The 57,671-nt window shown below is 35.0% G+C and carries 42 protein-coding genes (1 of these 42 only partly in view); 21 read left to right on the forward strand and 21 right to left on the reverse strand.

Annotated elements, in window-relative coordinates:
• Nucleotides 1–4,083, forward strand: a 4,083-nt coding sequence (locus HGP29_RS11100) for a choice-of-anchor Q domain-containing protein (RefSeq protein ID WP_168882472.1), incomplete at its 5' end; no start/stop codon positions are given.
• A 71-nt stretch (nucleotides 4,084–4,154) separates the two neighbouring features.
• Here HGP29_RS11100 and HGP29_RS11105 read toward each other — a convergent pair.
• From HGP29_RS11105 to HGP29_RS11115, 3 genes are all read right to left on the reverse strand, one after another.
• Entirely contained in the window at nucleotides 4,155–5,438 is a 1,284-nt protein-coding gene (locus HGP29_RS11105; protein ID WP_168882473.1) for an alpha/beta fold hydrolase, read from the reverse strand.
• Nucleotides 5,439–5,580: 142 nt separating this feature from the next.
• Nucleotides 5,581–6,858, reverse strand: coding sequence for a hypothetical protein (locus tag HGP29_RS11110; RefSeq protein WP_168882474.1), 1,278 nt, complete (start codon nucleotides 6,856–6,858; stop codon nucleotides 5,581–5,583).
• Nucleotides 6,859–7,034: 176 nt separating this feature from the next.
• Complete coding sequence (locus tag HGP29_RS11115) at nucleotides 7,035–10,148, reverse strand: glycoside hydrolase family 2 TIM barrel-domain containing protein (RefSeq protein WP_168882475.1); 3,114 nt, start codon at nucleotides 10,146–10,148, stop codon at nucleotides 7,035–7,037.
• A gap of 353 nt (nucleotides 10,149–10,501) precedes the next feature.
• Here HGP29_RS11115 and HGP29_RS11120 point away from each other — a divergent pair, with 353 nt between their 5' ends.
• The 5 genes from HGP29_RS11120 to HGP29_RS11140 all read left to right on the forward strand — a co-directional run bounded on the left by HGP29_RS11120 (nucleotide 10,502) and on the right by HGP29_RS11140 (nucleotide 14,467).
• A complete protein-coding gene (locus tag HGP29_RS11120) occupies nucleotides 10,502–10,684 on the forward strand; it encodes a hypothetical protein (RefSeq protein ID WP_168882476.1) in 183 nt (60 codons plus the stop codon).
• Between the two features lie 220 nt (nucleotides 10,685–10,904).
• Nucleotides 10,905–12,095 carry a multidrug effflux MFS transporter gene (locus tag HGP29_RS11125; RefSeq protein ID WP_168882477.1) on the forward strand — a complete coding sequence of 397 codons (1,191 nt, stop codon included), beginning with the start codon at nucleotides 10,905–10,907 and terminating at the stop codon, nucleotides 12,093–12,095.
• 30 nt (nucleotides 12,096–12,125) lie between these two features.
• Nucleotides 12,126–12,527, forward strand: a complete 402-nt coding sequence (locus HGP29_RS11130; protein WP_168882478.1) for a YchJ family protein — start codon at nucleotides 12,126–12,128, stop codon at nucleotides 12,525–12,527.
• Between the two features lie 192 nt (nucleotides 12,528–12,719).
• Nucleotides 12,720–13,745: an alkane 1-monooxygenase gene (locus HGP29_RS11135; RefSeq protein WP_168882479.1), complete on the forward strand. Its 1,026-nt coding sequence runs from the start codon at nucleotides 12,720–12,722 to the stop codon at nucleotides 13,743–13,745.
• 125 nt (nucleotides 13,746–13,870) lie between these two features.
• Nucleotides 13,871–14,467 carry a hypothetical protein gene (locus tag HGP29_RS11140; protein WP_168882480.1) on the forward strand — a complete coding sequence of 199 codons (597 nt, stop codon included), beginning with the start codon at nucleotides 13,871–13,873 and terminating at the stop codon, nucleotides 14,465–14,467.
• A 66-nt stretch (nucleotides 14,468–14,533) separates the two neighbouring features.
• Here the strand turns inward: HGP29_RS11140 and HGP29_RS11145 are convergent, their stop codons facing one another.
• Together HGP29_RS11145 and HGP29_RS11150 are read right to left on the reverse strand one after the other, a co-directional pair.
• Nucleotides 14,534–14,713, reverse strand: coding sequence for a hypothetical protein (locus tag HGP29_RS11145; RefSeq protein ID WP_168882481.1), 180 nt, complete (start codon nucleotides 14,711–14,713; stop codon nucleotides 14,534–14,536).
• 370 nt (nucleotides 14,714–15,083) lie between these two features.
• Complete coding sequence (locus HGP29_RS11150; RefSeq protein ID WP_168882482.1) at nucleotides 15,084–16,469, reverse strand: MATE family efflux transporter; 1,386 nt, start codon at nucleotides 16,467–16,469, stop codon at nucleotides 15,084–15,086.
• A 397-nt stretch (nucleotides 16,470–16,866) separates the two neighbouring features.
• Between HGP29_RS11150 and HGP29_RS11155 the strand changes: the two genes are divergently transcribed.
• Both HGP29_RS11155 and HGP29_RS11160 read left to right on the forward strand, forming a co-directional pair.
• Entirely contained in the window at nucleotides 16,867–17,841 is a 975-nt protein-coding gene (locus HGP29_RS11155) for a helix-turn-helix domain-containing protein (protein WP_168882483.1), read from the forward strand.
• 190 nt (nucleotides 17,842–18,031) lie between these two features.
• Nucleotides 18,032–18,415, forward strand: a complete 384-nt coding sequence (locus HGP29_RS11160) for a hypothetical protein (RefSeq protein WP_168882484.1) — start codon at nucleotides 18,032–18,034, stop codon at nucleotides 18,413–18,415.
• Between the two features lie 267 nt (nucleotides 18,416–18,682).
• On the opposite strand, the gene HGP29_RS11165 is transcribed toward HGP29_RS11160, so the two are convergent.
• From HGP29_RS11165 to HGP29_RS11180, 4 genes are all read right to left on the reverse strand, one after another.
• A complete protein-coding gene (locus tag HGP29_RS11165; protein WP_211093269.1) occupies nucleotides 18,683–19,339 on the reverse strand; it encodes a T9SS type A sorting domain-containing protein in 657 nt (218 codons plus the stop codon).
• 23 nt (nucleotides 19,340–19,362) lie between these two features.
• On the reverse strand, nucleotides 19,363–20,919 hold the full coding sequence (locus HGP29_RS11170) for a formylglycine-generating enzyme family protein (RefSeq protein WP_168882486.1): 1,557 nt from the start codon (nucleotides 20,917–20,919) through the stop codon (nucleotides 19,363–19,365).
• Nucleotides 20,920–21,206: 287 nt separating this feature from the next.
• A complete protein-coding gene (locus tag HGP29_RS11175; protein ID WP_168882487.1) occupies nucleotides 21,207–21,734 on the reverse strand; it encodes a GNAT family N-acetyltransferase in 528 nt (175 codons plus the stop codon).
• A 200-nt stretch (nucleotides 21,735–21,934) separates the two neighbouring features.
• A complete protein-coding gene (locus tag HGP29_RS11180; RefSeq protein ID WP_168882488.1) occupies nucleotides 21,935–22,249 on the reverse strand; it encodes a hypothetical protein in 315 nt (104 codons plus the stop codon).
• 277 nt (nucleotides 22,250–22,526) lie between these two features.
• Between HGP29_RS11180 and HGP29_RS11185 the strand changes: the two genes are divergently transcribed.
• Together HGP29_RS11185 and HGP29_RS11190 are read left to right on the forward strand one after the other, a co-directional pair.
• Nucleotides 22,527–23,726, forward strand: a complete 1,200-nt coding sequence (locus HGP29_RS11185) for a DUF418 domain-containing protein (RefSeq protein WP_168882489.1) — start codon at nucleotides 22,527–22,529, stop codon at nucleotides 23,724–23,726.
• 224 nt (nucleotides 23,727–23,950) lie between these two features.
• Entirely contained in the window at nucleotides 23,951–26,470 is a 2,520-nt protein-coding gene (locus HGP29_RS11190; RefSeq protein ID WP_168882490.1) for an MG2 domain-containing protein, read from the forward strand.
• Nucleotides 26,471–27,034: 564 nt separating this feature from the next.
• Here the strand turns inward: HGP29_RS11190 and HGP29_RS11195 are convergent.
• From HGP29_RS11195 to HGP29_RS11240, 9 genes are all read right to left on the reverse strand, one after another.
• Nucleotides 27,035–27,901 (reverse strand): RnfABCDGE type electron transport complex subunit B, encoded by an 867-nt coding sequence (locus tag HGP29_RS11195; RefSeq protein WP_168882491.1) that lies wholly within the window; start codon nucleotides 27,899–27,901, stop codon nucleotides 27,035–27,037.
• 61 nt (nucleotides 27,902–27,962) lie between these two features.
• A complete protein-coding gene (locus HGP29_RS11200) occupies nucleotides 27,963–28,820 on the reverse strand; it encodes a ferredoxin reductase domain-containing protein (protein ID WP_168882492.1) in 858 nt (285 codons plus the stop codon).
• A gap of 251 nt (nucleotides 28,821–29,071) precedes the next feature.
• Complete coding sequence (locus HGP29_RS11210) at nucleotides 29,072–29,653, reverse strand: electron transport complex protein RnfA (RefSeq protein WP_168882494.1); 582 nt, start codon at nucleotides 29,651–29,653, stop codon at nucleotides 29,072–29,074.
• Nucleotides 29,650–30,288, reverse strand: a complete 639-nt coding sequence (gene rsxE, locus HGP29_RS11215) for an electron transport complex subunit RsxE (RefSeq protein ID WP_168882495.1) — start codon at nucleotides 30,286–30,288, stop codon at nucleotides 29,650–29,652. Before rsxE ends, HGP29_RS11210 begins: the two co-directional genes overlap by 4 nt.
• A 59-nt stretch (nucleotides 30,289–30,347) precedes the next feature.
• The gene (locus HGP29_RS11220) at nucleotides 30,348–30,995 is read right to left on the reverse strand and encodes an FMN-binding protein (protein ID WP_168882496.1); all 648 of its coding nucleotides are present in this window, start codon (nucleotides 30,993–30,995) and stop codon (nucleotides 30,348–30,350) included.
• Nucleotides 30,992–32,008, reverse strand: coding sequence for an RnfABCDGE type electron transport complex subunit D (locus tag HGP29_RS11225; protein ID WP_168882497.1), 1,017 nt, complete (start codon nucleotides 32,006–32,008; stop codon nucleotides 30,992–30,994). Before HGP29_RS11225 ends, HGP29_RS11220 begins: the two co-directional genes overlap by 4 nt.
• Nucleotides 32,001–33,344, reverse strand: coding sequence for an electron transport complex subunit RsxC (gene rsxC / locus HGP29_RS11230; protein WP_168882498.1), 1,344 nt, complete (start codon nucleotides 33,342–33,344; stop codon nucleotides 32,001–32,003). Before rsxC ends, HGP29_RS11225 begins: the two co-directional genes overlap by 8 nt.
• A 7-nt stretch (nucleotides 33,345–33,351) precedes the next feature.
• Nucleotides 33,352–38,256, reverse strand: a complete 4,905-nt coding sequence (locus HGP29_RS11235) for a 2-oxoacid:acceptor oxidoreductase family protein (RefSeq protein WP_211093270.1) — start codon at nucleotides 38,254–38,256, stop codon at nucleotides 33,352–33,354.
• Nucleotides 38,257–39,015: 759 nt separating this feature from the next.
• Nucleotides 39,016–39,261: a hypothetical protein gene (locus HGP29_RS11240; protein ID WP_168882499.1), complete on the reverse strand. Its 246-nt coding sequence runs from the start codon at nucleotides 39,259–39,261 to the stop codon at nucleotides 39,016–39,018.
• An 855-nt stretch (nucleotides 39,262–40,116) separates the two neighbouring features.
• On the opposite strand from HGP29_RS11240, the gene HGP29_RS11245 reads away from it, so the two are divergent.
• Nucleotides 40,117–41,637 (forward strand): carboxypeptidase-like regulatory domain-containing protein, encoded by a 1,521-nt coding sequence (locus tag HGP29_RS11245; RefSeq protein ID WP_168882500.1) that lies wholly within the window; start codon nucleotides 40,117–40,119, stop codon nucleotides 41,635–41,637.
• 298 nt (nucleotides 41,638–41,935) lie between these two features.
• Here the strand turns inward: HGP29_RS11245 and HGP29_RS11250 are convergent, their stop codons facing one another.
• Complete coding sequence (locus HGP29_RS11250) at nucleotides 41,936–42,079, reverse strand: hypothetical protein (RefSeq protein ID WP_168882501.1); 144 nt, start codon at nucleotides 42,077–42,079, stop codon at nucleotides 41,936–41,938.
• 496 nt (nucleotides 42,080–42,575) lie between these two features.
• Between HGP29_RS11250 and HGP29_RS11255 the strand changes: the two genes are divergently transcribed.
• From HGP29_RS11255 to HGP29_RS11265, 3 genes are all read left to right on the forward strand, one after another.
• Nucleotides 42,576–43,445, forward strand: coding sequence for a helix-turn-helix domain-containing protein (locus HGP29_RS11255; RefSeq protein WP_168882502.1), 870 nt, complete (start codon nucleotides 42,576–42,578; stop codon nucleotides 43,443–43,445).
• An 80-nt stretch (nucleotides 43,446–43,525) separates the two neighbouring features.
• Complete coding sequence (locus HGP29_RS11260; protein WP_168882503.1) at nucleotides 43,526–44,281, forward strand: MBL fold metallo-hydrolase; 756 nt, start codon at nucleotides 43,526–43,528, stop codon at nucleotides 44,279–44,281.
• A gap of 155 nt (nucleotides 44,282–44,436) precedes the next feature.
• On the forward strand, nucleotides 44,437–45,018 hold the full coding sequence (locus tag HGP29_RS11265; RefSeq protein ID WP_168882504.1) for a hypothetical protein: 582 nt from the start codon (nucleotides 44,437–44,439) through the stop codon (nucleotides 45,016–45,018).
• A 155-nt stretch (nucleotides 45,019–45,173) separates the two neighbouring features.
• On the opposite strand, the gene HGP29_RS11270 is transcribed toward HGP29_RS11265, so the two are convergent.
• Together HGP29_RS11270 and HGP29_RS11275 are read right to left on the reverse strand one after the other, a co-directional pair.
• Complete coding sequence (locus HGP29_RS11270; protein ID WP_168882505.1) at nucleotides 45,174–45,443, reverse strand: YciI family protein; 270 nt, start codon at nucleotides 45,441–45,443, stop codon at nucleotides 45,174–45,176.
• A 10-nt stretch (nucleotides 45,444–45,453) separates the two neighbouring features.
• Nucleotides 45,454–47,391: an acetoacetate--CoA ligase gene (locus HGP29_RS11275; RefSeq protein WP_168882506.1), complete on the reverse strand. Its 1,938-nt coding sequence runs from the start codon at nucleotides 47,389–47,391 to the stop codon at nucleotides 45,454–45,456.
• A 189-nt stretch (nucleotides 47,392–47,580) separates the two neighbouring features.
• Between HGP29_RS11275 and HGP29_RS11280 the strand changes: the two genes are divergently transcribed.
• The 7 genes from HGP29_RS11280 to HGP29_RS11310 all read left to right on the forward strand — a co-directional run.
• Nucleotides 47,581–47,760 carry a hypothetical protein gene (locus tag HGP29_RS11280; RefSeq protein WP_168882507.1) on the forward strand — a complete coding sequence of 60 codons (180 nt, stop codon included), beginning with the start codon at nucleotides 47,581–47,583 and terminating at the stop codon, nucleotides 47,758–47,760.
• 278 nt (nucleotides 47,761–48,038) lie between these two features.
• On the forward strand, nucleotides 48,039–48,551 hold the full coding sequence (locus tag HGP29_RS11285; protein ID WP_168882508.1) for a hypothetical protein: 513 nt from the start codon (nucleotides 48,039–48,041) through the stop codon (nucleotides 48,549–48,551).
• 202 nt (nucleotides 48,552–48,753) lie between these two features.
• A complete protein-coding gene (locus HGP29_RS11290) occupies nucleotides 48,754–51,234 on the forward strand; it encodes a TonB-dependent receptor plug domain-containing protein (RefSeq protein ID WP_168882509.1) in 2,481 nt (826 codons plus the stop codon).
• 726 nt (nucleotides 51,235–51,960) lie between these two features.
• The gene (locus HGP29_RS11295; RefSeq protein WP_168882510.1) at nucleotides 51,961–54,738 is read left to right on the forward strand and encodes a TonB-dependent receptor; all 2,778 of its coding nucleotides are present in this window, start codon (nucleotides 51,961–51,963) and stop codon (nucleotides 54,736–54,738) included.
• A gap of 52 nt (nucleotides 54,739–54,790) precedes the next feature.
• Nucleotides 54,791–56,230 (forward strand): right-handed parallel beta-helix repeat-containing protein, encoded by a 1,440-nt coding sequence (locus tag HGP29_RS11300; RefSeq protein ID WP_168882511.1) that lies wholly within the window; start codon nucleotides 54,791–54,793, stop codon nucleotides 56,228–56,230.
• Nucleotides 56,231–56,428: 198 nt separating this feature from the next.
• Nucleotides 56,429–57,136, forward strand: coding sequence for a hypothetical protein (locus HGP29_RS11305; RefSeq protein ID WP_168882512.1), 708 nt, complete (start codon nucleotides 56,429–56,431; stop codon nucleotides 57,134–57,136).
• Nucleotides 57,137–57,139: 3 nt separating this feature from the next.
• Nucleotides 57,140–57,671, forward strand: the beginning of a protein-coding gene (locus HGP29_RS11310) for a helix-turn-helix transcriptional regulator (protein ID WP_168882513.1). 1,625 nt of this gene lie beyond the right edge of the window; 532 of the gene's 2,157 nt are visible here — the first part of the coding sequence; its start codon is at nucleotides 57,140–57,142; its stop codon lies beyond the right edge, outside the window.

A 57,671-nucleotide genomic window follows, 5' to 3' on the forward strand; every position in this document is an offset into this window, starting at 1 on the left:
TTAGGTAAAGTAAATGCCTTACCAATAGAGAATATTACGAACAGTAAAGACCTGACTAACGATGTTTATGATCTTCAGTTATCATCAGAATTAGTAGATATGGCTGGTGCTGTAAAGGTTCTAACAATTGGAGACAGAAGTGCAGCATTAGATTTTGCAGTAGGAAGTACAATCAGTGAAGATGCTTTAGGATTACCAAGAAAAGAGACGCCAGATGCAGGTGCATACGAAGGAGAGAAGAAAGCTTTTGATCCCGTTAATACCGTATTCAATACAACGACATCAACACAATATTATACTATACAGGAAGCTGTTAATGATGCATCTTCTGGAGATGTGATTACATTTAATGGCCTTCATAAAGAGCAAATTACAATTGCAAAATCATTGACACTTCAAGGTGATAATGCGACTGAGGATATTTTAGAAGGTTTAAAAGACCAAGATATCAATGGAGGTTCTGTTGTAACTATTCCATCAGGTGATATTGAAGTGACATTTAATCACTTTACAATTACAGGAGGAGAAACATTGACCGAAGGAGTTGATGGAGGTGGTGTAAAAATCACTGATGTAACAGGTTTAGTAAGTTTCTCTAATATGATCATTAAAAGCAATCATTCTGCCGGTAGAGGTGGTGGTATCTCTTCGATTGGAGGTAACTTGACTATCAATAATTCAGTGATTGAGGATAACTCAACAACAGTTTCTAAAGAATTCTATGGTGGCGGTATCTCTATTGCACCAAGCAAAACGATATTGGAGGCAACTGTTGCTGTGATTAAAAATTCTACAATAAGCAATAATACTACTGCAAAAGCAGGGGGTGGTATTGGTATCGATGGACGTTATAGAAATGGAAATCCATTAGAAGTAACCATAGAAAATGTGACTGTTTTTGGTAATACTTCGACTACGAATGCAGGAGCAGGATTGTTTGTCAGAACGGATGATTTAGCATCAAACTCAACAGAAGCTAGTGTAAAGGTAACGGTTGACCATTCAACAATTGCATATAATGTTGGTAAGGGAATCAACTTTGCTAAAGCAGGAGATCAATTGGTTGATTTTACATTATCGAACTCTATTGTTTCTGAAAGTGGTACTTCATCGCAGGCAGATATTGAATTTAATAATGCGAATGCGACAGTGACCAATACCTTTATGGGTAAAATCGCCGGAACTCCAGTTGTAAACAATAACAGTAAGGATATTGACAGCAATACTTATTTCTTAGAATTATCTGATGAGTTAGAAGGTGATGGACTTGTTAAGGTGTTGACTATCTCAGAGTTAAGTAGTGCAGTAGACTTCGCAGAGGGTAGTACTTCTACTGCCGATGCATTAGGTCTTCCTCGCCAAGGAACTCCAGATGCGGGTGCTTTTGAAGGTGGTGAAATCACTTTTGATGATGAGAATACGGTTGTTTTAAATGATAAGCAATATAGATCTGTTGTTGAAGCGATGAACTATGTATCAAAAAATGACACCATTCATATCAGAGGTGTTCATACGGTATCTTTAATACTTACACAAGGAATTACGTTCCTAGGTGAAGACCCTACAAAAGATATTCTTCAAGCATCAGATGTGTATGGGGAGTCAACTGAAAGGTTAATTTATTTTGGTAATTCTGCCGATACAGTCAACATTGAACACTTAGGTTTAAGACATGGTCACTCTACAGAAGACACAGGCGGAGCGATTAAGACAGAAACAGTATCGGGATTATTATCTTTAAAAGATGTTCATATTTACAAAAATACATCAGACAAGAACGGTGGTGCAATTAGTGCAGGCGGAGCGAATCTAAAACTAGAGAACGTTGATGTGTACGATAATAGCTCTAGTGGTAACGGTGGGGGATTATTTATTTTCTCAAAAAATTCTTCGACACAGGATATGAAGGTAGAAATTAATAATTCTGTGATCTCAAGAAACTCAGCCGCTGGACACTCTGGAGGTATCACGGTGGATGGAAATGCTCAGTATGGTTTAAACAACCGAGTATTGGTAGAAATTAATAACACAATCATTGCTGAAAATGCAGCGAATGAATCTGGAGCGATGCAAATCAAAGGTTCATTACACCTTGACGGAGAAAGTTCTAACATTACTGTTAAGTTTAACCACAACACTATTGCTTATAACACATCAAACGGTAATAAATACGGAGTTTCTTTTGTGGGAACAGAACTTGGAATGCCTTACTTCTATTGCTACAATTCATTGATTGGACAAAATGGTACGTTTGATAATAATGATATCAATTTTGCTAATAGTAACTCTAAAGAGGTCTTTAACAATGTATTTGGTAAAGTTTATCAGTTAACAAAATGGACAGAGAGCGAGTCTGATAACCATATCAATCAAGATATTGATGGAACTCAAATCGGAAAGGAAACAGCAGAAGATGGTACAAGCATGTATCCGATTAGTGGTGGTAGTTTAGCCATCGATCATGCATTGTCTTCCAACTCGTTATCTACTGACCATACTGGTTATGCAAGAAAATATACTGCGGATGCAGGAGCTTACGAATACCGATCATTAGTATGGTTGGGAGTAAATAGCAGTGATGGAAATATTGCTACCAACTGGAACGAACAACGAGTACCTGGTGAAGATGAGTATGTTTATATTAGCAAGCATGCCAATAACCAACTTTCAGTAAGTACATCGAATGTGACTTTAGGAAATGTCGAAATCCAAGAAGGAGCAGAGGTAATGATCAGCGATGATTATTCATTGATCGTAAATTCAGATTTACAACACAAAGGAACGATTACAATGGCTTCAGGAGGTAGTTTAATTGTGAATGGAACAATGGAACAATCAGAAGCAGCGGTAGTATCACAAGAGACGGTGAACCTAAGATTGGTTGGACCAATGGTTTCAGAAGGATTACCAGAAGAAGACATTACATTCAACTCTTTTGATCCAACATTAGTTGCGGAAAATGGTTTGAGAAGTGCTTTTATCACTGAAAAATCTTCAGTACTACAAAGTGGAGAAGGATATTTGGCAACAGAAGCTTCAACATTCACATTCTCAGGTGTGGCAATTTCAGAAGACCTTAAAATGGAACGTTCTGTAAGTGAAACAAGCTACCATACTTTCTCCAATCCTTTTAACGCATATATCGATTATAATGACTTGATGTTTGCGAATGAAAATAGTTTAGGCGCGGTGTATTTATGGGAAGTAAATGCAGAAGGAGAGGATGAATTACTAACAGTAACACAATTGGGAGCTGTAGGTAATCACCTAAAAACATGGGATGGTAGTATCGCTGCAGGAGAAGGTTTCTTTGCTCAATTACATGATAACGATCTAACATTCTCAAAAGAAATGAGGATTGAAAGTATCAGAGCATATAGAGCTACAGAGTCTGTAGAATCAGAAATCCCATTAGTGAAAATCAATCTGAAGAGTAGTGGAACAAATGCTCAAAACGAAACACTGGTTGGTTTTGCTGATACAGCAACTCAAGGTTTCGATCAAGGATTTGATGCTTACAAGCATGACGGAAACAATGGAGTAAGACTTTATTCTAAGATGAATGAAGAAGCTGAAATGGCGATTAATTACCTACCATTTAATGACGGTGAAGTAACAATTCCATTATTTATAGATGTAAATGAGAAGGAGGAATATTCACTGACATTCTCTGATTTAAAAGCTTTAGGTGATTATTATGTAGTACTTGAGGATAAGGAATTTAATACATTCACAGAACTTTCAGAGGACGATGTATACTCATTTATTTCTGATGAAGTATCGAATTCAAATAGATTTAATCTAATTATTTCGAAGTCGAAAGTAATCACTTCTGTTGATGATGTTACTTCATCAATCCAGTTACAAGTAACACCAAATGCTGTTACAGTTAAGAGTGATTATATTACGCAGAATGGTGGTGAGATCTTGATTTATAATGAATTAGGTAGTGTTTTGTTACAAGAAGAATTAGATAGAGGAAATGCTTCTTCAACAGTAGCGTATCAATTCTCAAAACAAAGGATTTATATCATACATATAAAGACATCTAACGGTATTAAAACACACAAAGTGATGTTTTAATATAGTACAGAAGTAATCGTTTATTTTAAAAAAGCCTAGGATGAATTTCCTAGGCTTTTTTTATCAAATAATCAATTCACTTTTTTCTCCTCAAGAAAGGAAAGTACTGTGGCATTAAATCGATCTGGATTTTTTATAGGTTCTTCATGTGTTCCATCAACAAAAACAACGAGTTGAGCATTATTAATTTTTTCAGCAATGAGTCGAGTATGACTTTTAAAGAAGTAATCGTTTTCACCAACCATAACTAAGGTAGGGCAATCGATTTTTGTTAAGTCCTCAGGGTTAATATTGGGTTCATCTCTTAATAAATATAGCAAACGCCCTTCGAATGTATCTGCTAAGTTCTTTTTCTCTATTACTTTTATTCTTTTTCTTAATTGACTGTTGATTTCTGGTAATACAGAGGTCTTGTCATTATAAAGATTAGCTCCCATAACGGCGAGTTTATTGATTTTTTCAGGTGCCTTCATCGCCATGATCAATGCTGTATTACCGCCATCACTCCAACCAAGCACATTCACTTTTTCTATCTTTAAATGGTCAATAAATGCCAACATATCTTCGGCGAAAAGATTATAGGAAAGGGGGGTGCCATCTTCTGTAGATTTACCATGACCTCTTGTATCTACAGCTATTACCTTATATTTTTTAGCCAAGACGGGAATTTGGGCAGCATAATCTTTAATGGATTGTGCATTTCCATGAAGTAGTAATAAAGGTTCTCCTTCACCATAAGTTTCATAATAGAAGGTTACATTTCTACATGTTAAATACTTTCCGGCTTGATCATTAAAACCATGGACAATGATTTGACTAGCATCAACAACCAGTGGTTTTGTTTTATCAGCAATTTCTTGAACTGAAACCGTACATTGTTCGGGTAAGGTGAATCTCTGTGAAGTATGATTTTTTTGATTTACTCCAAAATCAGAGTTGGGAAGATTAAAATCTTTCCATGACCCATTCTTGGTTCTGACCTTTAAAACGAAATCATCAAAAAAGTATTTCCCTTGAAACAGACATTGTCCGCCCACTAAGATAGACTTTGCCTTTTTATTGATTTTTCCACGAATAGAATACGTTTCCCATTGGTGTTTTTGAATAGGAGTTTCACTTCCTTGATAAGACAATAGGTTATCCTTCTCTCCATCCATTCGCACATAAAGATAAGACCCAGCATTAGGTGATAATGTATCTGATTTAGCTCGCGCTGTAAATTGGTATTCCCCTCCTTGATATGCTGAGATATCCATTTTATAGAAAAAACCGGATATATAGTCTTTAGGGTTTTGTGCTAAGGTATACTGTACGGATAGAATTCCAATAATTAGTAGAGCGATAGAGTAGTTCATTTACAAATGGGATGATTATGCTTTAGGTAATTTGTTACATATACCTAAACACATTACAGCCTCTATTCGTTGGAATTTCTCATCAACCTAACATAAATTCTTAGGTTGATGAGAAAGTTATTCTAATTCGTCTATCATTTGATTAGATATTCTTGATTTCTCCAGAGTCTTCTATAACAATGGTTTTTGCGTCTCTACCGTTCGCTAAAACTTCTCCATTGTTTGAATAGCCGTGGATTTGTCCTGCTACCTTTAAAGAAACAACGCCGTCTCCTTCCGTTCTTATTCCTTCTTCAATATGTAATTTTTGTATAGTACCTTTTGGTAGTACACTAATTCCATCAGCAGAGAGCTCAAAAATTTGTCCTTTAACAAGTGTTTTTCCTTTTGAACCCAATGTTGTTAGCGATTTATCTATCCTAATTTCACCTACTGGTTTAGATACTTGAATACCAATGGCTCCATCTCCATGCGTAATGATTTCATTAAATTGGGCTTTGTCAATCGTTCCTTCATATTGATTAAAACCTCTAGCTCCCAAGCCAAAAGTTTCGATCTTCTTTTTTGATACAAAGTTTTCAACAACTCCAAAATTTACAAAACCAATACCACTTGGGCCATAAGAGATAATATTATCCTTAGCAATCCAATTGCTTACTTTTCCCCAGTTGTCGAGGACCATTCCATTTACTCCGTAAGTAACCAACTCTTTAGAATTTACTATTTGCTCTACTTCTACACCAGCCATAATAAATAAGCTACCAGAAATAATATTATTGACTCCCAGCGGAAGCATTCCATTAGAATATATCGCATTGGTGTTAATTAAGTCAGCGACTACTTTTCCTCCAGTTACCCCATATCCTGAGATTAGAACACCACTACCTAACACTGGTGCTTCTTTACGACCAATGGAAATACCATCAATTTCTAATTGAATCTCACTTTTATTATCTGTGCAGAAATTAAATACGGTAAGTGCCCCTTGAACTACCTCAACACCAAAATAGGATTGGGTTTCCTTTCTTTGACGAACATCTGCAGACACAATATCGATCGCATTTATTTTAAGTTGTAATTGTTGGGTAGTCTCTCTAGTAATTAATTGGATTTGCCCTGTGACATTTAAGTTTTGAAGTGTCACCTTCCCAAGGTTCTCATGAATACTACTAATAAATAATGCTCTATTAACAGGAGATACCTGAACAGTTAGGTTTTGAACTGTATTATTCTCTGTTAAACCGATACCGTCTCCATCACCAAAGAATAAACCAGACTGTTCTTTATTGATCCCTTCTAATATTAAGCCTTTGGGCAAGTGAATACTCTGAGGAACATAAATTGTATCTGTGATAGTAATTTGTTGAATGGATGGTGTATCTAATGCAACCATTAATTCTGCATAGTTCTGAACTTTCATAATTATTTGTTTAAAGTGTGAAACTTTAATAACGATAGGACCATTCTGCTGAATTTTAAATAGTTACTGAAAAATATAAATTTCGGATTGAAAGTATTTTAATAGGTATGGTAGGTGTATAAAAAAGGCCTGAAGTTATTCACCTCAGGCCTTAAATTGTATTGATTACTGTCTATTTATTTTCCTAATTCAATCTCTTGGTCAATAGAACCAATTTCAAGATTAAAATGATATTCCGTTACAGGAGCAAAGTACTTTTTAAGTGGAATTGCTCCACAAGAACCGTTTCCTAAAGCACCTTGAATAAAATCAATATTAACGATATTGAAATCCCGATGTTCTTCTAATTGCCAAGTATTCCATGCATTTTCAAGGTCTTCAACAGTATACTTTCGAATTGAGAAGTTGATATAATCCGAACTTCTTACTGCTAACCCTTTTTGTTGGTCGTTGTGGAACTTCACCCATCTGACTAACGATTTGTTTCCATTCTCTTGAGGTTTCGCATAATTGATAAACTGTTCCTCCATGGATGCTGTATAAATACCCGTTTGCATACCTACTTTACGATCTATGTAAGATGATCCTGGTCCTTTACCATACCAAGTAGAATGTGCAATATCTTTTGTAACCTTAATCGTATAACCCACTCTCGGTAAAGTTGTAGCAGCTTTAGTCCTTACAGTTTCGGGAGATAATTTTAAATCGATTAATAATTCACCTTCTTCCGAAAGACCAAATGTTTCAGTAGTGTAATAGATAAACTTAGACATTTGTGCCTGATGGATCTTCTCAATCTTTACCTGTCCATTTTCAATAGTAATATTTTGTACTTTGGACATCATTTTATCGAAACCTGCTTTCTGCCACATCTCCATTAACTTTTTATCATTGTCAATTGGAGCTCTCCAGAAATCTAAAGACATGTTTCCATTAAAAAAGTTTTTTCCATTTTTGGTATAGGCTACAATTTCACCTGTTCCTTTATCAATCTTTATATTAGATGATGACGAAGAAATCTCGATTTCTCTGCCTTCACTATTCACTTTAGCTGCTGAAATAGCTTTATCTAAAGGATTAAATGTATAAGGTTGAATCACTTTTTCTGCATAAGCAATTTCATAACCTGATTTTGCCCATGCTGTTTCTTCTCTTTGTTTTACAGAAAATTGTAAAATATACTCAGCATTTTGATCTAAATCTGTCGGAGCATTTTTTAATGTAAAAGTACCTTGTTCCAAAGGAGAAAGCTTTACCTGAAGATCTCCACTAGTGCTTTCCTTTCCATTTTTTAAAAGCCTCCATGAGAAATCAAATTCGCTGAGGTTAGTAAATAAAAACTCGTTACGAATAACTACTTTATTTACACCCTGAATTGTGAAGTTAATATTTTGGAATACTTGTTTTACCTGTGAACTTTTTGGAGTAGGTGTTAAGTCAGACATAAACACACCATTCATACAGAAGTTATTGTCATTACTGAAATCGTGTTTAAAATCCCCTCCAAAGGCCCAATAGTAATCTTCACCCGGAAGCTGAGCCTGTTGATGTGCTTTATCAACATCTTGAATCTGATTTCCATATTGACCGTCAATAGATTTAGTAATTCCTTGATCAACAAAGTCCCAGATGCAACCACCAATCATGGCAGGGTACTTTTCAAAAATATCTTGGTACTCTTGTAAATTACCCATAGCATTACCCATTCCATGGGCATATTCATTCAGAATATAAGGTTTATCTACACCATCTTGAGCTATTTTTTCAAGATCCGGAATATCGATATATCTATTTTGTTTTTTGTGATGTAAAGGGAAACCTCCACCATAAGTATCAAAAGAAGAAGGTAGAGTTGCAAAGTGATAATGCGTAGGTCGAGAGGTATCTATCTCTTTAGTTTTACGTTGCATTGCAGTCATGTTAACACCATTACCTGCTTCATTACCAAAAGACCACATAATTACTGAAGGATGGTTTTTGTCTCTTTCAACCATTGCTTCAATACGTTCAACATGCTGTTTTTCCCATTTCGGGTTATTGGCTAAAGTTTCGTTTTCTTTATAACCAAAACCATGAGATTCTACATTAGCTTCATCAATCACCAACAAACCATATTGATCACATAGTTGATAAAAGTAAGGTGAAGCAGGATAGTGAGACGTTCTAACTGTATTGAAATTGTATTTCTTTAACGTCATGACCGTTTTTTCGATACGCTCTTTTGGGATGTATTTACCAAAAATAGGATCATGTTCCACCACATTTACTCCTTTTATAGTAATGGGCTGACCGTTTAATAGAATTTCGTTTTTATCAGAAATAAGAATTTCTCTAATACCGACCTTACCCTGAATCTGATCAACAACTTTTCCAGCTTTTAAAAGGGAGATGTCAAGCTGATATAAATTAGGCGTTTCATTCGACCAGAGCTCTGGTTTTTTAAGTGTTGTCTTAAATGTTGTTGAAAGTGAATTGATCGCCTCATTTCCTTTGACAACTATTTTTCCTTTATTATTGGTTAAGCTATATTTTAACTGGTAGTCAGAAACTTTTTCATTTGTATTTTTAAGATCAATTTCTAGTTGAATTTTTGCAGAATTATTCGATACATCTGTTGTTTGAATGAAGTAATCATTGATATGTAATTTTGATCTCTTGATAAGAAAAACATCTCTAAAAATACCGCTCATTCTCCAACCATCTTGGTCTTCTAAGTAACTTCCATCAGACCATCTGATCACTTGCATTTTTAAAGAGTTATTTCCTTCCTTTAAATATTTTGTGATATTAAATTCTGCAGGTGACCAACTGTCTTGGCTGTACCCAACTTTTTCACCATTGACCCATAAATAGAATGCAGAAGAAACGCTTTCAAAACGTAAAAATACTTCTTGATCTAAAGCGTCTTTTTCAACAGAAAATTGATGCTGATAAAGGCCTACAGAATTGCCCACCTTCGAATTGATAAAAGGTGGATTTTTTTCAAATGGATAAGTAATATTTGTATAGATAGGAGAGCCGTATCCTTGCATCTGCCAAGCAGACGGGACATCTATTTTCTCCCACTTATTAGGTTTAAGGTTTTTTGGCACTTTTGTGATATCATTATAAAAGGCAAAATCCCATTTTCCATTTAAAAGGGTAACATTATTCGAGGAGGCATCGTAGTATAATGTGGCATGTGGAGCCTCCTTATTTATTTGTGTTATCTTTTCATTTTCCCAATCGTTTTGCTGTGCCAACAAGCTAGTACTCACACAAAAAAGGAAAAGTATAATAATTCTTTTCATTCTAAAAATTGATCTGATAGTTCATTAAATATAGATGTAATTGTTTACTTAATCGTAATAGTACGATATAAGCTAATGTATTGTGATGAGGATATCACAGAAAAAGGTCACATGTCAATTTTAGGTTAAATTATGTTGAATTCGTGTTAGTGGGTGGTGACTTAAAACTGACAAAAAGGTGATGATAATCAATGTTTTTTAATGAATTAATTCGCGTAAAATCAACACCATTTTACCTCTAGATTAAGCTTTTATAAAATGTCTAAACAAACCTTAATTAACATGTTTTTGTACTTCATTTTACCGTATTTAAGGGTATCAAAATAAAGGCCATCACCTCTTATAAATTGAAAATGGAAAACACTATTTTGTCAGCCATCGAAAGCTTAGAAAAGCAAGTTGCAACTATGCAAGGAAGAATCCACGAAATGCAATCAAATGGATCTTCACTGAAGGATACAGAGCACATCAAAGTACGTATTAAACGTCACAAACAAGAGCTCAACGAACTCAGATTTCAACAGGCGAGAGGGTAGTTTTTTTCAAAACAATCAACCACTCCACTAATCATAAGAAATTTGAAAAAAAGACAAGTAGTATTTTAAGCTACTTGTCTTTTTTTGTTTCAAAAATTGTCTATTCGAATTAATTCTTGTAAAGATATCATTTGTTTAAACAGGTTTTACATTAAATACTTGTATTAGGAATAAAAACAAACAACCTTCGTACAAACCATCGAAACATTAAGTAGAATAAATGAATAAAAAAGAACGTAACTTTTTCGTCTTGCTATTAGGGGCATTGGCTATGATTGGGCCATTTAATATTGATACCTGTTTGCCCGCACTTGGTCAGATTGCCGAAGATTTTGGTGTGCCTTTCCAAAAGGTAGAATTAAGTATGAGCTTATTCTTTTTCTTTTTTGGTTTTGGCCAATTGTTTGGAGGATATTACTCTGACCGTTTAGGTAGGAAATGGATTGTTTCTGCCGGTTTAATTATCGCTACAATAGGAAGTGTATTCTTAGTATTTACACAGTCTTTAGAAATGTTTTATGGAGGCAGAGCTTTACAAGCCATCGGCGGAGGGTTTGTAGGTGTATCTATTGCGGCTATTGTTAGAGATCGATTTCAAGGAAAAGAGGCAGCTAGTATCATGTCGTTGGTGATGATGATTGCTATGGGGGCACCTTTGGTCGCTCCAACAATCGGAGCGGGGTTATTACAACAGTTTGGTTGGCCTTCGATCTTTATATTTATTGCTATTTATATGGTGGCTGTCTTTATTCCTCTTCAACTAAAAGTAACGAATAGAGTACCAGAAAATGCATCGAACATGACCTTCTTTAAGGGAATAAAAACGGTGTATTCGAATAAACCTGCCTTGGCATATATGTCTGCTATGGCAGTACCATCTGGAGCATTATATACTTATTTAACTACAGCTCCATTTGTATATCAGGAATACTTCGGACTAAATGCATCCAATTTTGCTTTGTTATTTGGTTTAAACGGTGGTGCCTTAATCATTATGAATAAATTGAATTCTGTACTTGTGAAGACCTATTCTCCAAGAAAATTACTGCATATTGGCTTAGGGATTCATATTAGTACATTAGCTATAATATTATCTACTATTTCTGTAGCTGAACCGAATATGTATATTGTGTTGCCACTGTTAACGGCACACTTGTCATCTTTAGGCTTTTTATCTGGTAATGCAACATCTATTGCGTTGGAGAAATATCAGAAAAATGTAGCAGGTTTAGCCAATTCGCAAATGAGAGTAGTTGGTATTGCCATTGGATCTTTGGCTGGTGCTATCGCAAGTAGTTTTAATAACGGAACATTATTTCCTCCATTTATTGTGATGTTTACTTGTTCAACATTAGGTATTTTATTATATGTTACGCTTAAGAAGCATGACTTAGATAGGAGATCTATTTAGGTAGCATAAGTTTTAAAATTCAAGAATTATATGAATTCGGATCAAACATGCCCTTGTGGAAGTAAAAAAACATACAAAGAATGTTGTGGTATTGCCCATGGTAATATTATGGATGTAAAAACTGCAGAACAATTGATGCGTTCAAGGTATACTGCATTCACATTAGCAAATGGAGAGTACCTTAATCTAAGCCATCATTCTAAGACAAGACCGCAAACTAGGTCGGAAAGAAGAGATATTATCCGTTGGGCGAAAAGTGTAAAATGGATAGGGCTAGAAGTTATTCAGAGCATAAAAGGAAAAGAAGAAGACATAGAAGGTATTGTTGAGTTTAAAGCTCACTTCACAGAAAGAGGGAGACCCAATATGATTCATGAAAAGTCCACTTTTATTAAAGAAAATGGACATTGGGTGTACGATACAGCATTGTAATACTAAAAGCAGAAGGTTAAATTAAATCTTCTGCTTTTTTGAATTATAAAAATATGTACTACAAATATAGGGTGGAATTAGTTTGTAAATTGTTGTAAAACAATAGAGTAGAATTGACCTCGTATTGTTTTGAAATACCAAATATTTATGTAGATTGAAACTATCTACTTCCAAATTATACCAACACTAACAATGCTTACTACTCTATTAAAGGAACTAAAATACACGACAGCCTATTGTATTCCTATCACTTGTTTTATAGGCTTTCTCTTTGGCGGTTGGCTATCTTGGCTAACTGTGATATTTAGTTTTGTCATCACTCCATTAATGGATCTACTGCTCCCGACTTCATCCGAAGTTTCTGATCCAAACAATAAAACTTATTCAAGAGTGTATGACTGGTTTCTATACATCAATGTTATTTGGGTATATGGCTTAGTGTTCTTTGGTGGTTACCAATTGATACATAATAATTATTCGACAACAGAATTGATCGGATTGTTGTTAGGGTTGGGTTTAGTGTTAGGGACTAGTGGAATTAATGTAGCTCATGAGTTAGGACATAGAAATAATAAGAAAGAACAATTAATGGCTCAGTCATTATTATTACCCTCTTTCTATATGCATTTCTATATAGAACACAATAGAGGACACCATTATCATGTCGCTACACCATTAGATCCAGCAACAGCACAAAAAGGAGAGTACTTATATTTATTTTGGCTAAAAAGTATTTTCCTGTCTTACATTGATTCATGGAAAATTCAATTCAAGATCTTAAAAGGTGATTGGTTGTCATGGAAAAATAATATGCTTTGGTATTTAGTTCTTTCGTTAGGGTATATAGGTGTATTGTTCATGTTATTTGGTTTTAAAATCACCGTATTATTAATCATTTCTGGAATTATCGGAATCTTATTGTTAGAGACCATTAATTATATAGAACATTACGGATTAGAGAGAAAACAATTAGATAATGGTCACTATGAGAGAGTACAACCTTGTCATTCTTGGAATGCAAATTATACTTTTGGTAGGATTATCTTATTTGAATTAACGCGGCATTCAGATCATCACTATAAAGCATCAAAGAAATATCATACACTAGCACACCAAAAGCAAGCACCAGAATTGCCTTTTGGTTACCCAGCGGCAATCATTTGTTCGCTAGTACCATGGTTGTGGTTTGCCATTATGCACCCCAAGTTGAAGACATAAAAATACATTACATATAACATTATGTACATTTATGGTATTATTTGTGCAAAATCTATAACAATTCTTTGAGGATTGGAGAACAATTAATAAATTTAAGCGACTACACAACTACTTTAAACTTAATTATGGATCTCGATTTACTATCATTTTACGATGACTTTACATTAGGAGTGGCAGCTTATCAAAGGGTTTCTTCTAAGAAATTCAAGATTATTTATATTAATAACGCAGGTGCTACTTTAGATAATATTGGACAGAATCATTTAGGTAGATTTATAGATGACATTTTCCCTGAATTGAACGGTTTTGGATTAATCGATCAATTAGAGGAAGTATATCTTAGTGCGGAAGAATTAGTATTACCTTTTACTCCTTATCAATCTCCATTGAATAAGGAATACATCTATAGAGCGAATAAGATTAAGAAGATGGGGGAAGATATCATTGTGAATATCTACAATGATGAATCTGAAACGTATTCTTATATCAATGAAATGAAACAGAACAAATCGAAATTGGATGATGCTTTACATTTAGTGTCACACAATATTCGAGGAGATGTTTCAACTTCTTTAGGTATGATGGAATTGATTAAATTAGGTATTGTAGGGGAAGAACAGTTAGAAAATTCTCTGGATATGGTAAAAAAGAAGATTGAGAATATCGACTACAATATCCATGATTTGGTCCGCTTACTTTACAAAAAATCTAATAGTGCTTAGTTGAAGCACACAAAATATAAGACACAAAAAAGCCTCTCAATTCCCAATTGTGAGGCTGTCTTTTTACTAACGATTTCCTTTGTTTTGTACTATTTGGTCTAATAGATACTTATAATGAATGTACTCTTTGTCAGTTGTTGTTGACGGTACATAGAAGTTGTTCATTTTGTTTATGACTTCGTTAGTGTCTCTATTCTTTTGATCTCTAGAAGATAATCTTCCAGCATTTTTTCCTAATGATTTCATTTTTCTTAGTGAGTTAATGATAGTGTAATACATATTTTATCTACACATTGTGCTGATAAAATCAATTGCGCTTAATTTAAAATAACAATTACTGCTTAGTGCTCAAAAAATTTGTGAGCGAAAAGGCAAAGTAGCAAAAATTATTCAACTATCCAATAATTAAGGTAGTTACTACACTTTTTTCTCAGTTGCCAGTCGTTTTAGCAGTAGAACTAGAATATACGACGGGTAGAAAGATAGGTTGTAGGAGCCAGATATAAAAAATCAAATATTGTTGTTAAATAGTAGTTAAATAGGCTTTATATAAAAAAATAGCTCAATATCCGATGAGTTGTCTTCGGATATTGAGCTATAGCTATATTGTTATTATTTATGCAACGACTTTAGAATAAGCCGATACATGTCTTGTTTGAACTGTCTTTAATCTATTCTTATATCTTGCGACAAAGAAAAGACAAATAATACTAAGACCTAATGGGAATCCCATCCAGATACCTGCTTCACCTTGTCCCCAATGGAATGCACACATATAAGAAAAAGGAATTGCTAAGATAAAGTATGAGATAAAGATCAACCACATAGGTACTTTGAAATCATGAAGACCTCTGAGGGCACCTGAATAAACAATTTCGATGGCATCTGCGGTCTGATAAGAGGCAAGCCAAATTAAGAACACTTGAACAAAGGCGATGATCTCCGGATCTTGAGTAAATAAATTTGGTAACCAAGATCTACCTGTTATAAAGAAAACAACGGCTCCTAAAGACATTGCAATGATAATCACTAACGATGCATTGGTAATCTTATTTACCTGTTTGAAATCTCTTTCTCCAAAAGATTGGCTGACTAAAATTCCCGTTGCCGCACCAATTCCTTGGTATACCATAAATCCTAAAGTACTTAGACTAATTGCTACTTGATGAGCAGCTAATCCTACTTCGGAAATCCACCCCATCATTATTGTTGATATTGAAAATGCACTACTTTCCAATAAGAGTTGGAAAGCTGTTGGGATACCATTTTGGAAAAACTCCTTTATTTCTTTCGCTTTAATTACAGCGTCTTGATAAAGCTCTACAAATGGTTGATAGGCCTTTCTTTTCTTAAATACATATACAGCAGCAATACCCATCACAATTCTTGCTAGAAGTGTACCAACACCTGCCCCAAGAAGCCCCATTTTAGGCATGCCTAATAGCCCAAAAACAAAAATAAAGTCACCGACAATATTTACAATATTCCCTATTAAGGTAATGTACATACCTGATTTGGTATCACCCATACCTTCAAATAGTTGTTTGAAAGTGAGGAAAACCATAAATGGAATAAAGGAGATAATAAGGATTACAAGGTAAGCTTGACTGCTTTCAATAATACCATCCGGTTGACCCATATGTGGCATACCAAAATATAGCCCAACAAGGATGAGTACTAGAAAAATACTAATGATCAGGTTGGAGACCAGACTATTCTTAAAAGAGGAAACGGCTCTTAGAAGATCCTTTGAACCTAATGCTTCTCCAATTTTAGGAGTTAGGATAAAGGTGAAACCCATTCCAAAGAGTAAAACAATTCCAAAAATAGTATTGGTAAAAGAAGCCGCTGCTAAAGGTGTTCGTCCGAGTTGTCCGATGATCATATTATCGACAATACCTACTGATATTTGTCCAACTTGAGCCAAGATCACTGGCCAACCGAGTTTAAGAATTTTGCTGAATAGTGGAGAATAATCCTCCCATTGTCTTTTCAATTGCATTTTCACTTTTTACTTTAAAAATTTCATTGAAACGACGAGACCTTTCCCTTTACTATTTCTACTGGAATCCTATTTGGGCAGCTGTTCAAGCTGGGCTTTAAGGTGAAAAACTAGGTTACCTATCATCAAAATAATAAAGTCGTATTTCGAGTTTGGTTTAAAATTTACCCGCAAAAATAACAAAGTCTGTATATATATAGTTTAATTAATTCTGAAAGGTTGGGAATTATTCACAGAATTCAAAAATGTTAGAGGTCGAAAATCTTTTAGTATTATACTCTGCTAATAACAATGATAAAACCGCTTTTTGATATGATTTTTCCATCCTTGGGTTTAATAAATAAAAATTCTTTTTGTTATTTTTGATTGACAATCAAACTAAAAACGCTTCGAATACATGCACAAGGAAATAATTCACGATTTTAATCAGCATAAGCAATGGCTTCAGAACTACTTCCAAGGTGAATTTGTCCATCCTAATCTATTAAAGGTAGATAGTGAAATGGGTAAAGGATTCGTTTATTTTTACAAGATTCATCCTTCCAATTATTTTATGCTTTTTAGAGTAGAAGCAAGGCAAGATCTTAATCTACAGATTGATTATGCAGCTTCGTCTTACTTTAAATATGTTGCTTCATTCTTTAATACAGATCTATGGATTGAAAGTAATGATGGAAATATTCAACATGAAATAAAATGGAGCGGATTTTATACTTGTACAAAAGATATGGCAGTGAATGGAACCGTTAAAAAGGGTGAGCTGCTAAAACGCGTGTCTATTTTCTTTTCTGATGATGCATTGAATGAGATTGATGACTTGCAGGTCAATCAATATTACACAAATAAGAAACAGTTTTTCCATTTTTTTGAAGAGCAAACTGACTTAAAAGCTTTTAGATTGATGTTACTAGAGATATTGAATTATTCTGATATCCTACAAACAAAAGTCTTATCTGTAAAAATGCAGGAGTTGTATTATATTTTCTTAAATGGATTAAAAAGAGTAGATACAACAGTAGGGCATCACCCTAGAAAAATTACAAACAACCAACTTGCCGCTTTATTTAAAATTAGAGAAAGAATCCTTGATGACCTATCACAAAGACCAGATGTCAGTCAGCTTGTAGCTGAAACTGGATTGGATAAAACCCAAATTCAACAACTATTTCACGAGGTATTTGGCTTTACGATTTATAACTATTTCACTGTTAGACGTATGGATAAAATCAAAGACATTTTGCTGGAAGGTAGCATGAATACGTCCGAGATTGCTGAGAAATTTGGTTTTACACACCTTCAGCACTTTTCAAATAGCTTCAAAAAATATTATGGTTTATCTCCAAGGAAATTCTTAAAAGAACACTCTTTCTAATATTAAATATGGTATTAAGTTGTGGTCACAAAATGTAATACTGTAATTACAGTTCCCTTACTTTTTGTAATATAAAATTAAGCAAATATTCAATTAATAGATTTGCAAATGAACTTATATGGTCTAAATTTGCTATTTGAATAATATTGCTTGTTGCTAAATTAATTACTTCACAAACTTAAATTCTATCATGTTACTACAAAATTACACTGACAAAGAACTGCTTGAAATTGGTAAGGTGATTTTTATAGAGTTACCATTTGACAAAGACATATTAGATAAACTATCATTTCTTGGATACCCAGCTGCAAAATTAAATCAAGGTAAACTATTACAAAAAAGAGTTGCTGAGCTGGATGAAGAAATAAGCTATTTAATGTCTACCAATGAGGCTGTTTCAATAGAAGGAAATGTATTGGTTAAGACTGACCATAATGTTCAAATTGATGGTTTAATTGATACAAAAACAGCTTATATCCAAAAATTGAGAAGTTGGATTGAGTTATTTTTTGTTGCATTATCATTCTGTCAAGTAGAAAATTCGTTATTAATAAAGAAGCTAAGCAAGTTTTAATGTTTAGTGGTCAACAAGATATTTTTACTTTAACTCTTTAGATTAATAGTCAAATAGAGCTTTTTATTAAAACTATGCGTTATGATTTGTTTGATGTTTAATTAGTTTAATATGAAACAAAAATCAAGCTCAGGTAGTTTATATAAGTGAAGTTAGATGAATGCGCTTAGTAAATAAGTGAAAAAAATTGAGAGAGTTAAGTTCATGAAACACCTTGTCAATATTATTGGCAAGGTGTTTTTTTATCAGCTTATTTTATTTTTTCTTCTATCGTTTAATTATTCTTCCACTTAGGTTTCTTGTCTTATAATAATAAATGCCTTTAGGATGTCCTGATAGGTCTATTTCCTTCATATTATCAATCGATCCATTTTTCTGAAAACTTATTTCTTTTCCAGATGTATTGAATAATCGTAATGTTTCTATTTCTACTTCATCGCCTGTAATGACAAAGTGATCTTGAAATGGATTAGGGTAGGTATATAATGGAGAGGTTGAGCTTTCACCATTTTGATAGAGCAATACATTAGAATAACTATATTGACCATCAAAATCTACTTGTCGCAGTCGGTAGTAAGAAGTTCCAACAGTTGTATTTTGATCTGTAAATGAATATTTGATAGATACATTACTATTTCCTGCTCCTTGTTCTGTATGGATAACGAGCCAATGTTTAGCATCTTTTGATTTTTCTATTTCAAAGTGCTTGTTGTTTATCTCAGTAGCAGTTTCCCAAGATAAATCGACAGTTCCATTTTCATTAGCAGTTAATGTAAAAGCAGTAAGCTCCACAGGAAGATCGAAAGTTTCTGGAGAAGATAAACCTCCAATATCTGCCCCTCCTCCACTACCTCCAGAAAACTGACCATAGGAGGTATTAAAAAAGTAAAGAAAAAAAGTAATTGTAATAATATGTTTCATCATCAATTTCATTAACTAAACAATTTTTATTCTACAGTTCTGACACCCCTAGCACTGATAAAATTAGAGTCTACATTACTTGCTTTTGCTGCAGAATGTCGATTAGAAATTTTAATTAGACCTCCTCCTTCAAACCAAGATGTGCCTTTTAAACCAATACCAGAGGCCGAATCATTATCTGGCCAATTGGCAACATTTGCATCACCATTGCTTGAAAGTGTACCGTCGCCATGTGCGCCTGTAAATGAACGTCCATCGCTAGAACCTGCAGAAACGACTCTTTCCCTCATATTTCCTCCCATATTCATAATGCCATAATAAGTAGCTCCCGATGTCACTCTATCGGAGGAGGCGGTAGCATAAATGCCTACTCTTAATGGGCCAAAGGCATCATCAGAAACATTTTCATAATTAACATTTCCTTCTGAAGTAAGCACTGTGGCATCAATGGTTTCACTATCTTCTCCTTCGTATTGTACATAAGAATCATCGGGATTATCAGCATCATAATAAGGGGTATCATTAATTGTGTTTGTTCCCCAAGGATTAGCAGCTTTAGTAGGGGATAAAGTTGTTCCTCTGCATGCTTTTTCAAATTCCAATTCTGTCATAGGTCTTAATCCCGCCCAATCGAGGTAGGCTGCATTATCACTCCATCGAAGTCTTTGCATGGGCAAGTGTGGACTTCCAGTCGTATAATTTGTTCCTATAACAGATATATTATTTCTTGATTGTTTATAATGAGAGAATTGTTGAATTCGGTTGGTTGCTTGTGTAGTTGTCAAGGTATTTAAAAATTCAACATACTCAATTTGAGTGACTTCGTATTTCATACAATAAAATGCAGCGACTCCTTTTGGATAATCCTTACTTAACGTCTGTGGGGTGCCAACTACTGCATCTCCATCTTGACCACTCAAAGAAGCTTTAGTATCATAAAATAAGCTATCTGTAGTCGACTCGATGTTTAATGTCGTGTTTTTGTGATGTACCCAGAATGGATCAGTAGAACCATATTTGTAAAAATGTGCAGTTTCAGTACCTCCCGAACCAAGATAATAAGCTCCCTCTGGTACGTAAACCATTTCTATGGCATGTACTTGTACGTCTAATTCTGCATCGTCCACTACACCATTCGCAGCATAATCCCAGTAAAATGTGACATCATAATTAACATTGCCACTAAACTCAGAACGACCATAAATAAACGCTCCTAAAGCTTCACCACTTCCAGAATCGTCATTAAGTTTTACTGTAGGGTTTGTGCCAAGTCCACTTGTTTCTGTAATAGAAAATTGTGAAGCATCTAATTGAACATGATACCAATTATCTTCATATTCATACTTAAGAAATACCCATGCTGCATCCCAATTGTTGAGCACTAAAGGGTCATTCCATGAGTTTTCCCATTGTATTGTAAAGTTCACTTCAACCACTTCATTTTCCAGGTCGAACTCACCAATAGATACTGAGCTGATCGATATGTTATTCGCAATGCAAATATTATTTCCAATAAATGAGATTAAAATTATTGGATACAAGTATTTGATACATATTGTATTAATGTTTAATGAAGATCTCATAGTGCTGGCAGAAAATAGATTATTTATATAAACAAATGTAGATTGTTTTTAAGTGTAAAGTCAGCACTATTTTGATGCTTATAATTCATTTTTATCCAAATGTGATAAAAATGAGGTGATCTAAAAGTAAAATTGAAGTAAAAGGGGCGGCAAGTTTTATTAGAAGTAAAGAATAAGTCAACTTCTATACAGTAATGATATAGCATCATTGGGTAGAAGTTGACTTATTAAAATACATCACATTGTCTATTTTACATGATATATTGTATAGGCCAGTATTTTACTATTTATTTCAACGCTGGTTTAATCTCCCATTGATTGACATCTTGTTCAAAATTTAATGAACCCGGAATTGTTTTATACCTTTTTATCAATTTAAACCCTACTTTTTTTAAAGTTTTATTGGGGGCAGGGTTTTCTGCATAGGGTTCACAGATAATTGATTTTAATTGAAAGAGCTCAAAAAAGAATGGGAGCGACTGCTTGACAAGAATTGTCCCTGCACCTTTTTGCCTTACGTCTTCCTCCCAAAGGTGAAGGTGCATATTGGCGCTATTCCCAAAGCTGATATCCGTAATATTAGAATGCCCGACAGCCTTTCCGTCAATTTCCCAAATTACTGCAAAAGAAGGTTTATCCTTGTATTCAAGGTTTATTTGTTTAGTAAGCATGGTTTTTAACTGTTCTTCTGAAGGAAGTTTCTGGATATCGACCCCTAAACTTTGTAAGTATTTATGGTCTGATTTTAACCAATAGTCGATGATATGTTGTATATCATTTGTATTTATTTCTCTAACGTTATAAGTCGATGCCATTAGTATTTTGATTGAAGTGTTTATTAGAATATAAATATATCACTACAGATTTACGCCCCAAACTAATACTTGTCAGAATAGGAGTACTCTTATGCTCTGACCTATTTTTTTAACTTATTCTTCTCTCTATTTAATTGGTGATTACGATTTGAAAGATAATTACAAGAGGATGGCTATTAATCTAGTCATCCTCTTTTACTTTAATCTTTATGTATAGCATGATGTAATGCATCAGTCAATGCTCCCACTTCTTTTAAGGTAGTGGAGTTATCATTTAGCGTATTTACAAATGCTACTCTTTCTTCATCTTTCAGAAAATGTTGATTTTCAAGTCGAAAAATGGCGAGAATGACATGTGCCAGAAAGTCTCTGATAAATGTTGAACTGTCTGCAGTTTCACCATTGGAATAATCTTTTACAGCTAAATCCATGATTACCCAATGAGATGGATTTTCAATATTAATGTCTGCGATAATCATCGCACCGATCATTCTTGTTTTTTGCTGTTGAGTCATATCCTTTCAGTTAAGTAATAATTATGCTCGAAGTTACTTCGAAGAATTTATGGTTAGAATACTTTAAATTACTTAAAAAGGGTAATTGATATCTCTATAATAAATCACAAAAGTGAGTAATGTTATGTATTTTCTTTTCTTTGTTCAACAGAAATTGAAATGATGAAATAGTTCTTCACTCAGATGCAGAATAAAAAGAATGAAACATCAATATATATCATCTTTTAATCATCAAAAAAACAATACTTTTGTGACCTAACCTAATACAAGCAAATTTATGAGCACTACTTTAACCTCGCCCATCATCAAACAAAAAAAGCAACGTATCGATGTAATTGATGTTATGAGAGGATACGCCGTAATGGCCATCATGTTGATCCATAATATCGAACATTTTAATTATTATCATTACCCTGATAAGGCACTAAACCCAACTTGGTTGAATACCCTAAATGAAGAGGTATTGTATTGGGTTTTTTTCTTATTTGCAGGAAAGACTTATTCCATTTTTGCCATCCTTTTTGGTTTCACTTTCTACTTAATGAATAATAAACAAAAAGAGATGGGGAAAGATTTTGGCCCAAGGTATCTGTGGAGGCTTCTCTTGTTAGTAGGTTTTGCTCTTTTCAATGCCGCATTTTTCCCAGGAGAGGTATTAATGTTATATGCATTAACCGGACCTATATTATTTGTAGTTAGGAAATGGAGCAACAAAGCATTATTGATTGCAGCCCTTTTCTTTTTAAGTCAACCTTTTGATTTACTACAGTATGTATACAGTCTTATAAATCCAGAATATACGGTATCACAACAACTATTTGTGCCTCTTTGGAAAGAAGCGATGGCAGTGATCAAAGAGGGAAACTTCTTTGATACCATGTGTGCTAACCTAACGTTAGGTCAAGGCTTTTCATTACTCTGGGCAATCGAAAACGGTAGGGCCGTACAAACTATGGGACTATTTATTTTAGGTTTTTGGTTAGGTAATGTTGGAGCATTTAAAGCGGAAAACTATAATCAATGGAAAAAAGTTTTGGTAGCAGCGGTGCTTACAATGATTCCATTATTTTTCATCAAAGAGCATTTTACAGGGTCAGAGGTGAGTGAAGTAATAAAAAGATCATTGGGAGTAGCTTTTGATATGTACTGGAAAGTGAGTTTCACTTTTATATGGATTTCACTGATTGTGCTTATATACAAAAATAAAACAGTGGTGAAATGGTCTAAACCATTGCAGACCTATGGAAAAATGAGTTTAACAAACTATATCACTCAATCTATTTTTGGCGGTATCTTATATTTTGGGTACGGTTTCCATTTAGCAGATACATGTGGAGTGGCTTTTAGCTTATTGATAGGTTTTGGCTTCCTTGCCGTTCAGATGTTATTCTGTCATTATTGGCTGAAAAATCACAAGCAAGGGCCATTTGAGAGCCTATGGCATCAACTTACATGGAATATCCCTTCAAAAAAATAAATCTCTTAAAAAGGGCAGCTTACACTATTGTAAACTGCCCTTTTTAATATAGTCGTAAGATTGATCAATTTTGTACTAATTAAAATAGTAACAAATGATTATATTTGAATTCTAGTTAAATAAACTTATCCAACACAGTAACCTTTGTCATGTAGAAATGAAATGATCAGACTAGAAGACTGTGGATTGTGACTACAAATAGAACAAAGTAAACAACTAACATTATGAAAAAATTAGCAGTAACTATTGTTACTCTATCTGCATTGATTTGGGGATTTTCATCCTTTCAGGAGGTTTCATCAATAGAACAATTGATTGAAAAGATCAATAATAAACAAAAGAGAGAAGCCAAAGAAACAATCTACATACATACTGATAAGCCATATTATATGGCAGGTGAAACCATTTGGTTCAAAGCGTATCTCCGAAATTATCAATCTCTTAAGGACAATCAAGTAAGTAAAACGATCTATGTTGAGCTTTTAGATGAAACGGGAGAAATTGTTGAAAAAGAAATGCTCTATGCTAAAGGACAAAATGTTCATGGTGATTTTAAGTTAAGTACTGAAATGGCTGCTGGTGAATATAGAATTAGAGCCTATACCAATTGGATGAGAAACTTCGGAAAAGAATACCTTTTTGAAGAAAGAGTAAATGTTTTCCAAATTAATCCAGACGAAAGACGAAAAGTTACGGATAGTGATGTTGCTGTAGATGAGTCTAATAATCAAATGGCGATGTCTGAAGAACAATATGATCTTCAATTTTTTGCGGAATCAGGACATTTATTGGCCTCTATTCCTTCAAGAATTGGCTTCAAGTTAGTGAATAGTGCAGGTAAGGGACAACCGTTTTCTGCTACTGTTTTTGCTTCCGAAAATAAAGAAATCACAAAAATTCAAGGGAATGAAAAAGGTATGGGTAGTTTGTTTATTGCTCCATTTCCTAATGAAAAATATTATGCAGTTCTAGACAAAGATTTAGGGAAAGTCAATCCTCAAAAATATTACCTACCGGTAGTAGAATCACAGGGAGTCTCTTTGAAACTATCAACAAGTAATGCGAACAAATGGATGGTACAGGTAATTGCTACCGATGATCACCTAAAAGAAGGAATGTATTTGTTAGCGACCCAAAGAGGGAAAGTATTGTATATGTGGAATTGTAAAGGGGAGAGACCTAGTTTACGTTTCGCTTTTCCAACAGATGGTTTAAATAATGGTGTAGTAAAATTCACTTTATTGGATAAAGACCATCAACCAATATTGGAAAGAAATGCTTTTAGGTATTTGGAAGAAAAAGTAGCCTTAACTTCTGATAAGGATAAGTATAAAAAAAGAGAAAAGGTAGCACTATCAATTCTACTAAAAGATGATCAAGGAAACAATGTAGCGGCAGATGCTTCGATGTCAATTGTTGATGATCATATTGTAGATATGGATAGAAAGAAAAATACTATTCTTTCGGAACTACTTTTCTCTAAAGAAATCAAAGGGAATATTGAAGACCCAATGTTCTACTTCAACAATTTTGATGTAGCTAAAATTGAAGCATTGGACAACCTGATGTTAACTCAAGGGTATGAAAAAGTGGTATGGATGGATGACCTAAACGATACGATTCCTCCAGTTTTTATTCCTGAATTTGGTGCGTCTATCTTAGGACAAACCACAAGCTTATGGAACAAAGACAAAACAAGAATGTCTGAGATTACTATGGCAGCGATTGGCTCTAAACAATTTATAGCCGAAGAAGTGGTTACAGACGAAAATGGAAAGTTTGCTTTTACCGGTATGGTATTTTTCGACACCACCGAATTTGTTTTCCAAGCTAAGAAATACAATAATAAGAAGAAGAAAACCACAGAAAATAGAAATGTAGATATTTCTCTGTATGGTATTGATAGCCCGAAAGGCTTCCCAATTATCACGGATGAAAACGAAGATGTAAAACACAATTCATTAGCAGCATTCGAAAAGGAAATTCTTGAAATTGAGAAAATTAATAGAGCTTTTGATTCTAAAACAATTATTCTTGATGAGATAGAAATTGTAGATGAGAAAATCGAAGATGAATTTGATCGAGCAGGGAAATTACATAGCAGTGGCTCGGTGAGATCAAGGTTAGTGATGGATTCTTTAAACTATGCAGCAGGTATGGATGTGTGGTCTTTCTTACAAACAGATCCTAAAACGGCTCAAGTATTAAGAAGAAATAGCTTTGGTTCCAATACAGGTAGTAGTGTAACGGTGGATGAAGAAGGGAATGTTACTTCTTTCTCAGGTGAAGAATCAGTACCAGTCATTTTAGACGGTTTTGAAGTAGATATTGATTTCTTAAGATCAATGCAAACTTCTGAACTTAGTTTTATAGAAGTATTAGATGCATCGGAAGGTAGCTTATATATGAGCAATGCTATTAATGGTGTTATCGCATTATATTCTAGAGATGGTTCAGACCAACCTAATTATGTGGTGTATGGTATTAACTCTTTCAAGCACCCAGGTTTCTATGTAGGTAAAGAGTTTTACTCTCCAAAATATGATGTACCGAAAGAGGAACACATCAAACCGGATCATAGAATTACGCTATTATGGGAGCCTTATGTAACGATTGATTCTACAGGAACTGCTAATATTGAATTCTATACAGATGATAAGTCAACAAGATACCATGTTGAAGTAGAAGGAATTGATAGTAATGGAGAACCTTTCTATTCAACCTATCAATTTGATAACAACTAGTTTGAGGTATTAAGATCTCTAAAAGTCCCAATTGGTGTAATAGCGAATTGGGACTTTTATTTCCTACATACATTACGTTAGCCAATACAAACAAAATGAATAGGTCACTTTCTGACATATTGATTAAAAAAATATCACTATTTCGACTATCAAGGTACTGTACGAGGTGTGTTAAAAGTAATGGAATGTATTCATTATTAACACTAAACGTTAATAAAAATATAACAAAGTATACGTTATTGGTTTTTATTATTAAAAGAAGGGTAAAAGGTGTTAAGTATACATTATATTTGACTGATATGATTACTTAATTGTTCTATATTAGGTCCGTTACTACTTTATAAAAACCAACTTATCAGCTATATATGGAAAACAAAGAGAAAGTCGCATTAAATCTCAAATCAATTATCGAGACATTATACTTAGGTGGAATTATTTCTATCGTAGTATTAGGAGTTAATGCATTATTTAATCTGTAGGTAATTTTAAGGAATTAAAGACAAGAAAAAGTAAAGCCTCCGACGTAAAACATCGGAGGCTTACACACTTACATATTGTAGGGTATTAAGAGAAAGCAATTTTCTTTTTTTCTTTACGAATAATTCTTTTGCTTTCCTTTCCTTTGATGATCCCGTGGTCATCATCGAGCCAGACAATCGCACCCGTAGGACAACGTTGTATAGGTTTTCTTGTAGTATGATTTTTATTATAATCGATCTCAGGTAAATTGTTGTTCATGGTGATCAATCCATTTTCAGCATCCATCACACATTTTCCACAAGCCGTACAACCTACCTGACATTCCTCTAGAATTTCATCACCTTTCTGAGTGTTTTTGCAAGCCACCCATAGCCTATGATTTAATGGTTCTATGGAAATTAATCCTTTAGGGCAAGCTTCTACACAATCTCCACAAGCCGTACATTTATCTGTATCAACTTCTGGAATATGATGTTTATTCAATTGTATAGCATCAAAATCACAAGCAGACACACAGTCTCCATGACCTAAACATCCCCAATTACAACCTTTTTCTCCTCCTGAAATTAAGGAGGATGCACTACAACTTTTTTCACCATAATAGTTCACTCTATTGATGGCGACGTTTGCACCACCCTGACAAGCTATTCTGGCAACTTGTTTATCTTCACTTACTAAATCAACGCCCAAAAATTCGGCAATAGCTTGTATGCCATCTTCAGAATTGACTGTACATTTCCCTGGGGCTACCTCTCCTTTAACAACAGCTTCTGCAAAATTTCTGCATCCAGGTAATCCACAAGCTCCACAATTTGCTTTTGGCAATAAATCATCGACAATATCTATTCGGGGATCTTCAAAAACATACAATTTCTTATTGGCAATAATTAGCATAACCGCCAATAGAAAAGTGAGTCCTCCTAATGTTATTAATGCAGTAACTATAGACATGGTTTTCTCTTTTTTTATTGAAGTAGTTGCAGGACTATCACTACAACTACTTCTTTATGATTTAATAAATCACTTCTCCCCATTTACCGCCTGCAATTAGTTCTGCTTTACGGTTGTTCCATCTTTTCTCAGATCCAAGAATGTTTGAGAAGGCTTGGTCTAGTTTTTCCAACACATCTTTGTAGCCTGCTACATAAATATGTGTGTTGTTTTGGTTGAGCATTTGTTTTAATTCATATGATTTTCCTTCAAGGACCGCATCTAGATTGATAGGGTCGGACCAACGAGGTCGAGGACTAACAGCTTGAAGTGCCTCAAAGGTATCTTCATCATAATAATTCGTAAGATCATTATTTTTATGATTCATATACAGCATATCCAATCCGCTTCTTGCCCCATAGAAGAGTCTTACTTTCCCTTTCCAGTCATCAATCTCATTGTAAATATGTTTGATAAAAGCTCTGAAAGGAGCAATACCAGTTCCCATTCCAATAAGAATGAGGTTGGCATCATGGTCTTCAGGTACATTGAAGGCTAGATTAAATGGCCCTGTGATGGTAATTTCATCTCCAGATACTCTATTGCATAAATAGTTAGAACAGATACCGTTGAAAATCTCACCACTTACATCATCTACGTATTTACAACGTTTGACTAATAGTTTTATACGTGTTTTACCTTCTACGACTTCTGGTATATCAGCAACACTGTATAATCTATGGTGGTAGTTATTCCCAAAGTCGCCATTGGCATGAACCAATACACCGAAACTTTGGTTGACTTCACATATAAATTCAGGATCTTGAACTTCAAGCAGCAATTCTCTTACTTCTTCAGAATCTGAAGGAGTAAGGTGATCGGAATGTAATACAACCGCCTTATAGCGGATTTCTGTTGGGTATTCTTTAAGGTGTGTCATAATTTTTATTGGTAATAGAGTGATCAATAAAGTGGTATTCGATTAATTACTCAGTTTTCTTTTTTTACATACTACGCCACATTTACAGCCTCCACATTTTGAACGGGAAGCTAGTGCATCATCACTTTTTACATGCTCTTTGAACAATGAAGTCCACAAGTGCTGTATGATCATCCACCCTGTAAACAGTGCGATAACGAATAATATGTTGATGAAATGTGACATCATTTTAAATGCTTATTTTCAAAGTATCAGCTACCAATTCCTGAAAATCCCATAAATGATAAGGAGAGTATACCTGCAATTAGTAATGTAATCGCAGTTCCTTTTACAATTTTTGGTGTATCAGCAAATTCAAGCTGTTCTCTTAGACCTGCCATGAGTAACAAAGCAATGGTGAATCCTGCCCCGGCACCCAAGGCATAGACAAAACCTTCAAATAGGTTATATCCTTTTGCCGTTTGGAAAAGTACTAGTCCTAAAATTGCACAGTTGGTTGTGATGAGTGGAAGGAAGATACCCAAAGCATTAAATAATGCGGGACTCATCTTTTTCACAAACATCTCTACCAATTGTACGGTAGAGGCGATCACAACAATGTAACTGATTAATTGTAGGTAGGGAGCATCCATCCAATTCAACAGGCTATTGATCCCAAAGGCACAGATTGAACTGATAATCATTACAAACGTTACTGCAGCTCCCATTTTAGAAGCGGTAGAAACTTTTCCTGAAACTCCTAAGAAGGGGCAGATACCTAAGAAATATGCCAAAACAAAATTGTTAATCAGGCATGCATTAATGAAGATGTTCCAATATGATGCTGTATTCATAACTTACTTCTTTTTTCTTTTAGGTAATTGAACAACAATAACCAAAATGCTAAGGTGAAGAAACCTCCTGCAGGTAAAATCATAATGATCCACGATTGGAAATTTTCTGGTAAGAGCTGTAAATCGAAAACGGTTCCGCTTCCAAATATTTCTCTTACTACTCCTAAACATAAAAGAGCAAAGGTGAAACCGATTCCCATCCCCAACGCATCCAGAATAGAATGTTTGAGGTTATTTTTTGAGGCAAAAGCTTCTGCTCTACTAAGGATTAAACAGTTGACCACGATCAATGAAATAAATGCTCCTAAGCTTTTGTGTAACTCTACACTAATAGCTTGAATCACATAATCAATCACAGTAACAAAAGTGGCTATAATTAATATGTATGACGATATTCTTACTTGCTTCGGGATGAAATTCCTTAACAAGGAAATAAGGATATTCGACATCAATAAAACAAAAGATGTAGCGAGTCCCATGGCCAATGCATTACCAGCAGTGTTGGTAACGGCAAGTACCGGGCACATACCAAGAACTTGTACAAAGACTGGGTTTTCCTTCCACAGCCCTTTGATAAACTCATCTGTACTTCGATCTTCTTGTTTCTTCTCTTTCTTTTCTTCTAATGCAATCATAAGCTTTGATTGTTATTAGTAATAGTAAGTGATGTTATCTACTGAATTTTCACTTGCCATTATTGATTTACTTTTTCCATGCTATCATTGATGATTTTCCCAATAGCTCTACTCGAAATGGTTGCTCCTGTAATTCCATCAATTTCCCATGGATGGTTCTTCTCACCATTTTTTACAGTGATCACGGCATTATTGAGTTGCTTCTTTTCCTTGTCCCAACTGACATCCAGAGCGATAAAGTTGGCTAGAAAGTTTTCATCTTTTTCAATCTTATCACCTAGGCCTGGAGTTTCTTTACTCTCTAATACATGGAACCCGACAACTGTTTCTGTTTTGGGATCATAACCTATCAAGATTTTAATAATGTCAGCATACCCTTGTCCGCTACACTCCAATGCATATCCAGACATGTTGCCTTCATCGTTGTATCCAACATAAATTCTGGTTAACCCCTGTTTCTTTTGGTCGAAGGGTATTAATGTTCCGTTTTCAATCAGCATGGGCTCCATCTTTTTTGTATTGGGAATCACTTGAAAGATGGCTTTTTCTAAAGCTTCTGCTTTTAAGAAAGCCCGTCTCTCACTTGTTCCTTCGTAGATAGATACAATTAGTAGAGCACAAAGTAGACCCAGCCCTACCATTGCTGATAGCATTTTTCCACTCTTTGGAGTATCCTCTTGTGGTATAGGTTGACTTGGTGCATTCATGACTTTTTACTTTTTGATGTACCGTAAACTTTAGGTTGTATCCATCGATCGATCTGTGGAGATAAAGCATTGGCCAATAAAATAGCATACATTACTCCTTCGGGAAGTCCTCCCCAAATACGAATGACGACGACTAAAATTCCAATGAAACAACCATAGATGCATACTCCTAAAGATGTGATCGGTGAGCCCACCATATCTGTAGCCATAAACATAGCTCCCAGCATTAGTCCTCCAGAGCATAAGGTAAACCATGGTGTAGGATATACTTCGGGTTGTATCATATATAAAATGCCTGAAAAGATAAACGCACTACTTAGAATGGATAATGGAATCCTCCAATTCATCATGCCTTTGTAGATAAGGTAAATGCCACCCAGTAGAATAAAAACAACACTGGTTTCACCCGTAGAACCTCCGACAAACCCTAAGAAAAGGTCTGAAGTTTCTACTGCAACATGATCAAACTTAAAAGCCGATAATGGTGTAGCTCCAGAACTTCCATCAAATACAGGTTGTAGTAAAGGAACAGTAAATAATGAAGAAGGAACTGAGGTAAAACGATTGTCAAGTAATGCAGGATACCAAGTAGTAATAGCTACAGGAAATGCTGCTTGCAATACCGCTCTACCCACTAAGGCAGGATTAAATACATTGTAACCCAATCCACCGAATAAGAATTTTCCTAATCCAATGGCGATTACACCCCCAACCATTGTCATCCAAAGTGGAAAAATAGGAGGGAGTGTAAGGCCCAGTAGTAAACCAGTTATGGTTGCAGAGTAATCATCTATCGTAGTGTCTTTATTTGTGACCTTACAAAGCAAATGTTCTGTAAATACACAGGAAGCCACCGACATACCTATGGTCAATAATGCACTGATACCAAATACATAAACTGAAAATAGTGCAGCAGGTAATAGTGCATAGACCACATTCTTCATGATCACATCAGTGGTTACACCTTTAGTAAGGTGAGGTGATGTGCTGATATGTAATGTTTTACTAAGCATGTATTTTGGCTTTTCTTTTTCTAACAATAGATTTAGCAATTCTAAACCTCTGTACTAACGGAATATTGGATGGGCATACATAAGAGCAGCTTCCACATTCAAAGCAGTCCATCAAATTGCAATCTTCTGCCATCTGATCATATGATTCTGCTTTTGCCAATAACCCCATTTTCGAAGGGTTTAGACTAATAGGGCAGGCATCTACACAGCTTCCACATTTTATGCAGGCAAAAACTCTATCGTTTACCTTTACTTCATTCTTTGTGAAAACTACTATTCCAGAGGTACCTTTAACGATAGGGATATCTAAGTTGGAAACTGATACACCCATCATTGGTCCGCCGAGATATACTTCTGAAATATCATTGGAGACACCCACTTCTTCGAGGACAAACCGTAATGGAGTACCAATAGGAATAAGGTAATTGCCTTTTTTCTTTACCCCAGGCCCTGTTATTGTTACTACCCGTTCTTGAATACCTTGGCCTCTAGGTAATAGTCTTCCTATTTCTGCAGTAGTCGCTACATTAACGACAACAACACCCACATCAATAGGTAATCCACCCGATGGCACTTCGATATCAAGAACAGAAGTGATCAACATTTTCTCCGCACCTTGAGGGTATTTTACAGGAACTACTTTAACCGATATAGGTAAGTCTTCTGGAAGTAAACTTTCAAGATGCTTTGCGGCATTTTTCTTGTTGGCTTCAATGCCAATTATACATTCATTTGCTCCTGTTGCCTTTAATAAATATCGAATACCCATAAAGATGTCTTCTGCTTGTTCTAGCATCACTCGGTGGTCTGTAGTAAGGAAAGGCTCACATTCAACACCATTGAGTAAGAGTACATCACAGGTTTTATCTTCTGGTACTTTCAGTTTAACATGAGTGGGAAAAGCTGCACCTCCAAGGCCAACAATACCAGCTTGTTGAATACCTTGTAGGATATCACTTTTGTCAGCATCATAATGGATGGGTGTACCTTCTGCTACTTCCTGTCCTGAATAAGGGAACGCTTCAAGGTAAATTCCCTCAGACATTTTTCCACCTACAGTGGGTACAGGTTTTATCTTTTGAATAATTCCCGAAACAGGAGCATGTAGTGGTACTGACATATATCCATTGGCCTTAGCTAGGAGCTGACCTCTTGCTACTTCCTGTCCTTCTCTCACAACAAGTTCGGCAGGTTGGCCAATATGTTGTGAGAGGGGAAGGATGTACACCGGAGCAAAAGAAAACTGTCTGATCGGCAGGTCTTTTGTGTCGTCTTTAAACTCCGGTGGATGAATCCCATGTTTGAAAGTATTTTTATGGAAATTAAATAACTTCATGGGCTTTCTAGTTCAAACGCTCAGCTCTTTTAATCCATTTTTCGATGTCCTTTGGAGAAAGATCTGTCGGTAATCCTGGATGAATTACTCCCTGCGAACATTTCTCTCCAGCTTTCACTAAATCCGAGAATGGACCAGCACCAGGGTTTTTAATGATCGCTTGCTTTTGATCATTATATTCAAACATTTTGTTGTTGATCTTAATGCACTCATCACAGCCACTACATTCTTCAGATTCTATCCATGGAGCCATTGCATTCTCATTGCTTACAACTTCAACGATAGTTTCCGAACTTTGAGGATCATCTTGTGATGGGACAATCATTTCAGAAATATCACCACTTTCACCAGTAGCTAATTTCATTAACCCTTGAGCGAGTTTACCTACTATATCTTGTCTGATTTTATTTTCATCGACAGTTTCTATTTCTTTAACCCCAGCGATGTCTTTCAGCATAATCCAGAAATCTCTTCTTTCTTCAGCAGAATCGACAATTGGAGCGGCAACCATAACGCGTATTAAGTTTTCCTTTTTATCTACTGCCCAGATGTATGGGAAAATACCGTCTCGATCTTCTTTAGGCAACTCCATAAATTCAGCCAATGGCATCATATTATCATTCCAAGTATCTCTTGGTGCTACTCTAAAGTGTTTTCTAAATCGAGCTTCAGTGATGGCAAAATCAGCAAAAGTCATATCTACTTCCATCGATTTATCTTTGCCATTGTCTTTGTATTTCAGTGTGTACGATGGCCAAAGTTTATCCATATCAGGGTTACCCGATAAGTCGAAGTTTTCTGCTGCTGTTGTGCCAATATCAGGGTTGTATTTAAAGACCGGATAGGTACGCGATTCTATCGCTAGTTTCGCTTGATGTGCCCCCAAGTCATCTGCTACGCCATGTTCTGGTTGGCAGGTAGTATAAATATTAAATAAGGCAGGGCGCTTTGTCATCAAACCATCGATAAACCCTTCTAACATTTGTGATGTATTCGCAAGGGTAGATTGTAACACATAAGTATTTCGATGTGCCATAGCTATTAAGCCAATTTCCTTACGAGGTTCAGGTTTTCCTTTCCATACCTTACCATACTGAGCCATATCAGAAACCTGACCAATAAAGCCTGAAGTACAAGCCTGTCCACCAGTATTGGAATAAACCTGAGTATCTACAACAACGACTTTAATAGGTTTTCCGGAAGCCATCATTCTTGAAAGGTTTTGGAAACCGATATCATACATAGAACCATCGCCACCTAAGGCCACAACAGGTGGGCACAAGTGCCATTCCTCATCTGAGAATTGCTGCCAATTGAAGTAAGTGAAGAAATCATCATGTTTATCAGGGTCGTAAGCGTTTTCAAGCTCTAACTCTGCTTTACGAACAGCTTTAAATCCATCGGCCATTTTTGCCATATGGCCTTCAAAGATACCCATCGCTAATGAGGTGGAATCTTGGAATAAGTGATTGGCCCATGGGAATGGATAAGGATTGTATGGATAAGTCGATCCCCAAACAGAAGTACATCCTGTAGCGTTGGTCATACCCATAGAAGCTCTTCCTCTTCCGGTAGTACCTTGTTCATATTTCCATTTTAGCTGCTTCAGTTGTGCCATCAACTGAGTGACATTTCTGAACCAATCTTGATCGATAGGATCTGTACCTTTCGCCGACTCAATACGGCTAGTAATGCCAGACATGGTCAAGTCAGTATCAGAAAGTTCTGAAACAATGGATGACATCAGATCTGCATCGTTCAAATTGACTGTTTCCATCAATTTCAATTGAATGTGCTTCTCCAGTTTTCCAATGAGTTCATTGAGGTACGCCACATGCTTTTCTACTCTTGGCATCATCAATGACTCTACTGTTGCAGTGAATAAATGCACTACTGTTTTTTCAGAACAACCTAGACAAGCTCCATCACCCGACGCGAAGGCTGAATATGCTGATTTATTAAGTAATAGGGTTTCTAATGGACCAATTTTTTCTTCAAGGTCATCAATCCTATTGTATTTTGGAGGAGTAGAAGGAAGGGCTTCCCAAAGGTCCCATTCTTCTCGTAATTTGGCTACAGAACCATCAGTCTGTATGACGGGCTTTAATGCATCATCTTCACAAACCTTGATACATTCCATACAGCCCTTACAAGTTTGAGGGTTTAATGTGATGCTAAATAAACCACCACTACCTTTTTCCTTCTTCTCATTTAAGTGATAGTACGGACGAGTTAATGCAAATTGGAAGTCACCAATTTCTTTTTTGAACCATTCTAATTCTTGAATTAACTCTGGAGATGTATTGGCATCATAGATTTTTTCATCTAAAATGGCATGAATCTGATCGCTCACGGTTACATCACCTTTAACCGCATCAAAGCGGTCACGAATTTTGGTCGTCATCATTCGAATGGCTTTAGGCAAGTGATCCACTTTACCATATTTCTTTCGAACTCTTTTCACTACCGTGTCCATCACATCATCTAGTTCGGAAACCAAACCAGGTAATGCGGTATCTGGACAAACGGTATAACAGTTTCCGCAGGCAGTACAATTGTTAGGTATCCATTCAGGATGTTCAAAACGGATACCTGTCATATCTCTGAACAACGACGAGGCTGCAGGCATCACACTAAGACCAATAAATGGATCAGTGATATTGTCGTTGCCCATTCCTTTTTGGTAGAAATTACCAGTTTGCTCCCAGAATCTATGAACGTCAGAGAGGTTAGACTCACTGACAGGAGCCGCTTTAAGCATGTTGGGGACAGGGATGTTTTTATGAATGTCTTGAATGACTTTCTGTTCGGTGATCTCTTTACAAGTAATTTCATTTACTTCATCAAAGCCACGTTTTACTACACGCATGTTGTCATCAACAACTCTTTGCCCTTTCGCACCGAATTTATATTGTAATTGATCTTGAATTGCATCTAATAATTTATCTGCATTAAGACCTGTTTTTTCCATCAATGGAGAAGAAGAGAAAAATGCCCCTTGGAAGGCAATACCTTGCATACGTAGTTGTAATTCAGGATCGGTGGCTTCTTCTCTAGCGATTTTAAAACCATCAATATAGAATACATGAATGTTCTTATCGATGATAATTTTTTGATATTGTTTAGGGATATCAGCCCAAACTTCTTCTTGTGTTGCTTTATCACTTTGGATAATAAAACAGCCCCCTTCCTTAAGTCCTGCAATTGCATTTGTATGCTTGAATACATTTGGATCAGGAGATAGCACAACATCCACAAAATAATATTCGCAGTTGATTCGGATAGGTTCAGGGGCTGCAGCAAGATAATAGGTAGTAGGTTGACCCTTTTTCTCAGAACCGTATTTCGGATTAGCTTTAATATCATAACCTAATAGGTCAAAGAGGGTCATGGCAAGGTTTTTACCTGTTGTGATTGCACCCCATCCTCCGATGGAATGGAAACGAACGGTAACCGCTTCTTTTGGCATTAAGTTAGGATTTTCTGATCCTCTCACAGAAAGTTCCTTAATGTTAGGGTAAGATTCTTGAATGGTTTCTTGATACTGTCTTTGTTTTGGACTAAATGATTTTTCCCTTACAAAGTCAATGGATAAGTAGAACTGTTTTTTCTGAGTTCCACTTTCCAGCATATTTTCAATCGCACCGATAATACCTTCTGGTTGTAGATCTCGGCTACCCATACCGAATGATCCAGAATATAGCGCAGGCATTTCTTTAGGTTGGTAACCTACTAGCTCTGGGTAAGGAAGGTTTTTCTTGTGCGTTCCGTTTTCTAGACATTTTGAAAGGACCGATCTGATCTCTCTCATAATTGGAGCATCTTCAGCAAGAGGTTGGTCGAGACGTTCTAAGATGGTTACCCCTTTTTTACCTTTCAAAATTTTTGCTAAACAATCGGCAGGGAAAGGTCTAAACATTACCAGATCCACTACACCAATTTTTAACCCTCTGGTTTCTCTGAGGTAATCAACCACTGCTTCTGCACTAGAAACGACACTACCTTGGCCAAGGATCAGATAATCTGCATCTTCTACCTTGTAGGTCATTACTCTTTTATATCGACGGCCTGTTAGTTGATAAAACTCTTCAAATGCATCATCGGTAATGTCCTTAATATGATCAAAGAAGAATGGACGCTGTGCAGCAACTGACTGCATATAAGCATCTTGGTTTTGAACAATACCAGTCATTAATGGGTTGTCTACATCCCAAACTTCAGGAATTCTTCTTCGTTTTTCTCCATAAATTATTTTTTGCGCCGGAGTTGGCGTATCGATTATATCATCAGGTCTACCTAGAAATTCTTTAATAAGATCTCTTTCAGGAAGGTCCAATGATTCGATCAGGTGAGTAGTAAGGAATCCATCTTGTGCGATCACTCCAGGGGTTAATGCCATCTCAGCAATTTTATGTGAGATGATATTTAAGTCGGCTACATGTTGTGCCTTTTTAGCGAAAAGTTGGAAAAATCCTGTATCATCAATCGCATGGTAATCATCATGCCCTGCATGTACATTTAATGTGGATTTGGTCATGGCTCTTGCACCAATATTCAACACATAAGTAAGTCGCTTACCTACCGCTGCATAAAGAGATTCATGCATATATGCAATCCCCTGACCTGAAGAGAAATTGGAGGCCCTTTGTCCTGTCATTGATAAACCTGCGGTAACAGCTGCTGCTGCATGTTCCCCTTCGGGTTCAATAAAAATAAGAGGTCTATCAGAAATGTTGAGATGTCCTTTTGCGGCTTCTTCAGCCCAATATTCACCCATTTGGGTGGAAGGAGTAATAGGGTATGCACCCGCTGCATCTGACGATTCCCTTTCGCACATAATAGCTACAGTGTTCCCATCCATAGCTACACGAACTCCAGGGTACTTGACGTTAGTTCTGTTGTCGTTGTCCATTGAATATATAATTTTCCGTTGTTTATTTTATGTATAACAAAAATAAACTAATACCGTAAGTGTGATTGTATTAGTATCTTTTGTACTTGTTTCTATCAAGGATATTCAATAAAAGCGAGGTTAGTATGCCTCTCAGCTACAGTGACTTGTTCGTCCTGTAGCTGATGTGAGAGGTCAAAAGTAGATTAGTTTTATATTTTATTCATTTCTACTTATTAAGTAATAGTTCTAGTTTTCTAATTCTAAGTTTTGATAAAGAATTAATAGGTAATAGGTTGATACACGTGATAGTTATATGGTTATAGTAAGTTTCATTTCATACTTTTTCGTTGTTTGTTTTTCATTATGTGTAATGATTACACTATAAATGTAGGCAGACCCTAAAAAAAATGACATGACGATGATCAAAGGAAAAAGTGACCAAGGTCATAAAGAAGCTTATACTTCACCAATTACTAAGAAATCTATTTTGTAATATCTCATTGATTAATATTTCATAATGAGATGAAAATTAGATATTTATAAACTTGTGAATGTTGTTTGGTAGTCAAATTAATAGAATGGTTAAAAGAGTGATTTTATTTATTTAGAATCTTTCCAAAATGTTAATCTCAAGCGATTGTTAACAATATTTACAGAGTGAGGAGCTAAAAAAATATCAGTTATTTCTAACAAAAATTATTTAACCAATAAAAAAGGCTGTTATATCTTTCTGATATAACAGCCATTCCTAGTTACACAAATTTCAAAAAATTTGGATTAAAAAGAAGTTTCAAGTAAATCCTTTGCTTTCGCATTACCAGCTTCAGTAATACCGCAGAATACACCCTTTGGGCTTTTTTCGATATTATCAACATAGCCAGCAAAAGCCAATTGATCTACCATTTCTTCAATCTCAAAAGTGGACGCCTTAATTCCAAACCTACGGACGATTGTTTGTAATGATACGCCACCATTTAAACAGATTCCAGCTAATAGCTTGATTGTTTTGAGTTCTTTGGACATTGTAATAACAGTTAATAGTTGTGTGGACATTTGTAAGTGTTTTACAATTATATATATTTTTTCGAATTTCGGAAACAATTGTATTCTAATGTGATAGCATATTTATATTTTGATGCTAAAAGTCATTATTTTTTTTGAAAAATTAGGATTTAGCCTGAAAATCGACCCTCTGCAACCGGTTTAAAATGTAATTATTACACTAAAAATGAGGGTTTTATCTATAAATTGTACATTCCTTATAAATGGCCTTCTGTTTTATATAGTATTAGAAAAGAAAGTATTCATTTTAACTATTTAAAGATTATTTCTCTGTTATCGATGGAATTCGTAGAGAATTTAACACTAGAAATTGTGTTGAAATAAGGAAATATATTCTTCACTTGTGTAAGTGAACTAATCTGTTATTGTTGCTGTTTACCTTGGTGTAACTCATTAACTATCTTTCTCGACCTATTATCATGCACAACAACCAAAGGTTACTATTACAAGTGATCTCAATTCTTTTTATATCTGTAGTATTGTATAATAAGCTTTATGCTATTATTACAGATTATGATCTCAGTCTTTATTATTTCATAGATCTCATCAAAGATTCTTCTCACTCTTTTTTCAAATTGAAGGCAGGGATTCAAACCCATCTTTAGTGCTTACTAATTTCTAGATTTGTGATTAGATGACTTTTGTTGGTATGCCACAAGTTGAATGACATTAATGATTTATTCATCTATAGTTATGTGAAAAAATTATTAATTTGCATTAGCTGTTACATCCTTTATGGATTCAGAGTGTCAAATTATAAATAGAAACTAGTAATAATACATTGAGAAATGTATTGAAGCCTAAAACTATCAACGAATGAAAATTATCTACTCAATTGTCATTTTATTATCTCTCTCTTTCACTACGTTTGCACAAGACATCATTAGGGGTGTTGTAGTTGATGCTGAGACGAAAGAATCATTACCGTATACTAATATTATTCTTGCCAATGCCAAGAAAGGAACAGTAAGTAATGCTGATGGGAAATTTAACTTGTCTTTAAAGAATATCGATACTTCAGATACCCTAGTTTTTAGCTATGGCGGTTATGAAACAGTAAAAGTAGTGATCGATAAACTGCCAAGAAATTGTCAAATTGCATTGAAGCCAAATATTGTCAACCTTGAGGAAGTTGAGGTGACCGATAAACAAGAAAATGTAAAAGACATCATTGCTAAGATCGAAGACAACTTTGAAAAGAACTATGTTGTTGAAGCTCCTTACAAAGAAAAACTGTATATCCATAACTATGGGATAACAGAATTTGACGATGATATTCTAGACCCAATGTTGGTCAAAAAATCTAGCTTTGAAGGGCTCAACCAGGAAACTTTTGATGAGTTGAAAAGAGTGCTACCAAAAGAGTTTATCAATTACAATGATGCACAAGTGATGTTGTATCATAAAGAAGATGAAGCCAAACTCTCTAATCTTCAAGCAATTTCATTAGAAGAATCTACAGCATCTGAAGCTTACGATCAGTTGACAGAAAAATTTGAAGGTTTTGTGAACGATATGGAATCCAGTTTTAACAATGATGAAATCTATTATCGTTTTAAAATGGGAATCATCTCTACTAAAATCCGCGGTGATTCAACCGATACAGAAGACGCTTCTGATGATTTTGAAAGAGATAGCACCAGTTATACTGTAGGTACGAAATATATTAGAGGTGGTATCAATGAATTAAAAAAGAACTATGCTTCCTTAGATAATAAGAACTGGGAGTTTGTCACCAAAAGAGGAAAGTACAATTATACTTTAGAAGGAGCGTCGATGATGGATGATGATGTAGTGTATATCATCACTTTCAAACCTAAAAATGGAGGCCTATTCTTTGGCAAAATGTATGTTTCTACAGAGACTTTTGCCGTATTGCAGATTGATTTTGAATATGCTCCTAATAAAGAAGGGAGAGATATCCATTTATTTGGTTTTGGCTACACTGAAACCTTTAAAAAAGGGCGAGTTCTTTTCGAAAAATCTGGAGATAAGTATTATGTGAAATATATTAATGCAGAAGAACACACCACTTTTAGTGTTGAAAGAAGCTTTGCATTAGTGAAAAAACAAAAGCGTTTCTTTGTTGATAAGACATTGAATGAGATTAAAATCAAGTTTAATATTGTTGCAGACTCGAAAGAAACGAAAGAGTTATTGGTATTAGATCGCAAAGATATCACAGAACAATCTTATGATATGGTGGAGGAAGAAGAAAAGATGAAGTTTCAGAAGATCGTAACCACTCAAGATTATATCTGGGAACATGGGACTGTAATCGAACCTACACAAGAGCTCAAAGCATATAAAAGAAAAGAAATTACGGAGAACAAATAATCTTTAGATGAGGTTCAATAGTTCTGCTAATAAAGTTTAAAAACACATCTTTAAGCGTTGTAAATCGTTTAAAAAAGAAGGCATTCATTTAACAAGATCAAGCAATTTATTCTACACTTCATTCAAAAAAATTGTATTGATTTTGGGATTTAAATGTAATCGAAAGGCTGTTTAAGCTACCTTTAACCTTAGCAGATTACATATGCTGTTGTTATAATTGACAATGGCAGATTTTACTATTAACCGATTATCAATAATTTAGGCTGTTTTACAAATATAGATGTAAAACAGCCTTTTTTTATCTTAAATCCGGTGTGTTGATATAGCCTATAGCTATCATTTCATTTCTAAATGTTTTTACTAATTCATTGTCCTTATAAACCAGCACCTTTCCATCCTGATGCTTGATTTCATAATTGATATTCTTCTTAGCTGATTTCATGGTATGTGTACGTTAAGTCTGTTTATTTATCGAATGTTATTATAGCAAAAGTTAATATCATATAAGATCATGCAGAAACAAAAAATTGTAAGTTAAGAAGTGTTTTATAGATGTTAATAAGGTCAATTGCTATAATTCAAAACAATTTTTATTGAACGTATACAAAAAATAATCGACTGAAAAGTAACGTTGTAACAAAGTGAAAAAATGTTTCATTTTCAATCACTTGCATACTAAATTTCTATCTATCATATTTAAAGTATCAATGTTACTTATTAGAATGATACAAGTAATATTAATGCAATAAAAGGTTATTAATAGTTAAGTTAAAGAGTGTAGAAAGGTCTTTCCTAATGGGGAAGACTTTTTTGTTTTCTACATATTGAGGACTTTGTGTATTCAAAAAATAATTTACTTTTGCTACTGTGTTACTAGAAAAATAATCTATTATTTTCTATCCATAATTTTTCAATTCCATAACGGTAGAGATAGTACAATGAAGCATGTGAAATTTAGTAAAACGATTTGTGGTGTTGATTTTCTTTTAAATATCTTAGACTTCGATCCTTCACAAAAACATGGTCTTACATCTGAGTTACAGACTACTGATTTTTTTCAGGTGATCTTTATTAAAAGAGCTAAAGGAACTTTACAGCTTAATGATAAAACAATTGATCTTAAAGATAATTCTGTTGTTTTTATTTCTCAGCATCAAAGGCATCAATGGAAAGTAGATTTGGACAGTTTCGATGCTAAGGTCTTAGTATTCCAGGAAGATTTCTTAAATGAATTTTTTGCCGATAAGTATTTTACTTACCGCTTATTGTACTTCTACCAATCGGCTTATGAGTTATTCTTGCCAATTGACACCAAAGAACTACAAAGGTATACGTCTGATTTAGAAGAGATACAAGCAGAACTTCTCGAACCTAAAAACGACAGTACTCATCTTATCCGTTCGTTACTTTATTATATACTTATTCGATTAAATCGAAGCTACTCAGAATACAATAAGATTACCTGTGCGGTGTCCATAGACAATTTAGCTTACAAGTTTAGGAAACTAGTGGAAGAAAACTATATCACAAAACAACGACTGGAAGAATATACCGAATTGTTAAATATTAGTAGAGTGGCACTAAATACTGCGGTTAAAGCACAGTTTAATATTACAGCTTCAGATTTTATCAAATCAAAAATCATCTATGAAGCGAAAATGAAACTGATCTATTCGAATTTGACAGTTTCGGAAATTGCCCGACAGCTTAATTTTTCTGAGCCCAATCATTTATCTCGATTATTTAAGAATAAAGAAGGGGTGAGTCCGAATGAATATAGAGCAACTTATCAAAATGGTAGGAATTGATAATTTATTGGTAAGCATACTATGACTGGGTTTCATGACCTTTGTATTAGAAATTTAATGAAAACCTTAAATACATAATCATGAACTCTGTAGATATCCAATTGATCAGAAATGCGACTTTAAAATTAAATTATGGAGGAAAGACTCTTTTGGTAGACCCGATGTTAGGTGAGAAAAACTCAATGATGTCTTTTGTTGTTCCGGATCAAAACTTGAACCCAACCGTCGACTTACCTTTTACTAAAGAAGAAGTAATTGAAGGAACGGATGCAATGTTATTGACACATGCACACCCAGATCATATTGACCCAACTGCAATAGAACTATTAAATAAAGATTTACCTGTTTTCTCTCAAGATACTGAAGAGCAAATGTTGAAAGATGCAGGATTTACACAAGTAACACCAATTACAACTTCTGCGACTTTTGATGGTATTGAAATTGAAAGAACAGGGGGTAAACATGGTCCAGAAGAGGTATTAGATGCTTTAGGTCAAGTTTCGGGATTTGTGTTAAGAAAATCTGATTACCCTACTATTTACATCATTGGTGATTGTTTGTTAGATGATGAAATCACAGAAAATATCAAGAGGATCAATCCAGATATTATTATTACCAATTCGGGTGGTGCGATTTTTATGGGACAGGCAAGAATTTTAATGGATGAATCTGAAACAGTGAAAGTGGCTCAATTAGCTCCAAATGCTAAAGTGATAGCTACACATATAGAATCTTTAGATCATTGTCAGGTAACGAGAACATCGTTAACAGCTGCAGCGGCTGAGGCCAGTGTTGAAGTGATTATACCAGCAGACGGAGAAGTCATCTCTTTCTAATTTTACTTAAACCCTTTCCTAATATCAATTAAGAAAGGGTTTTTATGACGTTCTTATTTATTCATTCGTTTGAATATATTAAGATAAGGTTTAGAACCTTATTTTTCGATTAAGCGTATTAATCAAACGATCGAACAATTATTTAAATTTAATCTATGCAAAACACTTTTACTGTAAACACTACTCAATTAAAGGTTCTCGCATTGGTATTCGTTGGATTATGGTGGGGAAGAAGCGAAGTAAATGCACAAACCACTATACTTCAATTAGCCGGCTGGGACAATTCAGTAGAGTTTTCTGCCTGGCAACAATTGGGTAAAGATAACTCTAGGCATTTCTTAAATTTTAGAGCCGGAGTAAATGACTGGATGTCTCCGATGGATCCGTCTGATGTGAATAATAAAAAGATGAAAGGAAATTACTCACTTTCATTAGGTTATGGTTATCAATTAACGGATAAGCTCATGCCTTATTTAACAGTGAGAAAAGACTTGAATAAACTAGATAATATAGGTTTTGTCACAGGCCTTGATATTCAAACCAAAACCAGGTTTAACTATACTGTTGGTTTTACAAGTACATACGATGTTCTCAAGGATTGGAACAGAAGTAATGCTTGGGTGGATATCTATTATCGAATAGGAAATAAAGGGTGGAAGATAGGCATGGAAACCGCCGTCACCGTAACAGGAGAAGTAGGCTTTCTATGGATGATCAATAAGTCCATCCATTGGTAAGATAAAGTAGTTTTTATGAGTTATACAAATTCCAATGACTTATTGCTAATTATTCAACTATGATATCAGGTTTGAGAGTTCTGATATTGCCAACAACTCAGAGGATTAACATTACTTTTCCCGAGAATGAAATTTCATTCTCGGGTTCTTTTTATCTAAAGACCAACCATAACGACCCAGGGCCTGACATACCATTTCTTAATAAGCTTTTCTTTAACATAGGGGTCAATAGAAGCAAATTTCTCTGCCTGTTCTCTTTCGTTAAATACCAATAGAGCTGTATCTGCAGGTTCACAAAGGGCACCACCAATGAGTAGTTCTCCATCTTCATGTGCTTTATTGACTAGATACAAGTGTTCTTCCCTAAAGGGAGCTCTGAGCTTGATAAAATCATCAACGGTCTCATAAAATAGTACATATTTCATATTTTTAATCTTAATATGTTAACTCTTCTAGGTTGGCATAAAGTTGTAATGCTTCAGGGTTTAAGAGAGCATCTGTATTCTTTACAGGTTTGTTGTGAACAATATTTCGAACGGCAATCTCCACAATTTTTCCACTCCTAGTTTTCGGAATATCTGATACTGCAATAATTTTAGCAGGAACATGTCTTGGTGTGGCATTTTTTCTAATGACCTGTCTAATCTCTTGAATTGTACTATCTGTTAGCGTCTCTGACGGTTTCATAACAACAAATAAAACAACACGACAGTCATCCTTCCAATCCTGACCAATAGCTATACATTCTTTTATGCTTTCGACCTTCATGGCTTGTCGATAAATTTCTGCTGTACCTATTCTAACTCCCCCTGGATTTAGAACAGCATCGGATCTACCATGAATAATGAGTCCGTTGCTTTCAGTCACTTCTGCGAAATCTCCTTGTGCCCAGATATTTTCAAAACGAGAATAGTAGGCATTAAAGTATCTTTCATTATTCGTATCGTTCCAAAAATAGAGTGGCATTGTTGGAAAAGCATTTCTACAAATCAGTTCTCCTTTTTCGTTTTTGATACTTTTTCCTTCTTCGTCGACTACATCCAAATCGAATCCTAGACCTTTACATTGCAGTTCACCCGCTATAACAGGTAAAGTAGGGTTACCAGCTACAAATGCACCTATTAAATCAGTGCCACCACTTATTGAAGAGAGTACGAGATTGCTTTTAAAATGTTCATAGATATAATGAAAACTTTCTGAAGAAAGTGGTGATCCTGTCGAAAGTATCGTTCTAAGATGGCTCAATTGATGTGTATCTTTGGGTGATATACCTTCTTTTGATAACGCACTGATATATTTTGCACTAACTCCGAATACAGAGATACTTTCCTCATCAATAAGGTTAATAAGGTAACTAGGTGAGGGATAAAATGGATTCCCATCTACAATCAGTAAAGTACAACCAGTTGCTAAACCAGTAACTTGCCAATTCCACATCATCCATCCGCATGTGGAATAGTAGAAAAATATATCATCTGCTGTGAGATTGGAATGTAACTGATGCTCTTTTAGATGCTCAAGAAGTACGCCTCCAGCTCTATGTACAATACATTTTGGCTGGCCTGTAGTTCCACTAGAATACATGATGAATAGAGGATGATCAAAAGGTAATGATACGAAATCCACTTCTTTTGCATGGTTATCAAGATAAGTATTCCACCTTACCGCATAAGGGTAATCCTCCAAGGAAACATCTTGATCTATAAAATCAAATACAATTATTTTCTCAATCGAGGGTACAGCTTGGTGTAATTCATCTACCTTTTTTAAACATTCATGAACCTTACCGTTATAACTGTAGGCATTGGCTGTAAATAGCACTTTCGGAGCTACCTGCCCAAAACGATCTAACACTCCTTGAAAACCAAAATCGGGAGAGCAAGAAGTCCAGATTGCACCAATACTAGAGGTAGCAAGCATTGCAATAATAGCTTCAATACAATTGGGTACAAAGCCAGCAATACGGTCACCTTTTTCTACTCCATCTTGTTTTAGTTGGTGAGACAACTGAGCTACTTTTTGATAGAGCTCTTTGTATGTTAATGTTTTACGATCACCATTTTCTAGCCTTCCGACTAAAGCGATTTTATTATCTCTTCTTTTTAATAGGTTTTCAGCATAGTTTAATGATGCGGTAGGAAACCATTCACATTTGGAAATGTGTTCATGAACAATTTGATAAGGAGGCTGTCCTTTTTCACCTTTTACATCACAAAAGTCCCAGATAGTAGACCAGAATTTTTCGCTTTCTTTGATGCTTTGGTGGTGAAGTTCATGATAGTTGTAGTTGTCGGTTTTCAGAAAGGTTTTATTAAAGTCAAAAAGCCGACTTTGTTCAATTTGCTGGTTAGATGGTGTCCAAAGTTTTTGCATGTGTGTTGATTTATATATGTGTTGTTGTGTATTTACGAACATATAAAAAATAGAGGAATGTAGTGAGAGAAGAGAATTGAAATGGGTAAATATTCGGAGGAAAAATATTAAATCATATTAAAAATTACATTAGTTATATGTATAGTGCAAAATATGATTAAGTTTGAACAACTGTTAATCCTATTTTTTATGAAGTCACTTTTATTCTTCTTTTTTATTGTCCTTTCCGTGTTAAGCCATTATCCTTTTTTATCTGACAAATGGGAAGAAATCGAACTTTTTCAAGAAGAAACTGAGCAGCTAGAAAAAACCGTTAGGGAAAAAAATTTTAGGTTACCTGTAGAAGGGCCATTAATTTTTAGAAAGTAAAAAACACCTTTTGTAATCACTGTATCTTTATTTATTTAAAAAATATATTGGAAGACTCCTATTTGGAATGATAGTTGAATTATTACTAGTCATATTTACTATTAATATACTTAGTAGGTATATCTAATTGTAATTCAGTTAAATACGAGTGATGTTTTTTTGATTTGATACTGTTATTAATGATTTCTAACTAAAAAAAGTAAACACGACTATATAATTTCACGACTACAGTCAAATAAAAATATCGACATCTACTTAGCACAAAAATTATCATAAGAATGAAACATTTTTTACTATCATTATTATTTATTGTTACTGCATATTCCGTTAATGCACAACAATCTGCTCATTTCACTACAGGTAACCATCCAATAGGGGTATCCATTGGTGCTTCATTAGGGAGTGCTACACAATTTAAAACGAGTATTTGGGCATACAACGTCTATTTTTCTGCAAGTTCAAACTTTGCTTCAGCACAAGGTTCAGTATCTGACAACGAAACAAGTGGTTTGCAAGATAAAGGGAAGTTCAATGCTACTCAGTTTAATGTAGGTGGTATGATTCGAATTGTGAACCAATACCTTTACGGGTTGTACTTAGTTCCACAGGTAACATACTGCACTAAATCTTCAATTTATCATGGTGAAAATGACAAAACCTTTAAAGGAACACCAGAAGAACAATACGGAGCAGCCATAGATGTAATGTATGTGGATCGTGGTGGATTTACAATTCAAGGAGGTTTATCTACTTCTGCAGGGGCATCTTTACAAGTTGGCTTTTCTTTCTAATTGTTAGAAAAGAATGTAACCCTTCGAAGTTAATTATAGATTATATCTGAATACATTCTCTACATTGATGTTAATCATCTGTAGTGACCGTATATTTGTAGCATCAGTAAGCATTTACTGATGCTTTTTTTATTCACCCAGTTAAGACTACGTAAAGTAATCTAGAATAACATTTACTATTCTCACTACTGACCCAAATTCTATGAACAACCGTATTGTTCAATGTATTTTACTATCACTTATTATCATCACTCCTTTGTATGCTCAAAAAATTATTATTGAAAACGAAGAAGGAGAGGGAATTCGTGGTGTTTTAGTTTCAACAGATAGAAATGAGGTAAGCATAAGTAATGCGGTGGGCGTTGTACAATTAAACCCAGAGGCCAAAAGTTTTTCCTTTTCTCATGTGAACTATGAAGCTGTTGAATATACAAATGAGCAGTTAACGGCAGTGATTGTACTTCAGCAAAAAATTCAATCATTACAAGAGGTTATAGTTGGTGCAAATAAATGGGAAGAAGTAAAGTCTGAGGTACCCCAGCAAATCTTAGAAATTCAGAAAAAAGAAGCAGAATTTGCCTTGCCTCAAACTACTGCTGATATGTTGGGGAATACAGGAGAAGTCTTTATTCAAAAAAGTCAGATGGGTGGAGGTAGTCCTATGATTAGAGGCTTTGCAGCCAATCAGGTGCTCTTAGTTGTAGATGGGGTGCGTATGAATAATGCGATTTACAGAAGTGGCAATCTACAAAATAGTATAAGTATTGATCCTTATTCGATTAGTTCTGCAGAAGTGATTTTTGGTCCAGGAAGTGTAATGTATGGAAGTGATGCATTGGGTGGAGTAATGGATTTTCATACTACCTTACCTGAATATGCAGAACGGTCTAAAAAACTATTCTACGGAGATGCTCAATTGAAGTATGCTTCTGCAATGAATGAAAATACAGCTAATGTTCATTTTAATTTAGCATCACAAAAGTTAGCCTGGACGAGTACTGTCTCTTTTTCATCGTTTGATGATTTAAAGTCAGGTGGATGGTTTCCTTCAGAGGACTATCAATTTGGTAATAAATTGTTTTTAGTGTCAACGGACGAAAATGGAGTGGATCAATTAGATACCAATCCTAATCAGTTACGTCAAAGCCCTTCCGGTTATCAGCAGTTGAATACTTTGCAAAAAGTAGCCTTTAAAGTGAACGATCAGTTGGAATTGATGTATACCTTTTCATTTTCAAATACGTCATCAATTCCTAGGTATGATAGGTTAACAGAGCTGAACCCTATTATGAGTAATGGTGCATATATGGAGGTAACCATGGAAGATGTTATAGAGATAAACTCCACAAGTTTAATCACTACTTATGGAACAACTACCCCAAAATTTGCTGAATGGGAATATGGCCCGCAATATTGGATGATGAATAATATCCGCTTAATCGCCCAACAAAATAGAAGTTGGTATGATAATCTTTCTTTGATAGTAGGACATCAGAAGGTAAAAGAAGATAGGTTTTTTAGGAAGTTCAATGATACAAAGAGAAATGAATCTTATGTTAGCTTAGAACTATTCCATCTTAATATGGATGTGAATAAGGAAATCTCTAAAAAAGCATCCTTGTTTTATGGGATAGAGGGCACTTACAATGATGTACAATCGAGTGCTATCGGTAAGAATATCCTAACAGGAGAAGTGAATAAAGCATTGCCACGCTATGCTGGAGGAGGATCACAGATGACTACCTTAGCAGGGTATATCACAGGGAAATATAAGCTAACAAATCATTTGGTTGGAACCGCTGGATTAAGGTATACAGAGACATTTATTAAAGCGGATTACACAGATGAGGCCTCTAAAACTTTACATCTACCTTACGATCAACTGAATACTCAAGTAGGAAGTATAACAGGAGCTATAGGTCTTGCTTATCATCCTGATAATTGGCAGTTGAATACACAATTTGCAAAAGGTTTTAAAGCCCCAAATATAGATGATATTGCAAAAGTTTATAACCCTTCTAAAGATGACTTAGTGATACCCAACCCACAGTTGAAGCCAACAGATGTGTATACATTAGATGCTACTGTAATCCATTATTTTGGAGATAAACTAAGAGTGGGAGCCAATGCTTATTATTCTTGGTTGACGAACATTATGGTTAGAGGACCATCTACCTTTCTTGGAATGGATTCCGTTTTCATTGAAGGGGATGAATATGCTGTTACTTCTTTACAGAATGCGGATCAAGCAAGGATTTGGGGAGTGTCGGCTCATGTATTTTATCACTTTACCGAATATCTACATCTCAAAGGTACTTATACTTACACCAATGGACGAGAACTAATCACAGATGCCCCTTTACGACATGTACCCCCATTTTTTGGACGATTGACATTAGGGTATAAAAAACAAAAGTTACACCTTGCCCTTGTTGGAAATTATAGTGGTGGAATAGCATATGATGCATTGGCACCAATTGAACAAACTAAACCTTATCTCTATTCAAAAGAAGGAGCATTACCTTGGTGGACTCTCGGGTTTAATTCAAGCTATAGGTTAACGAACTATCTTGAATGTCACTTTACTGTCGATAATATCTTTGACCTTGCTTATCGAACGTATAGCTCTGGTATTAACTCACCCGGAAGAAACTTTGGGATTGCTATAAAAGGATATTTTTAAGGGTGACATTTTATTGATTATGTTATTACCTATTGTAATTATCTCAATTAGTAAAACAATTATGGTAGATCAGATATATAAAAAAACACTAAAGGGTATTGGCAGATACCTAAGCATCTCCTTCTTCACCATTGTACTGATGTTAATGGTTTCTTACTCCATAAAATATTTCCATTCCGATACGAACGATCTAAGTTTTGTTGGTTATACCATGGATTTAATTGATAGTATTCAACATATCGAAATAATCTGATAAAAAAATAGGATTAGTGATTACAATACAAGGTTATCCTTGTCTTATTTGAAATGAAAAACGATAAAGAAATAACGCGATAGCTTCATACTAATAAGAAAGAGTTATTGTCCGTTTGTACCTTAAACGAAAGATTCAACATAACTACTTTAATAACTACGATAAGGCTCAATGTATACACATTGGGCTTTTTTGTTGTCCTAAAAACTCATTTTATTTTTTTTAGAATTACACTTTATCATTTAACAATGTAATATTGAATTCATATTGGAGATGTGGTATTTGTCACTCTTTCATCGGTTTATTGCTCAATTTTTATTCTTTTAACTTTAACATCTAAAACCCAGTGTTAAGTTGTGTTTTTTGTTAGTTCAAACCATTTATTTATTCCTTAATATTTCCCTAAAAAAGACATCATAACTGTTTGCTTATTTTGCAGTGTTAAAAACAAAACCAGTGATTTCAACTAAATAATGTCAAGGATACTTACTTTATTAACTTTACTACTATTTCCTATAATTATCCATGCAGGTGGAATAAAAGGATCAGTAAACGGTAGTGATGGAGAGCCCTTAATTGGGGCAGTAATTTCTATTGAACCAATCCATAAACAAAGCATTGTGGGGATGGATGGAACTTTCAGAATTAATGATTTACCAAAAGGAGATTATACGATTGTAGTTAAATATATAGGATACAAAGACCTTGTAAAAGAAGTGAGGGTATCTTCAGAAGGATGGGTTTCTAACGATCTTATACTTCAGGTAGATGCAATTCAATTGGACGAGGCAGTAGTATATGGTACTAAAGAAAGGAAAACCGCAGAAAGTGCGAGAGCTACAGAGAGGGTTTCTTCTAAGGTAATGACGGTGGTTTCTGCTCAGGATATCGAATTGTCGCCCGACTTAAATGTGGCTAATGTAGTACAACGTGTTTCTGGCGTATCCTTAGAAAGGAATAATTCAGGTGACGGTCAGTTCGCTATTGTAAGAGGTATGGATAAAAGGTATAATTATACGTTGGTGAATGGTGTGAAAATTCCATCTCCGGATAATAAAAACCGTTATGTTCCTTTAGATTTATTTCCATCGGACCTTTTGGATCGTTTAGAAGTGACAAAAGCTTTGACTCCAGATATGGAAGGCGATGCAGTTGGCGGTGTGATTAATATGGAAATGAAAGATGCTCCAGAATCATATAGTGGTCAATTGAATCTATCTATTGGAAACAACACGCTCTTTGGAGGCAATAATCCATTTATGACATGGAATACGGGTGGGAACATGACATCTCCTCCAAGTTGGAATGGGGTAGCTAGAGCAGATGCTTCTGATTTTTCTAATCAACATTTATTGAATCAGTATAAAAACTATGTACCGAATATCGTAGCCGGAATGTCGATTGGTAACAGGTTTATGGATGATAAATTGGGGGTGATTGTAGCAGGAAGTTACCAACAAACTGCAAGAGGTTCGGAGAGTACTTGGTTCGATACAGGTATGTTGGCTGATGGTTCTACTTCTTTAGATAATATGGAAGACCGTAATTATTATCAGCTTCAGAAAAGAATGGGACTCCATGCTAAAATGGATTACAGAATTAACCAAGATCATAGTATTCAATGGTACAATGCTTTTGTTCATTTACAAAATGACCAGGTAAGGGATGTTACTCGTACAAGAACTTGGGGTAGTTATGATCCAATTAACGGTAATGCTGGAGAAATGAGTTATGTTACAAGATATAGATCTACAATCCAGCAGATTTTCAACTCAACATTAACGGGACAACATCAATTAAACCCATGGTTTAAGGCAGACTGGTCTGCTGTTTATTCAAAAGCATCGAACAGTATTCCTGATAATGCAAAATTCACTAGATCAGGAAGTATGAATAATTGGGTGCATGAACCTGAAAGAATTGCTGGACGATCAGCCTTAACAAGAAGGTGGGATTACAATGATGACGAGGATATTGCTCTATATACCAATTTTACTTTTACCCCAGAAATTAGTTTTATCTATGATACTGAATTTAAGGTTGGTGGATTGGTTAGAAATAAAAACCGTTCGAATGATTTTGAACAATACCGTTTCAATGCTGGAAATAGAGCCTTAGTAAAAGGAGAAGATTGGAATGATATTACAGATGTTGATTGGATTATCGAAAACCCTACGGGAGTAAACTATTCTCCCAATAGATACCAATCACATGAGAATATTAGAGCAGCTTACGGACAATTTAAATTCGACTTTAGTAATCGTTTTGAAGTGTTGGGTGGTGTAAGAATGGAGCACACAGATATTGGTTATTATCTACCTCAACCTACCAATGAAATTGTTGAAAATGGATTGGAAGAGATGAATCAAACTTATGTTGATTTCTTGCCAAGCATCCATTTTAAATATAAAATTAGCGAAAAATCAAATCTGAGGTCTTCTTATTTTAAGTCTGTCATCCGACCTGGATTCTCAGAGTTTGTTCCTATTGAAAATGGAGATACTGAAGATGATTGGACCGAAATGGGTAATCCTTTAGTAGAAAGAACAATAGGACATAACCTTGATTTGAGATACGAATTGTTTCCGAAAGGAATGGACAAATTTATGATTGGAGGTTTCTATAAAAAGCTAATCAACCCGATAGAATACTCATTGAACCGTCAGGCTGGGTATATTATGCCGGATAACTATGGTGATGCAGAAAATATGGGTATTGAGATTGATGTGGTAAAGTACTTCAATAAGTTCGGTATCAGTGCCAACTATACATATACTCACTCATCGATCACTACAGAAAAAGCGTATTACGAAAGAGAAAATCCTGAGGATGATACTTCGGATATTGTGATTCGATCAGCATTAGAAGAGCGTCCACTACAAGGACAGGCGGCACATATTGCCAATCTATCCTTACTTTATAAAAATACCGATGCCGGTTTGGATGTACAGTTAGCAACCGTATATACAGGTGATCGTATCCACAGTTTGTCTGCCTTTTATGGTAACGATATGTGGCAGAGGGGTTTCTTCCAAATGGACTTATCCGTAGAAAAGCGAATTAATCCTAAAACAATTGTCTATTTGAAAGCCTATAACTTGTTGGACAACGCTTACGAAGTAGAAATCCGCCAACCAATCAACGAGGCACAGTCTTACTTTCCTAAGCAAGGTGATGTTGGGGACAATGTACTTGTAAGACAAGACTTCTACAGACGACAATTCTTATTGGGTCTAAAATATAATTTCTAAAAACATAAAACTGCCACTTTAATAGAGTGGTCTAGCAATCAAATCTAAAACCATGAAACAAAATTTTATTTACCGCTTATTAGCATTTATCCTGCTATCTGCTTCAGTAGTTTTTTCTACTTCTTGTACCAAAGATGAACCCATTGTAGATGACGAAGACAAGGAAGTGCCTGATTTTGATAAAGGTCAGCCAGAAGGAAGCATTAGTATTGGAGGGCGTATGAGTAATGATCTCACGCTAGAAAGTGGAGAGGAGTACTGGTTAGCAGAAAACCTTATTATCGAAGAAGGAGCCACTTTGAATGTTGAAGAAGGTGTAACAGTTTGGGTAAGTCCTTACAATAACCCTGAAATTGTTGTACATGGAAATATGTATGCATGGGGTACAGAGGCTCAACCAATCTTATTTACGCTATCTGAAAACCAGCCTAACTATTTTGATTATGGTAGAGTAAACTGGGGTGGTATAAATGGTGGTCAAGTTCCAGAAGGAGCAACACGTCCTGATCAAGAAATTGGAATGACTTACGTAACTATTCAATATGCAGGTGGTCCAATGAATGAAAATTCTGAAGCGGTAAGAGTAGGTAAATTAGAGCCGGGAGAGTTAGGATACTCTGTATTCTTTAACAACAACCAAGGTCAATTGTATATGGAAAATTGTACTGTAGAGCATTCTGGTGGAGATGCAGTATATGTTGAAAGAGGAAAGATTGCCTTATTCCATAATGCGGTAGCTTATGCTGGTACAACAGAAGATGAAGCATTTAACTTTAAACAAGGTACGATTGGAGATTGTGCGTTTAACCTTATGTATTCTGCAGCGACAAATGGTATTAAAATCAACAATTCAAAGCCGGTAGAAGATGACCAACAGACTAATGTCAACATGTACAATAATACGATGGCATATTGCGGTTGGAGAAGAGATGGTGAAAGAGGTGGCTCTATTAATATCGAGAAAGACGCAAGAGGTCGTATTTTAAATAACCTGATTGTTAACTCTAAATTTGGTACTAAGGTAGATCCATCTACTGATATTGTAGGAAACAATACATTGGTAAAAGGAAACTACTATTATGGTCATGTAGAAGGTGGACATGATAAGGGAAATGGCTACTTACCTCACCATGGTATTCAACCCTTTGAAGATGATCAGGACGATACTTCTGTTGGTCACGATACTTTCTGGAGAGTATTCCAAGGAACTTGTAATTTCTTTATTGATAGAGAAGTGAATGAATGGACAGATGAGCTGGATGATCCTCAGTTTGTACACTTCATTGATCAACCGCAAAATCCAGATGGTGATGCCACTAAAGAAATCAATTATAAAGATCTTGATTTAAGATTATCTTCTACTTCGCCAGGTGTAGACTACGGAACAGATAATATGCAGTTATTATCTTCTCAAGTAGTTACTGAAGTGGGAGGGAAGACCGTAACGAGACCAAATCTTTCTGCTACAGTAGGTGCATTTGGTTCTAACTAATTACCCTTTACTTAAATAACCCTAGCTTAAGCCCATGACAGTAATGTTGTGGGCTTTTTCTTTTTATCATATTCGAATAATGTTTTTTTATTGATTACATAAAACAATTTTAGGCCAAAAAGGATTGAGTTAATGGCAAAGATTTTATTTATCAGATTTAATCTTTAATTTAAAAAAGGAATCTCTACACCCAATTTAATGACTCTGACTAAAAAAATATTACTGATAACTATTGTTTCACTTTGCTCTCTTTTTCAAGCAGAAGCTCAATCTGTTGAACAAAAAAAGGATTATGATAATCAGTTCTTTTTTGGTAATAAATTAATTTGGGGTAATGAGAAATGGCGTTATTCTGGAGAACTTCAGGCTAGGTTTACAGGAGATATGCAACAATTTGATCGATATTTTATGGAAGGAGTTGCTACCTATCTTTTTTCCAAAAACTTTGAGATTGTACCCGACTTTAGATTTTCAGTTTTACCTAATGAAGTTGAGCTAAGGCCTGGACTAGGAATTATCTACAAAGTACTTGGTAAAAATAAAACAACTCAATTTGTACAACAAATTAAATGGCAGGGTGATTATAGTTGGGATATTGACTTCCAGAATGGGCTTAGGTATGTGTTGTTCTTCAATAAAGTTTTTCATGAAAAATATGTTGGTTCTATCGTTGGTGGTGCCTTCTACAGATGGAGTGAACAATTTAACGGTATACAGTTTCTCCGTTTTGGAGTTACAGGTGCTTACCTTATTGATGCAAAACATACCCTAAATTTGAGTTACTTTTATGGTGCTCTTCAATCTAATGACCAAACTTGGTCGAATGCAGGTACATTACTACTTCAATTGAATATCCGATTTAATAAGGAGTACAGATATGTACCAGCAAAGTATATAAACTTCTAAGTAATGACGAATAATATTCCCAAAATACGATTACCAGAAATTAATGCGAAATATTCAAGACCTAGAAAACAGAGTATACCTTTAGATGCTTCTAGTGTAAAAGAATTATTCGAAATGAATAGCTGTGAAATTTCAGAGGCTGAAGTGACTGATATATTAAATATTACAGAAGGGAATATATGTATTATAAAAGATATATTGGATCAAAAAAAAGCCGATAGCAATTTTAATATTCAATCTTACAAGGCCATCGGAGAGAGTCATCTGCTACCCTTATTAAATCAGTTGAGTATCAGAAATAAAAGGTACTTACTAAAGGTGTCTATCTTAGACGAATTCAACTTTTCCCTTTTTTCAAAGTGCTGTCTAGAGGACGATTATTCAGATAATAATTTCACCGAATTTGAGCAATTTATTGAAGAAATAGGAAGGAGTGGTCATTTTGTAAAACCCCAAGATGGGAACGATAATTTCAAGCTCACTGCTTATTTCAAAAAATATAGTGATATAGTAGTTAAAAAGGAGCTGACAAAAT

Source organism: Flammeovirga agarivorans (genome assembly GCF_012641475.1).
Taxonomy (GTDB): domain Bacteria; phylum Bacteroidota; class Bacteroidia; order Cytophagales; family Flammeovirgaceae; genus Flammeovirga; species Flammeovirga agarivorans.

Bases quoted from the DNA above. Each gene is read 5' to 3' on its own strand.
- HGP29_RS11105 (WP_168882473.1), bottom strand. From the start codon at position 5,438: ATGAACTACTCTATCGCTCTACTAATTATTGGAATTCTATCCGTACAG.
- HGP29_RS11110 (WP_168882474.1), bottom strand. From the start codon at position 6,858: ATGAAAGTTCAGAACTATGCAGAATTAATGGTTGCATTAGATACACCA.
- HGP29_RS11115 (WP_168882475.1), bottom strand. From the start codon at position 10,148: ATGAAAAGAATTATTATACTTTTCCTTTTTTGTGTGAGTACTAGCTTG.
- HGP29_RS11120 (WP_168882476.1), top strand. From the start codon at position 10,502: ATGGAAAACACTATTTTGTCAGCCATCGAAAGCTTAGAAAAGCAAGTT.
- HGP29_RS11125 (WP_168882477.1), top strand. From the start codon at position 10,905: ATGAATAAAAAAGAACGTAACTTTTTCGTCTTGCTATTAGGGGCATTG.
- HGP29_RS11130 (WP_168882478.1), top strand. From the start codon at position 12,126: ATGAATTCGGATCAAACATGCCCTTGTGGAAGTAAAAAAACATACAAA.
- HGP29_RS11135 (WP_168882479.1), top strand. From the start codon at position 12,720: ATGCTTACTACTCTATTAAAGGAACTAAAATACACGACAGCCTATTGT.
- HGP29_RS11140 (WP_168882480.1), top strand. From the start codon at position 13,871: ATGGATCTCGATTTACTATCATTTTACGATGACTTTACATTAGGAGTG.
- HGP29_RS11145 (WP_168882481.1), bottom strand. From the start codon at position 14,713: ATGAAATCATTAGGAAAAAATGCTGGAAGATTATCTTCTAGAGATCAA.
- HGP29_RS11150 (WP_168882482.1), bottom strand. From the start codon at position 16,469: ATGCAATTGAAAAGACAATGGGAGGATTATTCTCCACTATTCAGCAAA.
- HGP29_RS11155 (WP_168882483.1), top strand. From the start codon at position 16,867: ATGCACAAGGAAATAATTCACGATTTTAATCAGCATAAGCAATGGCTT.
- HGP29_RS11160 (WP_168882484.1), top strand. From the start codon at position 18,032: ATGTTACTACAAAATTACACTGACAAAGAACTGCTTGAAATTGGTAAG.
- HGP29_RS11165 (WP_211093269.1), bottom strand. From the start codon at position 19,339: ATGATGAAACATATTATTACAATTACTTTTTTTCTTTACTTTTTTAAT.
- HGP29_RS11170 (WP_168882486.1), bottom strand. From the start codon at position 20,919: ATGAGATCTTCATTAAACATTAATACAATATGTATCAAATACTTGTAT.
- HGP29_RS11175 (WP_168882487.1), bottom strand. From the start codon at position 21,734: ATGGCATCGACTTATAACGTTAGAGAAATAAATACAAATGATATACAA.
- HGP29_RS11180 (WP_168882488.1), bottom strand. From the start codon at position 22,249: ATGACTCAACAGCAAAAAACAAGAATGATCGGTGCGATGATTATCGCA.
- HGP29_RS11185 (WP_168882489.1), top strand. From the start codon at position 22,527: ATGAGCACTACTTTAACCTCGCCCATCATCAAACAAAAAAAGCAACGT.
- HGP29_RS11190 (WP_168882490.1), top strand. From the start codon at position 23,951: ATGAAAAAATTAGCAGTAACTATTGTTACTCTATCTGCATTGATTTGG.
- HGP29_RS11195 (WP_168882491.1), bottom strand. From the start codon at position 27,901: ATGTCTATAGTTACTGCATTAATAACATTAGGAGGACTCACTTTTCTA.
- HGP29_RS11200 (WP_168882492.1), bottom strand. From the start codon at position 28,820: ATGACACACCTTAAAGAATACCCAACAGAAATCCGCTATAAGGCGGTT.
- HGP29_RS11210 (WP_168882494.1), bottom strand. From the start codon at position 29,653: ATGAATACAGCATCATATTGGAACATCTTCATTAATGCATGCCTGATT.
- rsxE (WP_168882495.1), bottom strand. From the start codon at position 30,288: ATGATTGCATTAGAAGAAAAGAAAGAGAAGAAACAAGAAGATCGAAGT.
- HGP29_RS11220 (WP_168882496.1), bottom strand. From the start codon at position 30,995: ATGAATGCACCAAGTCAACCTATACCACAAGAGGATACTCCAAAGAGT.
- HGP29_RS11225 (WP_168882497.1), bottom strand. From the start codon at position 32,008: ATGCTTAGTAAAACATTACATATCAGCACATCACCTCACCTTACTAAA.
- rsxC (WP_168882498.1), bottom strand. From the start codon at position 33,344: ATGAAGTTATTTAATTTCCATAAAAATACTTTCAAACATGGGATTCAT.
- HGP29_RS11235 (WP_211093270.1), bottom strand. From the start codon at position 38,256: ATGGACAACGACAACAGAACTAACGTCAAGTACCCTGGAGTTCGTGTA.
- HGP29_RS11240 (WP_168882499.1), bottom strand. From the start codon at position 39,261: ATGTCCAAAGAACTCAAAACAATCAAGCTATTAGCTGGAATCTGTTTA.
- HGP29_RS11245 (WP_168882500.1), top strand. From the start codon at position 40,117: ATGAAAATTATCTACTCAATTGTCATTTTATTATCTCTCTCTTTCACT.
- HGP29_RS11250 (WP_168882501.1), bottom strand. From the start codon at position 42,079: ATGAAATCAGCTAAGAAGAATATCAATTATGAAATCAAGCATCAGGAT.
- HGP29_RS11255 (WP_168882502.1), top strand. From the start codon at position 42,576: ATGAAGCATGTGAAATTTAGTAAAACGATTTGTGGTGTTGATTTTCTT.
- HGP29_RS11260 (WP_168882503.1), top strand. From the start codon at position 43,526: ATGAACTCTGTAGATATCCAATTGATCAGAAATGCGACTTTAAAATTA.
- HGP29_RS11265 (WP_168882504.1), top strand. From the start codon at position 44,437: ATGCAAAACACTTTTACTGTAAACACTACTCAATTAAAGGTTCTCGCA.
- HGP29_RS11270 (WP_168882505.1), bottom strand. From the start codon at position 45,443: ATGAAATATGTACTATTTTATGAGACCGTTGATGATTTTATCAAGCTC.
- HGP29_RS11275 (WP_168882506.1), bottom strand. From the start codon at position 47,391: ATGCAAAAACTTTGGACACCATCTAACCAGCAAATTGAACAAAGTCGG.
- HGP29_RS11280 (WP_168882507.1), top strand. From the start codon at position 47,581: ATGAAGTCACTTTTATTCTTCTTTTTTATTGTCCTTTCCGTGTTAAGC.
- HGP29_RS11285 (WP_168882508.1), top strand. From the start codon at position 48,039: ATGAAACATTTTTTACTATCATTATTATTTATTGTTACTGCATATTCC.
- HGP29_RS11290 (WP_168882509.1), top strand. From the start codon at position 48,754: ATGAACAACCGTATTGTTCAATGTATTTTACTATCACTTATTATCATC.
- HGP29_RS11295 (WP_168882510.1), top strand. From the start codon at position 51,961: ATGTCAAGGATACTTACTTTATTAACTTTACTACTATTTCCTATAATT.
- HGP29_RS11300 (WP_168882511.1), top strand. From the start codon at position 54,791: ATGAAACAAAATTTTATTTACCGCTTATTAGCATTTATCCTGCTATCT.
- HGP29_RS11305 (WP_168882512.1), top strand. From the start codon at position 56,429: ATGACTCTGACTAAAAAAATATTACTGATAACTATTGTTTCACTTTGC.